The 57,671-nt window shown below is 70.8% G+C and carries 48 protein-coding genes (1 of these 48 running past the window's edge); 13 read left to right on the plus strand and 35 right to left on the minus strand.

What is annotated here, in order from left to right; translation table 11 throughout:
- The first annotated feature begins 433 nt into the window (after positions 1–433).
- From D0D37_RS15355 to D0D37_RS15375, 5 genes are all read left to right on the plus strand, one after another.
- The gene (locus D0D37_RS15355) at positions 434–1,876 is read left to right on the plus strand and encodes an ankyrin repeat domain-containing protein (protein WP_116201214.1); all 1,443 of its coding nucleotides are present in this window, start codon (positions 434–436) and stop codon (positions 1,874–1,876) included.
- Positions 1,877–1,890: 14 nt separating this feature from the next.
- On the plus strand, positions 1,891–2,199 hold the full coding sequence (locus D0D37_RS15360) for a muconolactone Delta-isomerase family protein (protein ID WP_116201215.1): 309 nt from the start codon (positions 1,891–1,893) through the stop codon (positions 2,197–2,199).
- Between the two features lie 31 nt (positions 2,200–2,230).
- Positions 2,231–2,920 (plus strand): EthD domain-containing protein, encoded by a 690-nt coding sequence (locus D0D37_RS15365; protein WP_116201216.1) that lies wholly within the window; start codon positions 2,231–2,233, stop codon positions 2,918–2,920.
- Position 2,921: 1 nt separating this feature from the next.
- Entirely contained in the window at positions 2,922–3,347 is a 426-nt protein-coding gene (locus D0D37_RS15370; protein ID WP_116201217.1) for a nuclear transport factor 2 family protein, read from the plus strand.
- Between the two features lie 69 nt (positions 3,348–3,416).
- Positions 3,417–3,833: a GlcG/HbpS family heme-binding protein gene (locus tag D0D37_RS15375; protein WP_116201218.1), complete on the plus strand. Its 417-nt coding sequence runs from the start codon at positions 3,417–3,419 to the stop codon at positions 3,831–3,833.
- Between the two features lie 194 nt (positions 3,834–4,027).
- Here D0D37_RS15375 and D0D37_RS15380 read toward each other — a convergent pair whose 3' ends face one another.
- Positions 4,028–4,810 (minus strand): oxidoreductase, encoded by a 783-nt coding sequence (locus D0D37_RS15380; protein WP_116201219.1) that lies wholly within the window; start codon positions 4,808–4,810, stop codon positions 4,028–4,030.
- A 35-nt stretch (positions 4,811–4,845) separates the two neighbouring features.
- Complete coding sequence (locus D0D37_RS15385; protein WP_208719964.1) at positions 4,846–6,033, minus strand: MFS transporter; 1,188 nt, start codon at positions 6,031–6,033, stop codon at positions 4,846–4,848.
- A 250-nt stretch (positions 6,034–6,283) separates the two neighbouring features.
- Here D0D37_RS15385 and D0D37_RS47410 point away from each other — a divergent pair, with 250 nt between their 5' ends.
- A complete protein-coding gene (locus D0D37_RS47410) occupies positions 6,284–7,450 on the plus strand; it encodes an acyltransferase family protein (protein ID WP_116201221.1) in 1,167 nt (388 codons plus the stop codon).
- A 37-nt stretch (positions 7,451–7,487) separates the two neighbouring features.
- Here the strand turns inward: D0D37_RS47410 and D0D37_RS15395 are convergent, their stop codons facing one another.
- Complete coding sequence (locus tag D0D37_RS15395) at positions 7,488–8,888, minus strand: MFS transporter (RefSeq protein ID WP_244223520.1); 1,401 nt, start codon at positions 8,886–8,888, stop codon at positions 7,488–7,490.
- A gap of 193 nt (positions 8,889–9,081) precedes the next feature.
- Between D0D37_RS15395 and D0D37_RS15400 the strand changes: the two genes are divergently transcribed.
- Positions 9,082–10,788 carry an FAD-binding oxidoreductase gene (locus D0D37_RS15400; protein WP_208719966.1) on the plus strand — a complete coding sequence of 569 codons (1,707 nt, stop codon included), beginning with the start codon at positions 9,082–9,084 and terminating at the stop codon, positions 10,786–10,788.
- A 70-nt stretch (positions 10,789–10,858) separates the two neighbouring features.
- On the opposite strand, the gene D0D37_RS15405 is transcribed toward D0D37_RS15400, so the two are convergent.
- Positions 10,859–12,088 (minus strand): MFS transporter, encoded by a 1,230-nt coding sequence (locus tag D0D37_RS15405; RefSeq protein WP_116201222.1) that lies wholly within the window; start codon positions 12,086–12,088, stop codon positions 10,859–10,861.
- Positions 12,089–12,157: 69 nt separating this feature from the next.
- Complete coding sequence (gene mdlC / locus D0D37_RS15410; RefSeq protein ID WP_116201223.1) at positions 12,158–13,798, minus strand: benzoylformate decarboxylase; 1,641 nt, start codon at positions 13,796–13,798, stop codon at positions 12,158–12,160.
- Positions 13,799–14,055: 257 nt separating this feature from the next.
- Between mdlC and D0D37_RS15415 the strand changes: the two genes are divergently transcribed.
- On the plus strand, positions 14,056–14,778 hold the full coding sequence (locus tag D0D37_RS15415) for a cupin domain-containing protein (RefSeq protein ID WP_116201224.1): 723 nt from the start codon (positions 14,056–14,058) through the stop codon (positions 14,776–14,778).
- Here D0D37_RS15415 and D0D37_RS15420 read toward each other — a convergent pair.
- The 4 genes from D0D37_RS15420 to D0D37_RS15435 all read right to left on the minus strand — a co-directional run bounded on the left by D0D37_RS15420 (position 14,739) and on the right by D0D37_RS15435 (position 19,857).
- Positions 14,739–15,734 carry a hypothetical protein gene (locus D0D37_RS15420; RefSeq protein WP_116201225.1) on the minus strand — a complete coding sequence of 332 codons (996 nt, stop codon included), beginning with the start codon at positions 15,732–15,734 and terminating at the stop codon, positions 14,739–14,741. The two genes, D0D37_RS15415 and D0D37_RS15420, sit on opposite strands and share 40 nt — an antisense overlap.
- A 332-nt stretch (positions 15,735–16,066) precedes the next feature.
- A complete protein-coding gene (locus D0D37_RS15425; RefSeq protein ID WP_244223521.1) occupies positions 16,067–17,158 on the minus strand; it encodes a type III PLP-dependent enzyme domain-containing protein in 1,092 nt (363 codons plus the stop codon).
- 58 nt (positions 17,159–17,216) lie between these two features.
- Entirely contained in the window at positions 17,217–18,668 is a 1,452-nt protein-coding gene (locus D0D37_RS15430) for an ATP-binding protein (RefSeq protein ID WP_116201227.1), read from the minus strand.
- A complete protein-coding gene (locus D0D37_RS15435) occupies positions 18,661–19,857 on the minus strand; it encodes an IS701 family transposase (protein ID WP_162834250.1) in 1,197 nt (398 codons plus the stop codon). The genes D0D37_RS15430 and D0D37_RS15435 overlap by 8 nt, the downstream gene beginning before the upstream one ends.
- A 435-nt stretch (positions 19,858–20,292) precedes the next feature.
- On the opposite strand from D0D37_RS15435, the gene D0D37_RS15440 reads away from it, so the two are divergent.
- Positions 20,293–21,765: an ATP-binding protein gene (locus D0D37_RS15440; RefSeq protein ID WP_116201229.1), complete on the plus strand. Its 1,473-nt coding sequence runs from the start codon at positions 20,293–20,295 to the stop codon at positions 21,763–21,765.
- 440 nt (positions 21,766–22,205) lie between these two features.
- On the opposite strand, the gene D0D37_RS15445 is transcribed toward D0D37_RS15440, so the two are convergent.
- The 11 genes from D0D37_RS15445 to D0D37_RS15495 all read right to left on the minus strand — a co-directional run bounded on the left by D0D37_RS15445 (position 22,206) and on the right by D0D37_RS15495 (position 35,554).
- Positions 22,206–25,247 (minus strand): type I polyketide synthase, encoded by a 3,042-nt coding sequence (locus D0D37_RS15445; protein ID WP_116201230.1) that lies wholly within the window; start codon positions 25,245–25,247, stop codon positions 22,206–22,208.
- 68 nt (positions 25,248–25,315) lie between these two features.
- Positions 25,316–26,119 carry a helix-turn-helix transcriptional regulator gene (locus D0D37_RS15450; RefSeq protein ID WP_116201231.1) on the minus strand — a complete coding sequence of 268 codons (804 nt, stop codon included), beginning with the start codon at positions 26,117–26,119 and terminating at the stop codon, positions 25,316–25,318.
- 82 nt (positions 26,120–26,201) lie between these two features.
- On the minus strand, positions 26,202–27,437 hold the full coding sequence (locus D0D37_RS15455) for a PP2C family protein-serine/threonine phosphatase (RefSeq protein WP_116201232.1): 1,236 nt from the start codon (positions 27,435–27,437) through the stop codon (positions 26,202–26,204).
- Entirely contained in the window at positions 27,406–27,852 is a 447-nt protein-coding gene (locus D0D37_RS15460) for an ATP-binding protein (protein WP_116201233.1), read from the minus strand. The genes D0D37_RS15455 and D0D37_RS15460 overlap by 32 nt, the downstream gene beginning before the upstream one ends.
- Complete coding sequence (locus tag D0D37_RS15465) at positions 27,849–28,172, minus strand: STAS domain-containing protein (RefSeq protein WP_116201234.1); 324 nt, start codon at positions 28,170–28,172, stop codon at positions 27,849–27,851. Before D0D37_RS15465 ends, D0D37_RS15460 begins: the two co-directional genes overlap by 4 nt.
- A 3-nt stretch (positions 28,173–28,175) precedes the next feature.
- Positions 28,176–30,287 carry a glycogen debranching protein GlgX gene (gene glgX / locus D0D37_RS15470; RefSeq protein WP_116201235.1) on the minus strand — a complete coding sequence of 704 codons (2,112 nt, stop codon included), beginning with the start codon at positions 30,285–30,287 and terminating at the stop codon, positions 28,176–28,178.
- Positions 30,284–30,619: an STAS domain-containing protein gene (locus D0D37_RS15475; protein WP_116201236.1), complete on the minus strand. Its 336-nt coding sequence runs from the start codon at positions 30,617–30,619 to the stop codon at positions 30,284–30,286. Before D0D37_RS15475 ends, glgX begins: the two co-directional genes overlap by 4 nt.
- 15 nt (positions 30,620–30,634) lie before the next feature.
- Positions 30,635–32,494 (minus strand): AGE family epimerase/isomerase, encoded by a 1,860-nt coding sequence (locus tag D0D37_RS15480; protein WP_116201237.1) that lies wholly within the window; start codon positions 32,492–32,494, stop codon positions 30,635–30,637.
- Positions 32,491–33,123 (minus strand): DJ-1/PfpI family protein, encoded by a 633-nt coding sequence (locus tag D0D37_RS15485; protein WP_244223522.1) that lies wholly within the window; start codon positions 33,121–33,123, stop codon positions 32,491–32,493. The genes D0D37_RS15480 and D0D37_RS15485 overlap by 4 nt, the downstream gene beginning before the upstream one ends.
- Positions 33,124–33,133: 10 nt before the next feature.
- Positions 33,134–34,726 (minus strand): thiamine pyrophosphate-binding protein, encoded by a 1,593-nt coding sequence (locus D0D37_RS15490; protein WP_116201238.1) that lies wholly within the window; start codon positions 34,724–34,726, stop codon positions 33,134–33,136.
- Between the two features lie 6 nt (positions 34,727–34,732).
- Entirely contained in the window at positions 34,733–35,554 is an 822-nt protein-coding gene (locus tag D0D37_RS15495) for a type 1 glutamine amidotransferase domain-containing protein (RefSeq protein ID WP_116201239.1), read from the minus strand.
- Between the two features lie 132 nt (positions 35,555–35,686).
- Here D0D37_RS15495 and D0D37_RS15500 point away from each other — a divergent pair, with 132 nt between their 5' ends.
- Positions 35,687–37,330: an NAD(P)/FAD-dependent oxidoreductase gene (locus tag D0D37_RS15500; protein ID WP_116201240.1), complete on the plus strand. Its 1,644-nt coding sequence runs from the start codon at positions 35,687–35,689 to the stop codon at positions 37,328–37,330.
- Between the two features lie 44 nt (positions 37,331–37,374).
- Here D0D37_RS15500 and D0D37_RS15505 read toward each other — a convergent pair whose 3' ends face one another.
- The 7 genes from D0D37_RS15505 to D0D37_RS15540 form a co-directional block, all read right to left on the minus strand.
- On the minus strand, positions 37,375–38,079 hold the full coding sequence (locus D0D37_RS15505) for an alpha/beta fold hydrolase (protein WP_162834252.1): 705 nt from the start codon (positions 38,077–38,079) through the stop codon (positions 37,375–37,377).
- 87 nt (positions 38,080–38,166) lie between these two features.
- A complete protein-coding gene (locus D0D37_RS15510) occupies positions 38,167–38,673 on the minus strand; it encodes a MarR family winged helix-turn-helix transcriptional regulator (protein WP_116201242.1) in 507 nt (168 codons plus the stop codon).
- A gap of 67 nt (positions 38,674–38,740) precedes the next feature.
- A complete protein-coding gene (locus tag D0D37_RS15515; protein ID WP_244223523.1) occupies positions 38,741–40,027 on the minus strand; it encodes an MFS transporter in 1,287 nt (428 codons plus the stop codon).
- 546 nt (positions 40,028–40,573) lie between these two features.
- Entirely contained in the window at positions 40,574–41,359 is a 786-nt protein-coding gene (locus D0D37_RS15525; protein ID WP_116201243.1) for a MerR family transcriptional regulator, read from the minus strand.
- Between the two features lie 53 nt (positions 41,360–41,412).
- Positions 41,413–42,552, minus strand: coding sequence for a serine hydrolase domain-containing protein (locus D0D37_RS15530; protein WP_116201244.1), 1,140 nt, complete (start codon positions 42,550–42,552; stop codon positions 41,413–41,415).
- A 139-nt stretch (positions 42,553–42,691) separates the two neighbouring features.
- Entirely contained in the window at positions 42,692–43,153 is a 462-nt protein-coding gene (locus D0D37_RS15535; RefSeq protein WP_116201245.1) for a DUF6098 family protein, read from the minus strand.
- 40 nt (positions 43,154–43,193) lie between these two features.
- Complete coding sequence (locus D0D37_RS15540) at positions 43,194–44,636, minus strand: aminotransferase class I/II-fold pyridoxal phosphate-dependent enzyme (protein ID WP_116201246.1); 1,443 nt, start codon at positions 44,634–44,636, stop codon at positions 43,194–43,196.
- A gap of 125 nt (positions 44,637–44,761) precedes the next feature.
- On the opposite strand from D0D37_RS15540, the gene D0D37_RS46615 reads away from it, so the two are divergent.
- Both D0D37_RS46615 and D0D37_RS15545 read left to right on the plus strand, forming a co-directional pair.
- Entirely contained in the window at positions 44,762–44,935 is a 174-nt protein-coding gene (locus tag D0D37_RS46615; protein ID WP_162834253.1) for a hypothetical protein, read from the plus strand.
- Between the two features lie 324 nt (positions 44,936–45,259).
- On the plus strand, positions 45,260–46,129 hold the full coding sequence (locus D0D37_RS15545; RefSeq protein WP_116201247.1) for a serine hydrolase: 870 nt from the start codon (positions 45,260–45,262) through the stop codon (positions 46,127–46,129).
- A gap of 46 nt (positions 46,130–46,175) precedes the next feature.
- Here D0D37_RS15545 and D0D37_RS15550 read toward each other — a convergent pair whose 3' ends face one another.
- Positions 46,176–46,655 carry a hemerythrin domain-containing protein gene (locus tag D0D37_RS15550; protein ID WP_116201248.1) on the minus strand — a complete coding sequence of 160 codons (480 nt, stop codon included), beginning with the start codon at positions 46,653–46,655 and terminating at the stop codon, positions 46,176–46,178.
- Between the two features lie 157 nt (positions 46,656–46,812).
- Here D0D37_RS15550 and D0D37_RS15555 point away from each other — a divergent pair, with 157 nt between their 5' ends.
- Complete coding sequence (locus D0D37_RS15555; RefSeq protein ID WP_116201249.1) at positions 46,813–47,907, plus strand: carboxylate-amine ligase; 1,095 nt, start codon at positions 46,813–46,815, stop codon at positions 47,905–47,907.
- Between the two features lie 101 nt (positions 47,908–48,008).
- On the opposite strand, the gene D0D37_RS15560 is transcribed toward D0D37_RS15555, so the two are convergent.
- From D0D37_RS15560 to D0D37_RS15590, 7 genes are all read right to left on the minus strand, one after another.
- Complete coding sequence (locus D0D37_RS15560) at positions 48,009–48,824, minus strand: DUF1206 domain-containing protein (protein ID WP_116201250.1); 816 nt, start codon at positions 48,822–48,824, stop codon at positions 48,009–48,011.
- A 96-nt stretch (positions 48,825–48,920) separates the two neighbouring features.
- Complete coding sequence (locus tag D0D37_RS15565; RefSeq protein WP_116201251.1) at positions 48,921–49,379, minus strand: STAS domain-containing protein; 459 nt, start codon at positions 49,377–49,379, stop codon at positions 48,921–48,923.
- A 193-nt stretch (positions 49,380–49,572) separates the two neighbouring features.
- Entirely contained in the window at positions 49,573–50,796 is a 1,224-nt protein-coding gene (locus tag D0D37_RS15570; RefSeq protein ID WP_116201252.1) for an MFS transporter, read from the minus strand.
- Positions 50,793–54,644: an IucA/IucC family protein gene (locus D0D37_RS15575; RefSeq protein ID WP_162834254.1), complete on the minus strand. Its 3,852-nt coding sequence runs from the start codon at positions 54,642–54,644 to the stop codon at positions 50,793–50,795. The genes D0D37_RS15570 and D0D37_RS15575 overlap by 4 nt, the downstream gene beginning before the upstream one ends.
- 224 nt (positions 54,645–54,868) lie before the next feature.
- Complete coding sequence (locus D0D37_RS15580; RefSeq protein ID WP_116201254.1) at positions 54,869–55,924, minus strand: serine hydrolase domain-containing protein; 1,056 nt, start codon at positions 55,922–55,924, stop codon at positions 54,869–54,871.
- A gap of 14 nt (positions 55,925–55,938) precedes the next feature.
- Positions 55,939–57,141 (minus strand): vWA domain-containing protein, encoded by a 1,203-nt coding sequence (locus D0D37_RS15585; protein ID WP_116201255.1) that lies wholly within the window; start codon positions 57,139–57,141, stop codon positions 55,939–55,941.
- Positions 57,141–57,671: the final stretch of an AAA family ATPase gene (locus D0D37_RS15590; RefSeq protein ID WP_244223524.1), read on the minus strand. It continues 564 nt past the right edge of the window; the window shows 531 of its 1,095 coding nt (coding positions 565–1,095); its start codon lies beyond the right edge, outside the window; it ends in the stop codon at positions 57,141–57,143. The genes D0D37_RS15585 and D0D37_RS15590 overlap by 1 nt, the downstream gene beginning before the upstream one ends.

Consider the following 57,671-nt stretch of genomic DNA (forward strand, 5'->3'; position numbering starts at 1 on the left):
GCCGACACCCACCCCGACTCCGACTCCGGTCCCACCGCCCCCAGTCGCGAAACCCGCGCCGGTCGGACCGATCCTGTTGCGCGGCGGTGGCACTCTGCCGCCGCCTAACGACGTGCCATTGACTGTCCACTAAGGACTGATTGGCCGAAGTGCCGAGCGGCGGTCCATGATCCGCCGCTCGGTGATCGCACGCCTTGGCACCGTCCCTCGTTGACCCCGCACGTCCGTCGCCGACCGCCTCCGCGCCTGCTCCCGGCGCGGCTCCTCCGCGCGCTCGGCGGACCCGGACCTTCCGAAGTCCGCACGCCACTTGACGTTGTCCTCCCGCGCCGCCCCGGATCCTTTGCCCGGCGGCGGTCCGGGCTGGCGCAATGGCCAGGGTACGGACCGAGGACCGGAACCGCCGAACAGCAAGCCGCAGGAGGAATTCCTGATGCGTACCGAACAAACCCGGCAGGTGGCGGAGAAGTACTTCTCCAGCCTCGAGAACGGAGACCTCGACGCGGCGCTGGCGCTGCTCGCCCCCGACGTCGAGTTCGACCTGCCCCAGGACGACTGGAACCGGGTCATCCCCTATCTCGGGCAGCACCGCGGGGTCGAGGAGGTGAAGAGCGCGTTCGCCGTGCGCGCGGAGACCACCGAAGTGCTGGACTACGCGATGCGCGGGCTGCGCGCCGACGGCGACACCGCGTTCGCCACCATCTACACCAAGGCCGCGCACACCAGGACCGGCAAGGAGTTCGAGATCCTCGACTCGCACGAGCTGGTCGTCGACGAGCACGGCCGGATCGCGAGGTGGAAGGTCTACTTCGACCCCAACGGCGAGATCGCCGCCTTCACTTCGGACGCGAACGAGCGGCTGATCGCGGCGTGCTGGAACGGCGACCGCACGACGGCTTCCGAGGTGCTCGACTTCGGCGCGGACGTCAACCGCCGGGACCCGGCGAGCGGGCTGACCGCGTTGATGATCGCCGCCGGCCGCGCCGATGCGCCGCTGACCGATCTGCTCCTCGCACGAGGCGCGGACGTGTTCGCCACGGACAGCGCGGCGGGCGCGACCGCACTGCACAAGGCCTGCCAGGGCGGGAGTCTCGACGTGGTGCGGTCGCTGGTCAGGGCAGGCGCGTTCGTCGACGCGGTCGTGCCCACTACCGGGCACACCCCGTTGATGGACGCTCTCTGGTTCAAGTTCCCGGAGGTCGCGAAGTACCTGCTCGACGCCGGTGCGGGGCTGAACCTCAACACGCACTACGGATTCTCGCTCAAGGAGCACTTCGCCTACGAGCTGAACGTGAACACCATCGGCAAGGACCGGTTGCTGCTCGCCGAAAAGTACCTCAACGAACGCATCGCCTCCGATGAAAAGAAGACGGCCGAGCAACGGCTGATGGCGGCGGTCGACGCGGGCGACGCCGACGCGGTGCGCACGCTGCTCGCGGACGGCGCCGAGGTCGACGAAGTGTTCCCGCGCCTCGGCGGGTTCAACGACGGGCACACCCCGCTGCTGGTCGCGGCCCGCGACGGGCACACCGAGATCGCCCGGCTGCTGCTTGCCGCCGGCGCGGACGTGAACGCCACCGAGCCGACGTTCGGCGCCGTGCCCCTGCACAAGTCCGTCTACAACGGACACGTCGAGCTGACGAAAATGATCGCCGGCCAGCCCGGGGTGAACCTCGATTTCCAAGGCGCCACCAACGGATACACCCCGCTGCACGACGCGCTCTGGCACGGCTACGAGGAATGCGCCCGGGCCGTCGTCGACGCGGGCGCCCGGCTCGATCTGGCCGGGCACGACGGAAAAACCCCGTTCGACCTCGCGGCCGAGGTGTTCGGGGACGAGCACCCGCTGACCGCTGCCATCCGCGCGAAGTCCTGACCGAGGAGACCCCGATGCTTTTCTACGTACAGATGAAATGGCGCCACGAGGGCCGGATCACGCTCGACGAACTGTGGGAACTCGAGCAGGAGGAGGCCGAGCACGCGCAGGAGACCGTGGACTCCGGTTTCTGCGTCGGCATCTGGAAGGTAGCCGCGCAGAAGCGGGTCATCGCGATCATCGACTCGCCCGACGCGGAGGAACTCGACCGCACCGCGCTGGGCAGGCTGCCGATGCGCGAGTACCTGGAGTTCGAGCAAGTGTGGCCGCTGCGCGACTACCTCGGGTTCGCCGAGGACGTCCGGAAGCGTTACCAGGTCTGAGGATCCGCCCGACAGGAGGACAGGGAGCGTCATGATTCACCAGCTCATCTTCGCCGCGCCGAAGCCAGGGATGACCGAACAGGAGTTCCAGGACTACTGGCTCGACGTGCACGCGGTCGAGTTCGCGAGCAAGATCCCGCAGATTCGCAAGTACCTGATCGACAAGCGGATCCCCTTCCCCGGCGAGGATCCCGACGCCGCGCCGCTGTGGAGCGGCGTCGCGGAGATCTGGCTGGAGAACGAACAGGAGCAGCTGGCCTCGCTGCAGACCGACGAGTTCCTGCAGGGCGCGCGGCTGGACGAGCCGAACTGGGCGGCGTTCTGGCGCACCGTCGTGCTGGACACCGACGCGCACGTGGTGCGCGAAGGCTCCCAGCCGGCCGGAGTCAAGATGATCATGCTGGCGAAACGCAAGGAAGGGTTGCCGCTCAAGGAATTCCGCGAGCGCAGCCTCGGCGGGCACGCCAAGCTGATGGCGGAGGTGCCGGGGCTTCGGCGGTACCTGCAGGGGTTCACCAAAGACGGCTACTACCGCATCGGCGAGGCCTTGCTCGACGCCGCGTACCAGCTGTACTTCGAAGACACGGCCGCCGTGGCCGCCGCGCTCGAGTCGCCGGAGTTCGCGCGCGCGACGGAGGACCTGGAAGCGATCGTCGAGCCCAGGTACGTCCACCGGCTGCTGTTCACCGAGCACTGGGTCATCGGACCGCAGGCCCGCTGACATGGGGAGCCGCAACGCCGAGACAGTGAAGACGTTCCTCCGGCTGCTGGAGGAACGGAACATCGACGACTGGATGGAGCTGTGGGCCGACGAAGGCGCGCAGTACTACCCCTTCGGCACCGAGATGTTCCCCCGGCACCTCGTCGGCAAGGCCGCCATCTACGACAGATGGAAGGGCATGCCGTCCATGTTCGACAGCCTGAGTTTCCCGATCAGGGAGACCTGGGAGGCCGGCGACACGGTGCTCGCCAGGTTCGACTCGGCGTGCGTGCTCGCCGGCGGGAGGCGTTACCGCAACACCTACCTCGGCATCTTCAAGTTCGACGACGCGGGCCTGCTCCGGGAGTACTGGGAGTACTTCGACCCGATCGTCGCCGGGGTGGAGTTCGGCATCGCGGCCGTGGCGTACGCCCCGCGGCAGACCTGACGCGGGAACAACCGGATCGGCCCGGGCGGCGACGGCGCCCGGGCCGATCCCCGTTTCGAGGAGCGAAAGATGACCAGCGACCCCACGATTTCCGCCGCACAGGCCCGCCGCGTCGTCGACGAAGCGGTCGCCCGCGCCGAGGAACTGGGCGCACGGGTGTGCGTGGCCGTCGTCGACAACGGCGGCAGTCTCAAGGCACTGCACCGGATGGACGGCGCCACGTTCGCCACCGTCGACCTGGCCGTCGACAAGGCCGCCACCGCGGCGGGGTACGGCATGTCCACCCAGTCGCTCGCCGAGTTCGCGTCGGCGGACCCGGCCGTCCTCGCCGGGCTGTCCAACCGGCCCGGCTTCTCCCTGCTGCCCGGAGCCCTTCCCGTCGAACAGGACGGCGCGGTCGCGGGTGCCGTCGGCGTCTCGGGCAGCAGCCGGGGAGAGGACGAACCCATCGCAGCGGCAGGCATCGCCGCGCTGAAAGCGGGATGAGCCCCAGCCCGAAGACCAGCTGCGGACCGGCCGGAGGACTCTCCTCCGGCCGGTTCACGTTGCCCGGTCGCTTCTCTCTGCTGCCCGGCCACCCGTCGCGGCGGCAGGCATCACCGCGCTGAAGCAGCAGCGAACACGGAGACGAACGACGAACCGGCCGGAGGACTCTCCTCCGGCCGGTTCGCGTTCCGCGGTCACACTTCCGTCAGCGACCCGGCGTCGACCAGATAGTTGGCGCCCGTCACCCGGGACGCCCGGTCCGAGGCCAGGAACACGACGACGTTCGCGACGTCCTCCGGGGTGCTCTCCCCCGCCAGCGGCGCGCTTTCCAGCGCCACCAGCATCTTCCGGACCTCGGCCGGGTCCTGGCCGGTGTCGCCCGCGATGGCTCCGACCACGCCGTCGATGCTCGGCGTCTTGGTGAGGCCCGGAGAGACGCTGTTGACGCGGACGCCGCGGGGCGCCACCTCGGCCGCGAGTCCCTTGGCGTAGTTGGCGAGCGCCGCCTTGGCCGCGGTGTAGTGCAGCAGCGGAGGGATCGGCCTGCGGGCGGAGTTCGAGACGATCTCGACGATCGAGCCGGAACCCCGCTCGAGCATGCCGGGGAGCACGGCGCGGTCGAGGCGCACCGCGGCGAGGTAGTGCGTCTGCATGACCGAGACCCACAGCTCGTCGGGGATCGAGGCGATGCCGTTGATGTAGGGCCGCGCCCCGCTTTCGGTCCCGCCCGCGTTGTTCACCAGGATGTCGATCCCGCCGAGCACCGAGAGCGCCTCGCCCGCGGCGTACTGCACGCCGTCGAGGGTGCTGAGATCGGCACGCACCAGGGTCGCCTCGGGCGGCAGGTGGGGCGCCGGGTTTCGCGCCAGGGTCACGACGGAGGCGCCTTCCTCGAGGAACCGTTCGACGATGCCGAGGCCGATCCCCCGCGTCCCGCCGGTGATCAAGGCACGCTTTCCCTTGAGCTCGCCAGACATGGTGCACCTTTCCTTGTTGGTTCGGCGGCGCGGTCTCAGTCGGCCGCCGGGGTGACGGCCCGGTCGGATCTGGCCGCGGTGCCGGACGCCGCCGAGGGCGGCTTCAGGAATCCGGTGGCCCATCCGACCGGCACGGTGACGGCGCAGATGATCAGGCCGGTGACGCTGATGGCGGTCAGCCCGCTGCCGGTCAGCGTGATGCCGCCGACGAGCGCGCCGACGGCGATGCCCGCGTTGAGCGCCGACGCGGGCAGCGAGGCGGCGAGGTCGCTGCCGGGGCCGGCCAGCGCCGTCACCCGGTACTGGACCGACGGCACGGCCGCGAATCCGGCGAGGCCCCATACGCCCAGCACCACCGCGGTCAGCACCGGAACGGAGCCGACGAAGGTGAGCACGCCGAGGGCGGCCACCAGGGCGAGACCGCAGACCGCCATGGTCAGCGTCGCGTTCCAGTCGGCGAGCTTGCCGCCGACGAAGGTGCCGAGCGCGTTGGCGACGCCGAACACCAGGAGGAAGACGCTGACCATGCCGCCGGAGATGCCGGTGACCTCGCCGAGGTAGGGCTCCAGATAGGTCAGCACCGCGAACTGGCCCGCGAACAGCAGGACCGCGAAGCCGAGCACCGCGACCACCCGGGGGTGCAGCGCGTGGCGGACCTGCGAGCGGAACCCGGTCGCCGCGGACGCCCGGACCTTCGGCACGAACACCAGCATCGCGACCAGGACGAGGATCCCGACTCCGACGATGCCGAAGAACCCGCCCCGCCAGCCGACCAGCTGCCCGACGAGCGTGCCGAGCGGGACGCCGAACGCGGTGGAGACCGCGAACCCGCCGATCACCACCGACATGGCCCGGCCCATCCGCTCGGGGGGCACGACGCCGATGCCGATCGTGATGGCGACGGCGACCACCAGTCCCTGCAGCGCGCCGGTCAGCACGCGGGCGGCCAGGAGCAGGGTGAAGTCGGAGCTGAGCGCGATCACGGCGGTCACCGCGACGTAGGCAGCCATCGCCGACAGCAGGACGAGCCGTCTGCTGGCCCGGACGGTGACCGCGGTGAGGAGGGGGCCGCCGATCGCCTGGCCCAGGGCGTAGGCGGTGACCAGGCCGCCGGTGGTGCTGATCGTCACCCCGGAGTCCTCGGCGATGAGATTCAGCACGCCGACGACGAGGAGTTCGGCGCTGCCCATCGTGAAGGTCCCGAGGAACAGGATCAGGAGCACCAAGCTCCCCCGGGATCGAGTCAGGTCCGGCCTCATCGGGGAACTCATTTCCTTTCCGCCTTCTTTCTTGGTTTCGCGCGGACGGCGAGGACGCCTTCCTGCGTCGAGGAGATCAAGCCCGGCCCCGGCGCGACAAGCCGATCCGGGAATCGCGGCCGTACTCTGGCAACTCTTTTCCCCGGCCCCGACCTCACTGAGTGCGGCCGGCGTTCTGGCCGCGCCGCGCCCGGCGTACCTACGGTGAACCGTTATGATTCAAAAGACCTCGCGGCTGCCGTCCTTGACGGGAATGCGGTTCATTGCGGCGGTGCTGGTTTTCGTCACGCACGTCGCGGCCGGGAAACTGTTCTCGGATGCCAGCCTCAGCGACTTCCTCAACGCCTATCTGAGCAGGACCGGCTATCTCGGGGTGAGCTTTTTCTTCGTGCTCAGCGGGTTCATCCTGACCTGGACGGCCAGGCCGGACGACACCGCGGCCCGGTTCTGGCGCAGGCGGTTCGTGAAGATCTATCCCAACCACTTCGTCACCTGGCTCGCCGGGCTGCTGCTGATGGTCTGGGCCGGAGCCGCCGTCACCACGGGCGACACGGTGCCGAGCCTGTTCCTCGTGCAGAGCTGGTCCCCGGACTTCGGCGTGCTCATGGGCACGAACGGCCCGAGCTGGTCACTGGCCTGCGAACTGCTGTTCTATCTGTCCTTCCCCCTGCTCCTGCCGTTGCTGCGCAAGATCCCCGCCGCGCGGCTGTGGATCGCCGCGGCGGTCGTCGCGGCCGCGGTCTGGCTGGTGCCGCTGATCTCCCAGCTCGGCCCGGACGCTCCGCTGTCGCCGTTCCAGCCGGTTTCGTGGTGGAAGTACTGGTTCACCTACTTCATGCCCGCGTCGCGGCTCTTCGAATTCGTCATGGGCATCGTGATGGCCCTCATCGTCCAAAAAGGACGGTGGATCGGCATGAAGAGGACGACCGCGTTCCTTCTCCTCGGGGTCGCTTACGCGCTGCAGGTCGCGCTCCCGGATTCGTGGGGGCTGGTTGCCCCGGTGGTCCTGCCGCTCGGACTCGCCGTCGCCGCGGGCGCCGTCGCGGACACGACCGGGCAGCGTTCGGTCTTCGCGAGCAAAACGATGGTGTGGCTCGGCGAGGTGTCCTTCGCGTTCTACCTCGTCCACATCCTGGTTTTCGACTACGGGCCGATCGGGCTGGCGACCCATCCCGACGCCGAGCATGCGCGCGCCACACCGGTGTCGATCGGGCTGATCGTCCTCACCTTCGGCCTGTCTCTCCTGTTCGGCTGGCTTCTGTACACCTTCGTCGAACGCCCGATGATGCGGTTCAGCCGCCCGAAGAAGAAACCGCCCGCGCCGGTGGCCGTGACGGTCGTCGCGACACCAGATCCCTTGGCGGGCGGCAAGCAGCAGTGAAACCCCGCCCCGTGCGCCCGGCCGGGCGCACGGGGCGTCAGCGGGAGGAGATGCGCCGGATGCCGAACCAGGTGATCACGCCGCCGGTCAGGAACAGGCAGGCGCAGATCAGCATCGAAACGGCGAATCCGCGGTCGAGCGCGGCCGGGTCCCGGGTGAGGACCTGCGGAAGGCCGGAGAGCGCGGGCAGCGCGGCCACCACGACGAGACCCGCGATGCGAGCGACGCCGTTGTTCACCGCGCTCGCGATGCCGACTCGCTGTTCGGGCACCGCGCCGAGCACGGCCGTGCTGATGGCCGGCGTGATCATCGCGATGCCGACGCCGATGAGCGCGACCGTCGGGAGAACATCGAGGAGGTACCCCGCGCCGGGCGCGATGCGAAGGGCGAGCAGCAGCGCGGCCACGCAGCACAGCGAACCGGCCGACACCAGCGTCCGCGAACCGATCTTGGCCGTGAGCGCCCCGGCGCGGGCGGACAACAGGAGCACCAGGACCGTGGCCGGCAGCAGCGCGAGCCCAGTGCCGAGCGGGGTGTACCCGACGGCGACCTGCAGCTGGATCGGCAGCAGGAAGAACAGTCCGGCCACCGCGCCGTACACGCAGAAAGACGCGAGGTTCGCCGCGGAGAACTCACGGGACGAGAATAGTTCGAGCGGCAGCATCGGAGCGCGTCGGCGGCGCTCGACCTGAATGAAGGCGCCGAACGCGGCCACGCCGGCCACCGCGCTCACGACTACCGGCCAGCTGGCGCTGGACGCCTCGGTGAGCGCGTAAGTCGCACCGCCGAGCCCGGCCGCGGCAAGCAGTCCCCCGGCGAGATCGAACCCGCGGGTCTGCTCCGCGGCACGGCTTTCCGGCACGTACCGGATCAGCAGCACGGCCACGACCAGCGCGATGGGGACGTTGACGTAGAACGCGGCGCGCCAGCTCGCGACGTCCACCAGCCAGCCGCCGACCAGCGGCCCGGCCGCCCCGGCGACGCCGCTCAGCCCGGACCACGCACCGACGGCCCTGGCCCGGTCGCCGGACCGGAAGGCCTCTTGGACCAGCGCGAGCGAACCCGGGACGAGCAGCGCGCCGCCGATGCCTTGCAACGCCCGCGCGCCGATGAGCCACGCGACGTTCGGCGCGGCCCCGCACAGCAACGACGCGACGGCGAACCACGCCAGCCCGACCAGGTAGATCCGCCGCCGCCCGAAGCGGTCGCCCAGCGCGCCGCCGAGCAGGATGAACCCGGACAGCGTGAGCGTGAACGCGTTGACCGCCCACTGCAGCCCGCTCAGCGAGGCGTCCAGATCCTCCCCCACCGCGGGCAGCGCCACGTTGACCACCGTGGTCTCCAGCAGGACCAGACCGGCGCCTAGGGCCGTCGCGATCATCACCCACCGCCCGGCGGGCGAGGAAAGCCGGAGCGCGCCGGACGTTGCGACACTCACTGCAACACACCTCCCCGAGGTCGAAAACATCGACGCTACCCGGCATCCGCGAAAGCGGGAAAAGAACGGCCGTACTCCGTCAAGTCCAGTTTCGGCGGCCCGTCAAATCACGGAGTGCTGCCCGCTGTATTGCCGCCGCGAGCCGGTTCCGAGGACCATTTATCCGAGAGGACCATGTATTTTGGAGGGCCATATGTCACTCGCCACGTCCTTGTCCGCGACGACAGCAGAAATGGTGCGCGAGTTGCGGGCGAAAATGCGCGGCACCGTTCTGGTGGAATCGGACCCGGAATATGCCGGAGCCCGGAAGATCTGGAACGGCGCGGTGGACCGCAAACCCGCGGCGATCGCGCGCTGCCTCGACGACCGCGACGTCGTGGCGGCGGTGTGCGCCGCCCGGCGGCACGGCTCGGCGCTCTCGGTGCTGGGCGGCGGGCACGACTGGGCAGGCCGCGCGCTGCGGGACGGCGGCCTGCTGATCGACCTGACCGCGATGCGCGAGGTCCGGGTGGACGAGCTGTCGTGGACGGCGTTCGTGCAGGGCGCGGCCCGGGCGGGCGACGTGCTGGCCGCGGCCCGCCCGTACGGCCTCGCGCCGGTGACCGGCGTGATCAACAAGGTGGGCCTGACCGGCCTCACGCTCGGCGGCGGCTACGGCGTGCTGGGCGGCCGCTACGGCCTGGCCAGCGACAACCTGATCAGCGCGGACGTGGTGCTGGCCGACGGAAGGAAAGTCACCGCGAGCGCGACCGAGCACCCGGACCTGTACTGGGCGCTGCGGGGCGGCGGCGGCAACTTCGGCGTGGTGACCGAAGCGCACTTCCAGCTGCACCCGGTGTCCGCGGTGCAGGCCGGCCTGCTCGTCTTCCCGCTGGACCAGGCGAAGCGGGTGCTGCGCGGCTACCAGGACCTGATCGGCGAGGCCCCGGACGACCTGACGGTGATGGCGGGCTTCTTCAGCGGGCCGGACGGCGAGCCCGTGCTGTTCCTGCTCCCGGTGTGGTGCGGGGACGAGCAGCGGGCCGAACCGTGGCTGGCGAGGCTGCGGGGCCTCGGCGAACCGGTGGCCGGCGAGCTGACGTCGATGGCCTACCCGGACGTGCTGAGCCTCTTCGACGAGAGCATCGTGGACGGCAGGCACAACGAGATGCGCACCCGCTGGGTCGCCGGCCTGACGGACGAGATCATCGACGTCATCGTGGCTGCGATGTCGAAAGTGGCCTCTCCGCTGACGGGCCTGTTCCTGCACAACTTCCACGGCGCGGCGGCCGAGGTCGCTCCGGAGGACACCGCCTTCGCGCTGCGCAGGGACCACCTGCTGGTGGAGATCTGCGCCTCGTGGGAATCCGCCGCGGACGACGACGGCGCCGCTCACCGCCACTGGGCAAGGGACTTGTCCGCCGACCTGGCACGCCACGCGCTCCCCGGCGGCTACCCCAACTTGCTGGGCACGGACGAACCCGAACGCGTGACAGTGGCGTTCGGCCCCAACGCGCCGCGGCTGCTGGAGGTCGCCGCCCGCTACGACCCGGACGGCGTGTTCAACGCGGTCGCCTCCCTCCGCCCGGAACCTCCGGCGGCCGCCCCTTCCACCACGGTGGAAACCATCCGGTTCAAGCTCCGCGACGGCGTGTGCGACGCCGACTTCCGCACGCTGAACCGGCAGGTGCAGGACGAGTACCTGGCGCGCCGGCCGGGGTTCCTGTCCCGGCAGACGTCCCGGAACGCGGACGGCGAGTACCTGGTCGTCGTGCACTGGGCGAGCAAAGAGGACGCCCGCGCGACGATGGGGACGTTCTTCGCCGCGCCGGAGTCGCAAGGCTTTCTCGGGGCGGTGGACAAGAGCACCGTCGCGTCGGGCAGCTACGCGCTGGTCCAGGGTCCCCGCCCGGCTGGATAGCGCCCGCGGAAACCGGCCCTTCTTCTTGGCAAGCCAGGAAGAAGGGCCGGTTTCGTGGAGCAGGTCCGCCTCACTGGGCGGACGCGGGCAAGTACCGCAACCCGGCGACGGAAACCAGCACGAGCGACGCGACCCCGGCGATCAAGACCCCGGTGGCCCCGAGCAACCCGATCTGCGTGGTGGCGAACCCGGCGGCCACCGTGGGCGCCACCGTCCCGAGGTAGGCGACGATATTGGTGGCGGCGACCAGTTCCCCGAGCCGTTCCGGCGGGGCGAGCGCGCTGGCCAGCCGGAACGCCGCCATGTTCGAGCAGCCCCACCCGAAGCCCAGCACCACCGTGCCCAGCAGGAACGCCGACTGCGACCCGGCGAGCAGCGAAGCCTGCACGCCGACGAGTCCCGCCAGTTGCGCGACGGCCCCGGCCGCCAGCTGCGGCCGGGGCGCCATCCGATGACAACCCACCTGCGCCAAGGCCGCGCTGCCCGCCAGCACGGCGATCACCGTCCCGCCGAGCGCCCGGCTGGGACTGCCCAGCACAGCGGCGGCCACCGACGGGCCCAGCGCCATGTACAGCCCGCCGACCGCCCACACGGCGACGATCGTCGACGACAGCACCGTGAACGCGCGGCGGGCCGACGAAGGCACGTGAATCCGCCGAGGCGCCAGCCGGAACTGGCGGCACAGCGAGCCCGCCCCGCACGGCGCGGTCTCCGGAACGAGCACGACGAAGAGACCGGAGACGACCAGCAGCCCGAGCAGGATCGCGTACGGCAGCCGGGTCGGCCAGGGGCCGTACTCCACCAGCAGCCCGGACCCGAGCGCACCGGCGCCGATGCCGATGATCGGCGTCACGCTGCCGCTCAGCACTCCCCGCCAGCGCGCCCCGGCGGGAGCCAGTTCGAGCAGCGCGGCCGCCAGCGCCGAGGCCCCGATGCCGCCGCCGAAGCCTTGCACCGCGCGTGCGGCGATCAGCCCCGGAAGTCCCTGCGCGAACAGGAACACCACTGTCGCGACGGACACCGCGCCGACCGCCAGCAGGATCACCGGGCGGCGGCCGACGAGGTCGGACAGCGAGCCGAACAGCAGCATGCTCACCAGCACCGACACGCAGTACACCCCGAAAACCACGGTGACCGTCGAGTCGTCGAATCGCCATTCTTTCTGGTACACCACATAGATCGGGGACGGCACCGTCGACGCCGCGGACAGCAGCACCGCCACGAACCCGACGAGAACGGACGACGCGCGGCGGGACAGCACAGGGGCGTCCGGAGCCGGGCGCCTGCTGACAATCGTCATGGGAGTCCTTTGCCTGGGAAAGGAAAGAGGCGGCCGCGGTGGGCTCGCGGCCGCCTCGTCGCCGAGGTGTCAGAGACGGAACAGCCCCGGGTCCTCGACCACGACGTCGAGCAGCACCGGGCCGTCGGCGGCGAGCGCCTTCTTCAGCGAGTCGCGCAGCCCGTCCGGCGAGGTGATCCGTTCCGCCGCGCAGCCGAAGCCCTTCGCCAGCTGCGCCATGTCCACATTGGACAGATCCCAGCCGGTGTGCCACGACTCCTGGTCGGCCAGGTAGTACTTCAGCGACAGGTAGCCGGAGTTGTTCGGGATCACGAACGTCACCGGCAGGCGGTGCCGCGCCGCGGTCCACATCGCGTGCAGCGTGTACTGCGCGGACCCCTCCCCCACGACCACCACGGCACGGCGGTCCGGGCGGGCGAGCGCGTAGCCCACCGCGCCGGCGAACGGGAACCCGAGCGCGCCGCTCGCGGTCGCGAAGTACCCGTTGGACGGGCCGAGCGGGATCTGCTCGTGGAAATCGGCCCGGGCGATCGGGAGTTCCTCGAAGAGGACGGCGTCCTCCGGCAGTTCCTCCGACAGCAGGTGGAAGAGATACGCCTGGGTGAGCGGCTCCGACCGCTGCGGGACCGGGTAGGTCTGCTTCGGCACCGTCGCCGCCGCCCCGTCGCGCTGGCGCACCAGCGTGACCAGCTGCTTGACCACCTGCCCGGGCGGGCACACGTAGACCGCGTCCGCCATCGACCAGGACGCCGCCTCCGGGTCGTCGGTGACGTGCAGGAACCGGGTCCCCTCCGGCAGCGCGGGCGGCGCGCTGGAGTCCGGCTCGGCGTCCGCGGTGGAGAAGAGGTCGGCCGTCGTGAAGAGCGTGAACGCCGGGCTCCCGAGAATGGCGACGACGTCGTGCTGCCCGAGCTTTTCCGAGATCAGCTCCGGAATGGGCGGCAGCACGCCGGCGAACTGCGGGTGGTTCTCCGGGAAGCTGGCGCGCGGCCACACCGGGCTCCCCCACACGGTGGCGCCCAGCTTCTCGGCCAGCCGCACGAGGTCGTAGCGGGCGCCCTGCGCGTCGATCGCCGGGCCCGCGACCAGCGCCGGCCGCTCGGCCGCGTTCAGCTCGCCGGCCACCTTCGCCAGCACCGCCGGGTTCGGCACCACTGCCTGCTCCACCGTCGGAACCTTCACCGGCGGCCCGGCGGGCCGCACCCAGTCGTCCTCGGGCACCGCGACGAACGTCGGGCCCTGCGGATGCTGCTTGGCGATGTTGTACGCCTTGGCCAGCAGCGCGGGGACGTCCTGCGGGCGGGCGGGCTCCGCGGCCCACTTGATGTAGGGCTGCGGGAGCTGGGTGGCGTCCTTCGCGTGCAGGAACGGCTCGCCCTGCAGCAGCTTCCTCGCCTGCTGCCCGCCGAGGATCACCATCGGCGTGTGCGCGCTGGCCGCCGTGTAGACCGAGCCCATCGCGTTGCCGAGCCCCGGCCCGCCGTTGATCATCACCAGCGACGGAGCGCCGGTGGCCTGCGCGTAACCGTCCGCCATGCCGACGACCGAGGCCTCCTGCAGCCCGGTCACGAACCGGAAGTCGGACGGCCACGACTCGAACAGCTTCATCTCGGTATGGCTCGGGTTGCTGAAGATCGTGGTCATCCCGAGTTCTCGGAGAAGGTCCAGCGTCGCGTCCCGAACGGACCTGCTGTTTTTTTCCGTTGCCACGGTTAAAACCCTCCTTCGGGGCGCGAACTAGCGGTTTCTGTCCGAACGCTATCCACGCGGAGATCGGATCGACAGTGCGCGGCCGATGATCCGTCCGACGTCGTTAAGTCCACTGCTTAAAAGCGCGCGATCCGGATATCGGAAGGAATATCAGGCGACTTCTACAAGTGACGGGGAAATGGCAGCGTATCCTTGCCCGGAGCAGGGAGTCCTGTTTGGCTCGACGCTTATCCGGCAAATCCGAGAGGAGTTCGTCGATGAGTACGATCGAGACCATCCGGTTCAAGCTGCGCCCCGGGGTCAGCGAGTCCGCGTTCCGCGCGCTCAACCACGAGGTCGAGACCCGGTACATGGCGCAGCGACCGGGTTTCCGGGCGAGGGAGACCGCGCTGTCCGACGACGGGGAATGGTTCGTCTCCGTGCACTGGGCGACCGCCGAGGACGCCAAGCGCACCGTGGACGCGTTTTTCACCGCGCCCGAAACCCAGAAGTTCTTGGCCGCGGTGGACGTCTCGACCGTGGCCTCGGGCAGCTATCAACTGCTCCCCGGCGAGAACCGGGGAAGGCAGCTGCACATCGTCAACAAATCCGACCTGCCGACGGTGCGCCTCGGCGGAGAGATCATGGCGCGCATTTTCGACGGCAGCGCGCACGGCGACGACATCAATGTCTCCGCTTTCATCGTCGATCTTCCGCCGGGCGCGGGCCCGAAACGGCACACGCACCCGTACGAAGAAGTTTTCATCACCCTCGACGGAAAGGTCGAGCTGGAGGCGGGCGGGCGGGTGCGGACCACCGGGCCGGACGAGATCTGCGTCGTGCCCGCCGACGTTCCGCACACGTTCACCAACGTCGGGACCGAACGCGCGGTGATGGTGAACATCCACGCCAGCCGCAGCGTGGACACCGCCTTTGTGGAGGGCGGGCCGGAGCGGGCGGGCTACGAGTTCAACCACGCGGAAGGATCGTCGGCGGTGTAGCAGAGCCGCTGGCTCATGGCGACGGCGTAGGGGGCGTAGCGGGTGCGCCAGTGCTGGAACACCGGCCACGCCTCCTGTTCGCCGAGTTCCTGCGGCAGGCCGGCGTCGACGGCGACCTTCAGGGTCTGGTCGAAATCGCGTTCCTCCCGGCCCTCCAGACTCACCACCGGCCGCGGCAGCCGGACGCCCACCTGCCGGGCCAGCACGGGAAAACACTCCGCGCCCGCTTTGAGCACCGACCGGGTGCTCGGCGGAGCCCAGTCCGGCGCGACCGACTCGGTGAGCGCCGCGGCGTCCAGGACCAGGACCGCCGCGTGCAGCCAGCACAGGCGGGTGGCCGGGCGGTAGACGGTCAGCGCCGGGTAGCCGGTGTGGGTGGCGAGGATGTCGGCCAGCCAGCCGGTCCACTGCGCGAACAGCCGGTCGAGATGGTCGCGGGAACCGAGCCGCAGGTGCTCGGCCAGCACCTGCTCGGCCTCGGTGGCCATCGCGGCCCGCATCGACATCCGCGCCACGACCAGCTCGCGGCGGCTGTAGGCCGCCGTGACCCGCTGCAGGTGCAGGACGAACGAGGCGAGCACCAGCACCGCCGACGCCCACGCTGCGGCGGCGAGCAGATTTCCCTCGCGCAGCAACAGGAATCCGGTCAGGCCGGACCAGGTGAACGGCACTCCGGCGAGCGCGGGAGCCGTCAGCGCGAAGCCGGCGAGCGTCGAGCCGAACCAGCACGCCGCCGCCAGGTACAGCGAGAGCGGCGCGCACAGGTCCATCACCCGCTCGCCCGCGCCGCGCGGCAGCCGGTGCGCCAGGGCGGCCCCCGCCCGCCAGGTGCCGCTCACGATGGTGCGCATCAGCACCGACGAGCGCCAGCGCGGGACGAACACGGTCCGCAGCACCGACAGCCAGGTCGCCGCCGCGAGCGCGGCGCCGAAGACGAATGCGAGTATTTCGGTCACGTGGCCACCGCCCGCGTCGCAGAGAGAACCTGTCCGGTTTCAGCCTGCCGGAAGATCCGGCGGGCAAACAGAATGAGCTTGTGGTGGTACTCGCAGTTCCAGGCCGCCGCGCGCCGCCGGAGCTCGACGTCCGGGAGGGCTCGCGCCATGCGGTACCGCACCGTTTCCCGCGTTCGCCGGGGTGCGCGTCCAGGCAGGTCGCCCGCGTCGCCCGGCCCGGGCCGCACGCGGAACCGGGGAGCGCTTTCGGGGTGGAACGGCGGAGCCGGCACGGCTCGATTCTTGCCGCGCCGCCGCGGAAGCTGCGAATATCCCGGCCGGATTCCGTGCAGTCACGGATACCTGGTCACCGAAAGCCGCGAGACGTGCACGACGCCAGCGCCCGGGTGGTCGCGGTCGATCACCACCTCTACCGGCAGGTCCGGTCCCGAGAACGCGACCAGGCCCGCGGTCACGCCCCAGGCGCCGAGGCCCGGCACGGCCAGCACGTCGCCGGGCCGCAGCCGGGGCAGCCGGACGGAGCTCGCCCACACGTCGAACGGGGTCTCCTGGGGACCGACGAGGAGAGTGTCCACCGGTTCGCCGGACGGCTGACGGGAAACCAGCTTCGGCGCCAGCGTCCGGCGACGCCTGCCCGCGAACGGGCCGACGTGGTTCACGCCGGACTCCAGCACCGCCGTCTGCCGCCCGTCTGCGACCCGCACGTCGAGCACCGCGGTGACGAGGGCGGCCGCGGAGCCGACGAGTTCGCTGTCCACCTCGAACGAAACGAGCGGCCCGCCGGCGAGCCGGTCCGCAAATCCCGGCGCGAACCCGGTGAACCCGACCCGTTCGACCGTGACGCCCCGCCCGGCCAGCGCCGCCGTCAGCCGGCCGGTCAGGTCGGCCGCGCGGTCGACCTCGCCGTCCGCGCTCACGTGCAGACCGACGACCCGCACTCCGTCGGCGCCCGCGAACCGGGACGGATCGGCGAGCACGGCGTGCGGATCCGCGCCGGTGCGAGCGGATCCGCACGCGTTCACCCGCAGCAGGCAGCGCACCTGTCTTCGGCGCACCGCGGCACACCGGGCGAGCTGCTCGAGCGCGGCAGGCGAGTCGACGGCGAACGTCCGCACGCCGAGTCCCAGCGCCCAGTCGAGGTCCGCGTCCCGTCGCGCGGGGCCGGTGCAGAGGACGTCCCGGCCCCGCCAGCCCGCGACGAGCGCCGCGTCCAGCTCGCCGGACGAGCGCACCGCGGGCAACACTCCGGCGGCGCGGATCTCCCGCAGCAGCTCCGGATGCGGATTCGCCGACAGCGCGTAGTACAGGCTGGCGCGTGCGGGCAGCGCGGCACGCAGCAGCCGATGGCTGGCCCGGAGATCGGCGAGGTCGTAGACGTAGCAGGGCGTGCCCGCCTCGTCCACGACAGACAACAGGTCGGTCACGTCTCGCTCCATCGCCGGACCCGGGCAGCCGACGGCCTTCGGGGGCGGCCGTCGGGCTTCACTCCACCGGCAGGCAGACCGTGAAGCAGGTGTCGCCCGGCACGGACGTCACGCTGATCATGCCGCGGTGCCGGGTGGTCACGATGCCGTGGCTCAGGTGCAAGCCGAGCCCGGTGCCCTTGCCGATGTCCTTGGTCGTGAAGAACGGCTGGAACAGCATGCCGATCGCGTCGGCCGGGATCCCCCGCCCGTCGTCGCGGATTTCCACGACGGCGTAGCGGCCCGCGAGCCGGGTGCCGATCCGCAGCACACCGGCGCCGTCCATCGCGTCGACGGCGTTGTCGACCAGGTTGGACCACACCTGGTTCAGCTCACTCGGGTACGCGGCGACCGGCGGCAGGTCCGGCGCGTAGTCGCGGAGCACCTGGACGTTCCTGAGCCGGGCGGCGTGCATGGACAACGTCGCGTCGAGCCCCTCGGTCAGGTCGACCGCGCGTTCCGGCGCGCGGTCGAGGTTGGTGTAGGCCTTGGTGTCGCGCACCAGGATCGAGATCCGCCCGCTCGTCTCCGCGACGTCGGCGACGAGCGCCTCGGCGCGCAGCCCGTGGGCCAGCCAGGCCACCGCTGCGGGCAGCGCGGGCGTCCGCACCCGTTCCGCGAACCGGTCGAGGTCGCCGGGGCAGACGCCGCCCTCGGCGAGGGCGGCCGCTGCCTCGTCCGCGTCCGGAATCCCGCACCCGGCGAGCACGTCCGCGAGCGCGTCGGTCATCCGGTCCGCGTCCAACGGGCCTAGGGGCCTCTTGGTCTCCCGGGCCCGCGCCGCCAGCTCGCCGAGCCGGGAGTCCTCGTCGTCGGTGGCGAGGCGGCCCCACTGCACGGCCGACACCGCCAGCTCGCGGACCGACTCGCCCAGCTCCCGCGCCGCCTGGACGAGTGCGGCGGTCGGGTTGTTCAGCTCGTGCGCCAGCCCCGCGGCCAGCGCGCCGAGACCGTCGAGCAGCGCCCGCCGTCCGGCCTGCAGCTCGTAGGACCGGATCCGCCACGCCAGCACCGGGAGCAGCACGCGGCACACCTGCGGACAGCGGACGATCATCTCCAGGAACGTCTCCTGGTCGTAGGCGAGCAGCTCGGTGGCGCCGACCGCGGCGCCGCGCGCCACGTAGCCGCCGCCGGCGAGCATCGGCAGCTCGCCGGTGAACTGGTGCGCGGCGACCGGCTTCTCCGGCTCGGCGCCCGGCGTCGCGCCGCTCGGCACCGCCGCGACCGCGTCCGCCGAGTGCCGGGCCACCACCTCGGCCCGGCCGCCGACCATCTTGGAGATCAGCAGCTCGCCCTCGAGCAGCACGTAGAAGTGCTCGGCTCGCTGCCCGTCCTCGAACAGGACCTCGCCGTCGGCCAGTGCCACCGGCTTCCCGGCTGCGGCCAGCCAGCCGAGCTTCTCGTCGGCGAGGCCGGCGAACAGCTCGATCCGCCGCAGCGCGTCGACGGTTTCGGCGCTCGTCCTAGGCATAGGGCCGCATCGCCAGGTCTTCGCGGCTCTCCCGCAGCTCGCGCCCGAGCCGGTACGCGTAGGCGATGGAGGCCAGGGTGACGTGGTGGTGCCAGCCGCGGTAGGAACGGCCCTCGAAGTGCCGCAGGCCGACGTCGTCCTGCATGCGCCCGAGGTGATCGGCCGCCAGGTCGTCCAGCTTCACCAGGTCGATCAGCTGCGGCAGCCGCGCCACGTTCAGGTTGGTCAGCCAGGTCGCCCTCGGCCGGTTCCGCCCGACCGTCCACTGGGCGAGCAGGTGGCGGGCGGGCTGGTGGCGGCGCGCGATCCGGACGTTGCCGTGGGCCTCCGCGTCGCGCGACACCGGCGAGGCGACGAACCGCGTGGTGGCCGCCCGCGCCGCGGTGCGGATCTGCCAGTTCAGGGTCCGGGCCGCCGGACGCACGGCGAGCATCGCCAGCTCGCCCACGGTGCACGCCCGGCCGGAACTCGCGCGGGCCGACGGCGCGGGCACGTGCTGACCGACCCGGAGCAGGTAGCCGAGCCCGCGTTCTTCCAGCGCCCACAGCAACGGCTCGACGTCCTGCTGGTCGGAGACGTCCGCGAGCACCGGTGCCGGGGCGAGCCCCCAGCCCTGCCGCATCTCCTCGACCGCCTCCAGCAGCACGTGCCAGCGGGGCCGGTGCCGTTGCGCCGGCGGCACATGCGCACGGTCGCGGCGCCGCTCGTCGTCGTCCCAGGAACGCGGCAGGAGCAGCCGCCAGTTCACCGGCACGCCCACGGAGCCGCCCGCGAGCATCACGGCGAGGCCGACCTGGCAGTTGAGGGTGCGGCCCGCGGCGGGCACGTACCGGCTGTCCACGCCGACGGAATTCGCGCCGTTCTTGGGGAACACGGCGTCGCGCACGACCCAGGCCCTCGGCGCGATCACCTCGGTCACGTGCTCGGCGAGGTTGCGGCGCACCGGTTCCCACTGCCAGGTGCTCTGGTTGACGAACTGCTGCAGGCACTGGTCGACGCGAGTGCCGACCACGGTGTCGCAGATGCGCCGGATGGACTTGCGCCCGGGGACGGTCACCAGGCCGCGCACGTACACCTCGCCCCACCGTCTCTGGTCCGACCTTGCGAGCGGGGACAGCCTGTCCCGGCAGAACCCGCCCAGGTTCGTGGACTCCTTCAGCACGGAAATCGTTTCGAGACCGATCGACATCGTTACCGTTCTCCCCAGTTGGCCGGCGGTGGCCGCCGAAGGCGTGTTCCCGGCGCCCATCTCCTTCGTGGAGCCGCGCGGCGACCTCCGCCGCGTGCGGCGCGTACCTCGTGCTTTCCTTCTGGAAGACCTCGCGGTTCACTTGCCGTGCGCGTTCCGCCGGCAGACCGGCGAACGGGTCGTTCCCAGGCGCCGCGATCGGCGGGGAGCGCGCGAGCGGCCGGGGCCGGCCATGCGATTCCTCCGCCCGTGAGCTCCGGGTATTCCGTGTCGTTCCACCATGGCCCGGGCGGCGGCAAGTACCCAGAATGTGCTTATGGGGGCACTCCGGGTACCAGGGTCCGGGTGGCTGCGGACTTAGTCAGCTGGAGATTGCCCGGGCGGCGCACCGGCACGGATGGTGGAGGTCTGCTCTTTTCCCTGGGGAGGTACGGCATGCCATGGCCTTTCGTCGGCAGGACCGAACAGCTGGACCGGATTCGCGCGGTGTTCGCCGAGCCGGGGCCGGGCCCCGTGCTGCTGGTCGGCCCGCCCGGAATGGGCCGCAGCAGGCTGCTCGTCGAAGCGCTGGCCAGTGCGCCGCTGTCGCGGAACGACGCGGTGCTGCGTCTCGAACCGGCCGGGCCCGCGCCGTTCGCCTCGCTGCGCGGGCTGGCGCCGGAGGGATTCCGCTTCACGGGGTCGCCGGATCGCGCCGTCGCCACCGTCGCCGAGGAGGTGGCCGGGCGGCTGCCCGGCAAGCGGCTCGTGCTCGCATTCGACGACGCGCACCTCGCCGACCCGTACACCGTGCGGGTACTGCGGCACCTTCGGAACGAGCACGGCGCGCGCGTGCTCGTGACCGCCGAGGGCTCCGGCGCGCTGCCGCCCGGCCCGGATCCGCTGGACTGTCTGCGGTACGACCTCGGCGCCCGCACGCTCCGCATTCCGCCGCTGAGCGCGGACGAGGTGGCGAGAATCCTCGCCGAAACGCTCGGCGGCCCGGTCCGCCCCGCGACCGCCGCGGCTCTGCACGCCTCGACCGGCGGCAACCCCGGGCTCCTGCATGGCATGGTCATCCGCGACCGGCTGGCCGATGACCTGGTGCCGCTCGACGGAGCGCACCAGCTGTCCCCGGTTTTCCCCGCCGCGCAGGGCTGTCCGGCCGCCGAGCCGGTGACCGGTTACCTGACGGAGGCCATCGCCAGTGCGTGGCGAAGGCTGTCCCTGGACCAGACCGACGAACTGTGCCGGCTGGCAGCGTGGCACGGGCTAGCCGGCGTGGTCGCGCCGGTGTGGGCCACAGTTCTGTTGCTGCGCGGCCAGGTCGCCGCGGCCGGGTACGTGCTCGACGCGCACGCCGACGGGTCGTCGCGGGCGACGATAGCCAGGGCGATGGTCGTCGGGCTCGGACAACGTGATGTCAGCGCTGCCGCCACGTTGCTGACAGACGCGGCGGGCCTGGACGCCAAGCACCGGGTGCGGCTGCTGGCATGTCGCGCTTGGCTGCTGGCCGTCACCGGAACCTCGACTGTCTTCGACGAAGCGGACCCTGGCGACGACCGCGAAGCGGCGCTGTTCTCCCGGGCCGCACAGGCGATCGCCGCTCGACGGGGCGCGTCGGCTGTCTCGCATCTGCGTCGCTCGCTGGCCGCCGCGGAGGGGCTTCGGGCGGAGATGCCGTGGTTTCCGCCGTATCTCACTGCTTGCCTGATCGACGCCCTGCTGCTGGCCGGGCGCATCAGCGAGGCTACTGCCGAGGCAGCCGAGTTCCATTCCGGGCAGCGCGGATGCGGATGGAACGTGGCGGTGGCTTTCGACTCGCTGCTCACCGCGCAAGGGGCTTACGACGAAAGCCATGGCGTGGCTTGGGATGGTGCCGCTGGAAGGGATTTGACCCCAGCGGTTTCTCGGCGGCAGCCGTCGTAGAAGCGCCCTTCCCGAACGGGTGTGCTCGTCGTTTCCGGTCGCGCGGGCCGGAAACGACGAGCAGCCGCAGCAGGCAACATCGTCCGCCGCGCACGGGGCTCAGACCGGAAGCCTTGGCACAGCTTGGGATGGCCCTCCGGACGGGACTTGACCGCGGTGGTACCTCGGGCAGCAGCCCTCGTGAAAGCGCCCTTCCAAGCGGGCACGCTCGTCATCTCCGGTCGCGCGGGCCGGAAACGACGAGCAACCGCAGCGGGCGCCATCGTCCGCCGCGCACGGGGCTCACGCCCGAAGCGATTTGCCCCAAGCGATTCCTCGGCAGCAGCCCTCGCAAAAACGCCCTTCCCGAACCGGCTCACACCACCGTGCCGGTCGGGCACGCCGAGAACGAAAAGCAGCCGCAGCGGCGACATCGTCCGCTGCGGCTGCCCGGCCCTCGGTCAGGAAACCGCCTCGCGCGGCCTGGTTTCCAGTTCCCGGGCCAGATCCTCGATCGACGCCGTGCCCAGCAGGTCCCGGCCGCTGACGCGGAGGCCCAGCTCGGTCCGCATCTGGTAGGCCAGTTGCACCGCGAACACCGAGTTCAGGCCGAGCACCGGCAGCGGGACGGCCGGGTCGACGTCGGGCAAGCCCAGCAGCATGCCCACCGCCGTCCGCAGGTAACGGATGCGGCCGGGCACCGTCGCGGCGGATTCGGCGTGGTGCAGTGCGTCGATCGGCGTCGCCTTCGGCGCGGCCCCGGTGCTGCCCGGCCACTCGATCTCGCCCGCGTCGATCCAGAATCGCCGGTGCTGCCAGGAGTAGCCCGGCACGTCGACGAACCGGCCTTCGCCGAGGCGGTCGAACGCGACCTCGCCGCCCGCCGCGTACACGGCGGCCAGGCCGGCCAGCATCGACTTGTGCTCCGGCTCGTCCCTGCGCAGCGACGCGACCTGCCACGCCCGCGCCGCCGCGTCCTGGATGCCGTCCTCGATCGCGAGGCTCAGGATCGGGTGCGGGCTGATCTCGACGAACACCGTCGGCCGCCGGTCCGCCAGCGCCGCGCGGACCGCCGCTTCGAACCGCACCGGCCGGATCAGGTTGTCCGCCCAGTACCCGGCGTCGAAGCCGGCTCCGTCGACGACGCTGTCCAGCACGGTGGAGTGGACCGGGACGCGGCCCGGCCGCGGGCGCAGGTCCGCCAGCACGTCGTGCAGCAGCGGGCGCAGCGGCTCGACCTGCGGGGCGTGCGAGGCGTAATCGACCCGCACCTGACGGCAGAACACGCCGTCCGCGCGCAGCCCGGCGACAATTTCGGCCAGCGCGTCCGGGTCGCCGGACAGCACGGTCGCGGTGCGGCTGTTGACCACTCCGACGCTCACCCGGTCCGCGTGCTCGCCGATCGCCCGCTGTGCCGCCTGCTCGCTGAGCTGGACCGCCCACATCGCGCCGGGAGTGCGCCGCTCGGCCAGCAGCGCGGCGCGCCTGCAGATCACGGCCGCGCCGTCGGCGACGCTGAGCGCCCCGGCGGTGACCGCGGCCGCCACTTCGCCCATGCTGTGCCCGATGACGAGGTCCGGCTCGACCCCCAGGTCACGCCACAACGCCGCCAGCGCCACCTGGACCGCCCACAGCACCGGCTGCACGAAGTCCATAGTGGACAGTTCGGCGCCGCTCTCGAGGAGTTCGGCGGGCGACCAGCCCGTCTCGTCCCGCACGGCCCGGTCGCATTCGGCGAACCGGCCGGCGAAGACCTCGCTGGTCGCCAGCAGCTCCCGCGCCATCCCCGGCCACTGCGAGCCCTGTCCCGGATAGACGAACACGATCTTCGGCGGTTCGCCGACCGCGTCCCCGTCCCCGAACGCCTGCGCGGACCCTCGCCGGGACCCGATCGCGGCGAGGGCCTCGACGAGTTCCTCGCGGTCGGCCCCCACCACGGCCGTCCGCCGTTCGAAGTGCGTGCGGCGCACTCCGGCCGTGTGGCAGACGTCAGCGAGCGCCGGGGAGCCGGGCGCGCGGAGCAGTTCGGCGTACCGCTCCGCGGCCTGTCGCAACGCTTCCGGATGCCGGGCGGACAGCGGGAGCAGGTAAGCGGACCGCTCCTGCGGCTCGACCGGCCCGCTCTCCGGGAGTTCCGCGAGCACGGCGTGCACGATCGCGCCCGCCAGGCCCAGCGACGTGACGCCCGCGATCGCGGTCCGCCCGTCGCGCGGCAGGACCTGGGACCGGCGCGGCAGCCGCAGCGGGGAGCCGGGCTGCCGAAGCTGCGCGACCGGTTCCGTGACGTGCAGGGTCGCCGGGACGGTGCGGTGCCGCAGCACCAGCGCGGCTTTGATCAGTCCGGCGAGCCCCGCCACGCCCTCGGGGTGGCCGATGTTGGATTTCACCGAGCCGACGAGGCACGGCCGGTCCGTCGGCCGTCCTTCGCCCAGCACGTCGGCGAGCGCCTGCAGTTCGACCGGGTCGCCCGCCGGGGTGCCCGGTCCGTGCGCCTCCACGTAGTCGACGAGCGCGGGCGAGATGCCCGCGTCCAGGTACGCGGCCCGCAGAGTGCTCTCCTGCCCGATCTGCGCCGGCGCCGTGAGCGAAGGACCGGTCCGGCCGTTGTTGCCGGTGGCGGTGCCCACGATCGCCGCGTAGCCGCGGTCGCGGTCGCGCGTCGCGTCCGGCAGCCGCTTGAGGACCACCGCCCCGACGCCCTCGCTGCGCACGTAGCCGTCCGCGCTGACGTCGCCGAACCGAGAGCGCCCGGTCGGCGAGAGCATGTCCGCCTCGGACACGGCGAAGTGCAGGTCGGGCGACAGCATCAGCTGCGCGCCGCCGACGATGGCCAGGTCGATCTCGCCGTGCCGGAGCGCGCGGACGGCCAGGTGCACGGCCAGCAGGGACGTCGCGCAGTTGGCCGCCACGCCCATCGTCGGACCGCGCAGGTCGAGGTGGTGCGCGATGCGCCCGGCGACCATCCCGGGCACCACGGTGCCCATGGCCGCGTGCAGGCCGCGCCTGCCCGCGGCGCGGACGAAATCCCAGTACTCGGTGCCGAACGTGCTCAGGTACACGCCGGTGTTGCTGCCCGCCAGGCCGCCGGCGGTCAGCCCCGCGTCCTCGACGGCCTGCCATACGATTTCCATGAGAATCCGCTGCTGCGGATCCATTTGCGCGGCCTCGCCCGGCGTGATCCCGAAGAAATCCGCATCGAAATTGTCGACGTCGTCCAGATAGCCCCCCTCGAGGCTTCGAATCGTATTCGGCTGCCCGGACTCCGGCGAATACCATTTCTCGGCATCGAACCGCTGGCGCGGTATTTCCCCGACCGCATCGCCTCCGGACAGCAGCAAATCCCATAGTTCGACCGCATTCCGCGCTCCAGGAAACCGACAAGCAACACCGACCACGGCGACGGTTCGGTCGGCGCTGAACATTCCCCCAACGCCTGTCATGACTGTGGACCCAGCACAGCGACTCCTTATTTTCGCGGGATTCTTCCCGACCGATCGCATCATGTCCGCCAGCTTCCCCCAGGTCAACTTCGAACTAACGAAATATCGGCACGAAGAAAAACTTGCCGAAGCTATCGCGAACCCGTCGGAAGGTGCAGCACGACCCCGACCGGAACGATCTCCGGCGAATAGATGACCATGATCCGCAGCGCCTGCGCCCCCAACCGGTCGTGGCGCAGCCGCCGAACGCGCGACCGGTGCTCCACCACGCGGTGCTGTCCCCACCAGGCCCGGAACTCCGGGCTGAGCCGGGCGAACTCGGCGATCTGGGCCTGCTGCCGCGGATCGTTCGGATGCTTGGACATCTCGCTCCGCCACCGGGCCACCGCGTCCCTGGTGTCGGCCTCCCAGTCGGGCAGCCGGGTCCGGGCGGCCGGCGAGACCAGCATCCACCTCAGGATGTTCCGCTCCTCCCGCGGGAGCGCGCCCCAGTCCTCGTACCATTCGCACGCCGCGGGGTTCCACGCCAGGATGTCGCCGTAGTTGTCGCCCGCGTAGACCGGGTACGGGCTTTCCTCGAACATCCCGACGACCTGCTCGGTCAGCGCTTCGAGGGGGACCTCGGCGTCCAGCGGCGTCGCTTGGACGACCCCGCCGAGCGCGAGGCGGTGGATGTAGCGGCGCTCGTCCTCCGACAGCCTCAGCACCCGCGCCAGGCTGTCGAGCACCTCCCGGGACGGCTGGATGCCGCGGGCCTGCTCGAGATAGGTGTACCAGGTCGGGCTGACCCCGGCCAGCACCGCGACCTCCTCCCGCCGCAGCCCCGGGATCCTCCTGCGCGTCCCCGGCGGCAGCCCGACCTCGGACGGAGCGATGCGCTCTCGTCTGCTGCGCAGGAACCTGGCAAGCTCCTGTCTGCTGGCGTCCGTCGACAACTGAGCCCCAGGATTCCGAAAACCGGTTTACGCGGAAAGGTACCCGCAATAGTACGGGCGGCTCCGGTTTCCGGCACCCAGGTCAGTGCGCGCCGCGGTGCAGGGCCAGCATCGTGATGTCGTCGGACTGCTCCGCGACTCCGACATGAGCGCGCAACGCCTTGTCGACCTCCGAAAGAGTCTCCTCCGCGGACGTCGCGGGTTCGCTTATCGCAGTGAGCAGCCGGTCCATGCCGAACAGGGATCCGCCCGTCGCGCGCGCCTCCACTACGCCGTCCGTGTACAGCAGCAGCGTGTCGCCCCGCTCCAGGCGGGCGCAGCCGAGGCCGTAGGAGCTGTGCAGCATCATGCCGACGGCCGGGCCGGTCGGCTTGAGCAGCGTGTGGCTGCCGTCGGCGCGCAGCAGGACCGCCGGGTTGTGCCCGCCGTTGATGTACAGCAGGCCGCCCGACGCGGGGTCGAGCACGCCGAAGATGAGCGTGGCGAAATAGCCCTGTCGCAGGTGGTTGCGGGTCAGGTACCGGTTGGTCGCCACGACCGCCTGCACCAGCGGGCCCGCGCCCACCGACAGCATCGGCGGCAGCGGCTCGCCCGCGGGCGCCGGCCCGGCGGCGTGCTCGCCCGCCTCGCCCGCGCCGCCCGCCGTGCCGGTGTGCTCCGCGGTGTGCCGCAGCAACGTGCGGATCAGCGCCATGAACAGCGCGGCACCGACGCCCTTGTCGCACACGTCGGCCACCACGAAACCGACCCGGCGGCCGCCGACCAGCTCGAACCCGTCGTAGAAGTCGCCCGCCACCTGCCGCGCGGGCCGGAACCGGGACGCGACGTCCCAGCCCTGCGGCGCGGGCAGCTTCTCCGGCAGGAAACCGGACTGGATCTCGTGCGCGATGGCCAGGTCCCGCTCGTAGGCGCGCAGGCTGGCCTCGGCGGCCATGTCCTCGACCGCGCTGGCCAGCTGGCCGCGCTCCCAGCAGGAGCTCATCCGGCTGCGCAGCAGGCTCGGCAGGAACGGCGGCAGGACGTAGTCGAAACCGCCCCGCACGCACGCCTCCAGCGCGTCGAAGTCGTCCTGCGGGAACACGATGGTCGTCGGCGGATTCGGCAGGTGCGCGAACCGCCTGGCCAGCAGCGCGACCCGCTGCAGGCCCAGCGAGGCCGACACCAGCAGCCCGTCTGGCAGCGCGACCCGCTCGTCGCCGGCGAGCACCTCCTCCTCGGTCGCCGTGCGCACCTCGAACCCGCCGTCGGACAAGGCGGGCTCGAGCCGCGGCATCCGGGCGGCCGGGTCAGCCACGACCAGAACGCACGACTTCCTCATCGTTTCCTCCCAGGCGCCGGATCTTGAGCAGGTTGCGGTTGCGGCCCCCGGCCCGGACGTGCTCCAGCCGGTCCACACTGGACAGTGCGAGGAACAGCCCGAAACCGCCGAGCGGGGCCCACCCCGGATCCATGGCCAGCCGGGACGCCACGTCGTAGGCGGCCGGGTCGAACTCGGCCGCGTCGTCCTCGATCCGCACCCACACCCAGTCGTCGTCGAAGCCCGCGTCGATGTCGATCGTCCCGTCGCGGCCTCCGTAGCCGTGCGTCACGATGTTGGTGGTGATCTCCTCCGCCGCGAGCCGCATGCGGTAGGCCTGGCTGTGCGACATCCCGGTGGCGCAGGCGAGGCGGTCGACGATAGCCGGGATCAGGACGCCGAGTTCCTCGATGCCCCGCGCCTGGACGGCGATCACGGCTCCTCCCCCGTCTCCTGCATGACGATGCTGCGGTCGAACCCGGTCAGCCGGATCGTCTCGGCCACCTCCGGTCGCACGCCCACGAGCACGATTTCGACGCCCCGCCCCATTTTCTGGTGCGCGAACACCAGCGAGCGCAGGCCCGCGGAGGACAGGTAGGTCAGCTCCTCGGCGAGCAGCACCAGCCGCTGCGGCGTCCGCTTGACCGCGGCGACGATCAACTCGTTGAGCCGGTGCGCCGACCGCGAGTCCACCTCGCCGACGAGCCGGATGGTCGCGACGCCGTTTTCCGCGTGCATTTTCCCGTGAAACCCCATGGTTCATCTCCCTCGACGTTCCCGCGCCACCAGCACGAGCACCGATCTCGGTCCGACGCGGACCCGTTCCTGGCCGGCGAGTTCCGGCTCGGCGCCCGGCTCCGCCGCGTCGTGCGGCGGCTCGGCGTGGGTGTTCGCGAAGCAGTGCCAGGCCAGGTGGTCCGGCAGCTCCGGCAGTTCCAGTTCGTGCCCTTCCCAGTGCGCGTTGGCCGCCAGGTAGACGCAGTCCGTGCCGCCGTCTTCCTCGCCGTGGAACATGACCGCCAGCAGCCTGCTGTGCGGCGACCAGTCCGGCGTCCACGCGCGCACGCCGTGCCAGCTCACGTCCGGGAACAGCGCGCCGTTCGCGTGGCCGGTGACGTGCCAGCGTCTGCGCAGCACCGGGTGCGCGTGCCGGAAAGCGATGGCGCGCTTGGCGAAACGCAGCAAGTCGGCGTGCGTCTCGAGACCGCGCCAGTCGAACCACGAAAGCTCGCTGTCGTGGCAATAGGCGTTGTTGTTGCCCTGCTGCGTGCGACCGATCTCGTCGCCCGCCAGGAGCATCGGCACGCCGTGGCTCGTCAGCAGCAGCAAGAGCGCGTTGCGCACCTGCCTGCGCCGCAGCGCCAGCACTTCCGGGTCGCCGGCGCTGCCTTCGTGCCCGCAGTTCCACGAATGGTTGGCGTCGTCCCCGTCCCCTCCGTGCTCGCCGTTGGCGTCGTTGTGCTTGTCGTTGTAGGCGAAGAGGTCGTGCAGGGTGAACCCGTCGTGCGCGGTGACGAAGTTGACCGACGCCACCGGACCGCGCCGCAGGTACAGGTCCGGCGAGCCGACGAGCCGGTCGGCCATCTCGCTGACCAGGCCCGGTTCGCCCTTGAGGAAGCGGCGGGCCGCGTCCCGGTAGCGGCCGTTCCACTCCGACCACCGGCAGTAGTCCGGGAAACTGCCCACCTGGTAGAGCCCGCCCGCGTCCCACGCCTCGGCGATCAGCTTGGTGTGCCCGAGGACCGGGTCGCTCGCGAGCGTCTCCAGCAGCGGCGGGCTGGCCAGCGGCGACCCGTCGGAGGCGCGGCCGAGCACCGCGGCGAGGTCGAACCGGAAACCGTCCACGTGGTACTCCGACACCCAGTACCGCAGGCAGTCCAGCACGAAGCCGAGCACCACCGGGTGGTTGCAGTTCACGGTGTTGCCGGTGCCGCTGAAGTTGTAGTAGCGCCCGTCCGGGGTCAGCATGTAGTAGACCCGGTTGTCCAAGCCGCGGAAAGAAAACGTCGGGCCGCGCTCGTCGCCCTCCGCGGTGTGGTTGAACACCACGTCCAGGACGACCTCGATGCCCGCCGCGTGCAGTTGCTTCACGAGGCTCTTCAGCTCGTCGCTCTGCCGGCCGAACCCGCCCGCGGCCGCGTAGGACGCCTTGGGCGCGAAGAACCCGACGGTGTTGTAGCCCCAGTAGTTGTGCAGCCCGTCCGGATGGTTTTCGTTCTCGTCGAACTCCAGCACCGGCATCAGCTCGACGCAGTTGACGCCCAGTTCGGCCAGGTACGGGATCCGTTCGGCGAACCCGGCGAACGTGCCCGGCCAGCGCACGCCGGAGGACGGGTGCCGGGTGAAGCCGCGCAGGTGCGCCTCGTAGACCACCAGGTCCTGCATGGGCAGCCCGAGCGGCCGGTCGCCGGCCCAGTCGAAGTCGTCCGGGGCGAGCCGGGACCGGTAGCGGTACTGCCCGCGGCCCGGCTCCCCCCAGGTCTCGCCGCCTCCGACCGCCGTCGCGTAGGGGTCGGACAGGATGTGCGCGGCGTCGTACCGGTCGCCCCGTTCCGGCTGCCACGGGCCGTCGATCCGGTAGCCGTACTCGATCTCGTCGGCGGACAGGCCGAACACCGTCATGGCGTAGACCGAGCCGGTGCGGTAGCAGGCGGGGAATTCGAGTTCCGCGAACGGTTCCTCGTCGCCGCGCCGGAACAGCACGAGTGCCACCGAGGTCGCCCCGGTGGAGTACACGGAGAAGTTGACCCCGCCGGGGACGCGCGAGGCGCCGAACGGGAGCGGCCTGCCCTCCCGCACGTCGAGCCCGGCGATCCGGCCCGTCGGGCACGGATCGCCGCCGGGCGCGATCTCCCTCAGCCGGAGGCTCATCTGGTCAGCGCCTCCACCCCGTCGTCGACCGTGTCCACGACGGTGAAGAAGTCGATGAACCCGGTGCCGGTCATCACCTCGGCCACGTCCGGCGTGAGCCGGGCGAGCGCCAGGGGCACGCCGGACTCCTGCACCTGCCGGTAGATCAGCAACAGCACCCGCAGGCCGGCGCTCGACGTGTACGTCATGCCGCCGAGGTCGAGCAGCGCCGCGCCGTCGGAGGGCACCAGCTCGCTGATCCGCGTCCGCGCCTCGGCCGCCGTGGCGCTGTCCAGTTCCCCCTCGATCGCGAGCACGGTCACCCGGCCGCGCATGTACTTCTCCAGCTCCATCGTCCCACTCCCCAGTCAGTCCACAGCGGACAAATGCGCCCGCACGGTCAGGTCGTGCCTGGTGTCCGGAAGCGCCACGGTCATCTCGTCCGCGTCGAACGCGGAGTACGGGCGGCCGTCGACCTCGACCCACGACAGCCGGACCCGGCCCTTCGGCAGGGCGTCCGGCGCGGTGCGCAGCAGCCGGTCCGCGTCGGGCCGCGGGCGGAACCACAGCGTCAGCGGCTCGCCGGAGAGCAGGAGACGCTGGTACACCGTGGCCAGGAAACACAGCTCGCTGCTGTGGTACATACTCATCGAGTGGCTGCCCTTGAGCCGCTCGGTGCCGAGCAGGTACGGGGTCCCTGCGGCGAGCACGTTGAAGTACACGCCGCCCTCGTCGTGGTCGAGGAAGAAACTGTTGTAGAACGACGCGGCCTCGCGCGCCTGGTCGCGGAACCCGGCGTCGCCGGTGCTGCCCGCCAGGATCAGGTAGGCGAGGATCGCCTGCTCCTGCTGCCACCAGGCTTTGCGGTCGTGCCAGACCAGCCGGTGGGCGTCCTCGCCCTCGGCGAGCCGCCGCTCCACCATGTCGTACCAGCCGCCGCGCTGCCGGTCGCTCCCGACGCCCGGCATGGCCCGGCCCAGCCGCTGCGCGAGTTCGACGTACCTCGAGTCCGGCCGGATCGCGTTCATCCGCAGGAGATTCCAGGCGATCTTGAGGTTGTGCCCGACCACCGCCCGGTCCTGCTGCCAGCCCCAGGACCGGTCCGGCGTCCAGTCGCCGTGGAACCGTTCCTGCACGAACGGGCTGTCCTCGCGCGGGAAGTGCTCGGCGATCAGGTCGAACGTCTCCGCCAGCATGTCGGCGTGCCGCTTCTCGCCGGTGGCGAGGTAGAGGTTGAGCAGGTAGGCGGGCGCGTGGTCGCCGACCGAATTCCAGTTCTTGCGCGACTTGTTGTGCCGCAACGACTCCTCGTGCGGCGACAGCAGCACCGGGTCGATGTGCGAGTAGTACCCGCCGCGCTCGGGGTCGCGGAAGAATCGGTGGAACAGCCGCAGTGTCGCGTCGATGTCGTCCCTGATCCGCCGGTCGCCGGTGACCCGGAACGTCTGGGTCTGGCCGACCAGCGCGTAGATCTGCTCGTAGGCCGGGATCGCCTCGTAGTCGTCGCCGAACTCGGACGTGAACAGCTTGCGCTCGCTGCCGCCGCGCACGTCGATGCCGTGGTACCAATACACGACGTCCTCGTCGCGGTCGACGAACCGCATGTGCTCGCGCAGGTACTCGGTGCCGCGCTCGGCCACGCCGAGGAAGTCTTCGTCGCCGGTGAGCAGGTACGCGGACGCCATCCCGTACACCATGCGGGAGATCGTGTCCGTCTCCTGGACGTGGTGGTCGCTCTTGTCCCCGCCGAGCCGCAGCACGGTGCGGTAGTCGGCGAAGTCGACCGGACGAGTGTCGCCGAACTGCGCCCGCCGGTAGAACCGCGCGATCTCGCCCAGCTGCCGCGACCACCAGTGCGGGTCCTCGAAGCTGTAGTCCCCGATCCGGCGGCCGGGGAAGATCAGCCGCTTCGCCTCGAACCTGCCCGCCGGGTAGCGGATCCCGTACGCGTACAGGTACCTGCCCGGTTCCAGCAGCTCCGGCACCTGCGAGGACGCGTCGGCGTAAGGCTCCCCCAGGTTGCGCAGGAACTCCGCGGACATGTTGTGCCCCAGGGAGATCCGCTGCCGCCGCCCGTCGGAGGTCTTCAGTTCGAACGACGCGCCGTCGGCCTCGGTGACGTAACCTGCGACCAGGTCGGAGAACGAGTAGTCCACGCCTCCCGCCGGCGCCGGGCGGCGGCTGTCCCGCGCGATCAGGTGCGCGGTGAGATCCGAGTGCACGGTCATGCCCCTCTCGCCATCCTCTCCAAGACCGACCTCCTGGTGCTGTCCGCCCGCGCGGCGACGAGGTCGATGAGCGTGCGCGCGAACAAGTGGCAGTGGTCGGCGCTGCGGGCGGTGACCAGGTCGCCGTCGACCACCACGTCCTGATCGGCGAAGACCGCGCCCATGTTGCGCACGTCGCCGATCAGGTTGTTGTGGCAGGTGACGCGCCGGCCGCGGACCACCTCCGCGATCGGCGACACCAGCCACATGCCGTGGCAGATGATCCCTTTGAGGACACCGGGATCCGCGAACGCGGCGCGCACGAGCCGCACGGCCGGGGCGAGTTCGTGGACGCGTTCGGAGTAGCGCAGCCGGTCGGACACCATGCCGGACGGGATGATCAGCGCGTCCAGCGCGGACACGTCGAGCGTCTCGAGATCGCCGTCGACCGTGATCGGCAGCTGGTGCTCGTGCCCGGTGAAGGTGATCGCCCGCCGGCCCCACAGCCGGGTGACCAGCCGCAGCTCCACCCCTTCCTCGGCGAACCGGCGGAGGTAGTACCACAGCTCCGGCTCGACGTAGTCCGTCTCCATCAGCACGGCGACGTTGCGCCCGGCCAGCCGGCCGCCTTGGCGGAGGATGGTGTTCACGACTGTCCTTTCAGGACGTGCTCAGGTGGACGAGGAACGGGCCTTCGTGGGCGAGCATCTCGGCCACCGCCCGTTCGACGCCGGCTGCCTTCTCGACCTTGACGCCCGGAACCCCCATGCTCGCCGAGAGTTCCGCGAAGCCGAGCGGCGGCGCGGCGAGGTCGAACGAGCCCGGGTAGGCGTGCGACTGGATGCCCCGCTCCCGCCAGTACTGCTCGATGTTGTTGTCCAGCAAGCCGTATCTGCCGTTGTCGCAGACGACGAACTTCGCCGCGACGTCGTAGCGCGCGGCCGTCCACAGCGCCTGGATCGTGTACATGCTGCCGCCGTCGCCGGTGAAGCCGACCACCGGCACGTTCGGCCGCGCGAGCTTGATCCCGATGGCGCCGGGGATCCCGACGCCGAGGGAGCCGCCCCGGGTGGCGAAATAGCTGCCCGGCGCCCGGGGCGGCAGGTGGCGCCGAAGGCCGGGAGATGCCGTCAGCGCCTCGTCGAACACCACGAGGTCCTCGCCCGCCTGGCCGGCGAGCGCCGCGGAGAACCGCTCGATCAGCGGGGCGTCCTCGCCGACGTCCGGGCGCTGCCACGCCGCCCGGTCGTCGCGCCGGCCGGGCAGCCTGGCAGCGAGTCCCGCGAGGGTCGCCTTCGGGTCGGCGACCAGGCCGAGATCGACCGGATGGTTCTTGGCGATCTCGAAGTCGTCCAGATCGACGTGCACGACCTTCGCGTCGCCGAAAGGGTTGTCCAGCACGGGGAACACGTCCGGGAACACGTACGTGCCGACGATCAGCACGGCGTCCGCGTCCTTCACCGAGGCGGCGCTCGCCTCGCCGAACATGTGCCCGGTTTCCCCGCGATACCACGGATTCGTGGTGTCCATGTTCACCTCGGACGTGTCCACGCCCCACACCGGCGCGCGCAGCCGCTCCGCCACCTCGACCAGTTCGGCCTGCGCTTCGGACACGGCGACCCCGTCGCCGACGAGGATCACCGGCCGTTCCGCATCGAGCAGCAGCTCCGCCGCCCGGTCCAGTTCGCCGGGCAACGGGACCGTCGCGCGGCTCGGCAGGCTCGCCGGCATCGCGGGCTCGGCGGTCGGCGCGTCGAGAACGTCCATGGGCAGTTCGACGAAAACCGGTCCGCGCGGCGGAGTCATGGCGATCTTCACCGCGCGGCGCAGCACCCGCAGCACCGACGAGGGATCGGTGACCCGCGTCGCGTACTTGGTCACCGGCCGCGCCATGGCCACGAGGTCGGCGGCCATCTGCGAGTCCATGGCGTCGTAGCGCACGCCGGAGCTGCCCGCGATCACCACGAGCGGCGAATGGCCGCGTTTCGCCTGGTACAGCATGCCGATCCCGTTGCCGAGGCCGACCCCGGCGTGCAGTTGCACCAGCGCCGGGGCGGCCGCGGCCCGGCAGTACCCGTCGGCGATGCCCACCGCGACGGTCTCCTGCAGCGCCAGCACGTAGGAGAACGCGGGCAGCTGGTCCACGATGTCCAGCAACCCCTGTTCGACCGTGCCGGGGTTGCCGAACATCGTGGTCATGCCGTCGGCCGCGAACTGTTCGAAGATCGCGATCTTGCCGGGGCGCGCGTGCACGGCCGCCTACCAGCCGTACCGGCGCAGGCCGGACTCGAGCACCTCGACCAGCTTGCCGCCGCCGAGGAAAGAGTCCGGAGTGGACCGTGCCGTGACGTACGGGTAGTCGACGACGACCGAGGTCTCCTTGCCGACGTTGCCGTGGTAGCGCCCGTCCGGGCCGGTCGCGTCGCGCAGGATGTACTCCAGCGGGTACGGCGGCGGCCCCATGTTGAAGTCGACCCCGAGAAAACCGGTGCCGTCCTTGTAGTCGTACTCCTTGCAGTGCCCGGTGACGTGCTTGCCCCAGAGGATGCTCGCGCGGTCCTCCCAGTCGCGGGCGAAGGCGAGAGCGGCGACGCCGTAGCACAAGGCGAGGATCGGTTTGTCCGCCCGCACGAACGCGAGGATCAGCTCGTGCAGGCGGCCGTTGTTGGCGAGGTCGACGATCGGCCCGCTGCCGCCGACGATCACGAGCGCGTCGTACTGCCCGATGTCGGTGTCGAGCGCCGCGAGTGCGCGGTAGTACTCCTCGGTCCTGCGCAGCGGCTCGGATTCGCTTTGGTACGGCCGGTCCGGGATCCACTGCTGGAGGCTGAGCGGAGTGTCCAAACGGGACGATTCGTCGAGTTCCCTGGCCGCGACGGCGACTTCCGGCGTGGTGACGGAGCGGCCGAGCGGCGGGTCGATGTAGCCGGGATCGAGGCTCGGCGGCAGCGCGCGGGCCCGTTTGCCGGTCGGCGTGGCGAACACGGTCTGGTAGCCGTGTTCGTCGAAGGCCACGAGCGGTCCGAGGAGTTCCTCGCCCCAGTACCCGTATTCCGAAAGGATCGTCAGTATCTTTGTCACGCCGTCGAGTGAACCCGCATGTCGTGCGGGGCAACAAGAACCGCTCGCCCTACTCCACGAAGTCCGCCCCGGGTCCCGGCCACTTCGTTAGGTGGCCCCGGAATCCCGGTCCGCCGCCCGACACTGGCCGTCATGACCGTGTCCACGCCCCGCCACCGACCGGCCCTGCTCGCCGTCGACGACGACACGCACGTGCTGCGCGCCGTCCGCCGGGATCTGCTCAGCGGCTACGCGGACCGCTACCGGGTCCTGTGCACGACCTCGCCCGCCGACGGCCTGCGCATCCTCGACCGGCTGGAGGAACACCGGGAAGAGCCCGCTCTCCTGCTGGTCGACCAGCGGATGCCGGAGATGACCGGCATCGAGTTCCTGGCCGAGTCGCTGACCCGCTTCCCGTCCGCGCGGCGGGTGCTGCTCACCGGGTACGCGGACACCGCCGTCGCGATCGACGCGATCAACGAGGTCAAACTGCACCACTACCTGGTCAAGCCGTGGGAGCCGCCCGCGGAGCGGCTGTACCCGGTGCTGGACGACCAGCTGGCCGAATGGCAGTCGGCCTACGAGCCGCCGTACGAGGGCATCCGCGTCGTCGGCCACCGGTTCTCCCCCGCCACCCACCAGCTGCGCGACTTCCTCACCCGCCTGCTGCAGCCGTTCCGGTTCGTCGACGTCGCGGCCGAGGCCGGGCACGAGGACGAGGTGCCCGCGGTCGAACTGCCCGACGGCAGGCGGCTGGTTCGGCCGACGCGCGGCGAACTGATGGCCGCGCTCGGCCTGAGCGGCGAGCTGTCCCGGCCGCACTACGACCTGGTGATCGCGGGCGGCGGACCGACCGGTCTCGCCGCGGCGGTGTACGGCGCGTCGGAGGGCCTCTCGACCCTGCTGCTGGACGCGCATGTGCCCGGCGGGCAGGCGGGCACATCCAGCCGGATCGAGAATTACCTCGGTTTTCCGTCCGGGGTGAGCGGTGCCGAGCTGACCCGGCGCGCGGTGGCGCAGGCCCGGCGGTTCGGCGCGGAACTGCTCGCCCCGGTCGGCGCGGTCTCGCTGCGCCGCGCGGGCCGCGCGCACCTGATCGGGCTGTCCGACGGCCGGGAAATCGGCGCGGGAAGCGTCCTGCTGGCGACCGGCCTTTCCTACCACCGGCTCGCGGCGGACGGCTGCGACCGGTTCGAGGGTGCCGGGATCTACTACGGCTCAACGAATTCCGAGGCCGCGCTGTGCGCGGGCCAGCACGTGGTGATCGTCGGCGGCGCGAACTCGGCCGGCCAGGCCGCACTGCACTTCGCCCAGCACGCCGAACAGGTCACGATGCTCGTGCGGGCGCCGTCGCTGGCGACGCGCATGTCGCGCTATCTGGTGGACGAGATCGAGGGGACGCCGAACATCGAGGTCCGCGCGACCACCGAGGTGGAATCAGTGGCCGGATCGTCGCACCTGGAGCGGATCACGTTGTGCGACAACCGCACTGGCTCAACGGACGAGATCTCCGCGGCCTCCATGTTCAGTTTCATCGGCGCCCGCCCGCGCACCGACTGGCTCGCGGACGCGGTGCATCGGGACGCCGCGGGATACCTGCTCACCGGACCCGCGCTGGCGGGCCTGCTCGACGACGGCTGGGACCTGCCCCGCGAGCCGATGCTGCTGGAAACGAGCGCACCCGGCGTGTTCGCGGCCGGCGACGTACGCGCCGACTCGGTGAAACGCATCGCCTCCGCGGTCGGCGAAGGAGCGCTTGCGGTGACACAAATTCATCAGCACGCGGCTGGGGTTTAGCGTCGTGTCGGCCGACAGTCTGTGCGCAGGATCGGCCGGAGCGGTCAGGCGAGTTCGACCAGCAGAGCAGCGAGCCGTTCCGGCACCGACCAGAACGGCGAGTGCCCGCCCTCGATCTCCCGGATCTCGGCACCGAACAACTCCCGGGCCAGGGCGCCGTTCCACGTGCCGACCACCGCGCGGTCTTCGCGGCAGGATACGTACGTCGTCGGTACGCGGCGCTGCGGCAAGTCGGGGCAGGTTTGTGCGCCGACGGTGTTCGCGCTGCGGCGCAATCGGCTAACCGCGTCGGCGGCGTCGGCCGGGGTGCAGTCGTGGTACAGCACGTCGGTCGCGTCGGCTGGGTCCAGGACTACGCAGCCGGACTCGTTGACGACGGCCCCGGCGAGAGCCTTCTGCAGCGGCTCGCCGAGCGGTGCGAACCCGTCGTCCAGCAGCGCGGTGCCGGGCCTGCGCACCAGAGCGGCGAGCAGAACGAGGGAGCCGACCGCCGGGTTGCCGGTCGCCAGCGGTGCCACCATGCCGCTCATCGAGTGCGCGACGAGGACGACGTCGGACCGGTCCCGGAGCGCGTCGTCGAGCACCGCGAGGTATTCGTCCTGGCCCGCCTCGGCCGTGTCGCACGGCAGCGACGGGCAGATCACCTCGTGGCCGCGCGCGGTCAGGTGCTCGCTCACGCGCTCCCAGCACCACGGGCCGTGCCAGGCTCCGTGCACCAGAACGAACGTCCGCGGCTTCTCGGCTTTCATGACGATCACGCTAGCCACCCTCGCGGGGGCCTGGAGTTCGCCGAGCGTCCGCGGGTTCTTTCTTTGCCCGAACGACCCGCCGGACGACTACTGCGCCGGAACAGCTTCCCGGACCGTGTGTTCCAGCAGCGCGAGCGCCCGTTCGACGTCCTTTCGGTCGGTCTCGCTCAGCCCGGCGAGGAGCGATTCCTCCCGGTCGAGGTGTCCTTCGAGAGCACGGTCGATGAGCTTGCGGCCGGCGGGGGTCAGTTCGGCGTAGCTGACCCTGCGGTCGGCCGGGTGGTCGCGGCGGCGGATCAGCCCGTCGCGCTCGAGCGTGTCCAGCCGCGCGGTGAGAGCGCCGGAGGTGACCAGCGCGGAGGCCGCCAGCTCCGAGGGCGTTTTCCGGTAGGGCCGGCCGCCTCGGCGCAGGTTGCACAGGATGTCGAACGAGCCCGGGGTGAGGCCGTACGAGGCCAGGTAACCGCGGAGGCCACCGGCGGCCAGGTCGGCGATCCGCCGGATCCGGCCGAAGATCGCGATCGGCGAGGCGTCCAGGTCCGGCCGCTGCCGCGCCCAGTCCGCCACCACCTGATCGACCGTGTCCATCGTCATCGACTCCTCGTTCGGCGGGGTTCGAACGGAGCCTATCCGGTGTTCGCGCAACGGTGCCGCGTCCGTCCTAACGGGACTGTTCCGGGACGGCGGGCTGCTCGGCCGCGGCGGGTTCTTTCCCGGCCGGGCCCCGCCCGCGGAGTAGCACTACGGCACCGAGCAAGGTGAGGAGCTGCGTCGCGGCTAGCAGCACGTACCCGGCCGCGAACCCGTGGTCACCGCCCGCGGCGATCGCGATGCCCATCAAGGTGGGAAGCAGCGCGGACACGAGATTGCCGACTCCGTTGATCAGCCCGTAGGCGCTGCCGACGGTGCCCGCTGGCGCGTATTGCTGCACCAGCGTCGGAATCGCCGGTCCCTGCAGGCCCCAGAACGCGTTGGCGAGGATCAAAGTCGCCGCGGCCAGCCAGCGCGAGTCGGCGAGGGTCACGGTCGTCGCGCACAGCGCGGTGCCGATGCTGCCGACCACCAGGACCAGCGGCACCCGGCGGGCGGGCATCCGGTCGATGAGGTACCCGCCGAGGAAACCGGATCCGAGGCTGACCACGAACGGCAGCGCCGACAGCGCGCTCATCTGCGCCAGCGAGAAGTGCCGTGCCTGCAGCAAATACGACGGGAGCCAGGACGTGCTGCCCCACAGATAGCCGAGCGTGGCGACTTCGATCAGCAGGATCCAGCCGAGCTTGGGCGTGCGCAGCGCTCCCGCGAACCGCCGCAACGCCGGTTGCCGCGCGGCGGTCCGGTTCCGCGAGCTTCGGACGAACACGGCGACCAATGGCAGCCCGACCACGAGGTTGAGGGCCGCGAGCAGGAGGAACGAGCCGTGCCAGCCGAAGTGCACGAGGGCGAAGGTGATCACCGGGATGCCCAGCGCCGTGCCCAGGGAAACGCCCATCGAACTGACCGCGTTGGGCTTCCCCCAGGCGCCTTCGGCGAAATTGTCCTTGACGTACATGGTTTTCAGCGAGAACAGCGGCCCCTCGCTGGCTCCGAGCAGGAACCGCACCGTCAGCAACACCACCGCGCCCCCGGCGTACGGGGACACGAGAGTGAACAGCGCCCAGCACAGCAGGCTGACGAGCAATCCGCGCCGCACCCCGAACACCGCTTCGTACCACGGAGTGATCAGCATGGCCGCGATCCCGTAGCCCGCCAGGAAAAGCGTCATCAGCGCGCCTTGCGCCGCCCGGTTTCCCGCGATTCCGAAGTGCTGGGTGAAAGCCGGATCGGTGATCAGCACGGACACGTTGACCCGGTCGATATAGGACACCGCCACGACGACCAGCAGCGCCAGCACTCCCAGCCACGCGGTCAGCGGAGCGCCGGGTCGCCGGTCTTCCCTCAGCTCGGGCACAGCAGGTCCTTTCCGGGCCGGACCATCGCGAGGCGGCCCGGACCGCGCGGACCCGCCGCGCCGCCAGACCAGCCGCCTCGGCCGGCGGGGTCGCCGGGAAGTATCTTTGTCCTAAGATGCTTGTGTCAAGCTATCCCGGCGAGGTCTTTTCGGACGGCGGGTTCTCTTGGCGGGCCGGGACAACGGGGCGGATCCCGCGGTTCCAGGAAAGAAGGGCTGAGCCCGGAGGCCCAGCCCTTCACTTACGTCGACCGACAGACCGGCACCGGCCCCAGCGCAGCCCGGCTCGGCGGCTCCACAATCGACATGCCGTTCGTGGTGCGCACCCGTCCGGCCAGGTTCCTTCCCGCACTGGCACCGAGGCGCGGCATCCCCTCGGACACCCGGCCCCAGCAACTCGCGACGCTGCGACTCGGCCAGCAGGCGAAACTTGGTGCCGCCACCGGTGAACACCGCCCGAACCGAACCCGAGCGGAGAATCGCCGCGACCTGGCGCCGCCGACCTCGCCGTCCGTCCGCGCCGAGCATCCGAAGGAGGCCGGGCGGTCAGCGGGAACCGGGCCTGGGGATCCGGACCCCGGCGGAGCGGAGCTTGGCCTCGACGAGCGCGAGGGCCTTGGCCGCGGCCGAACCCTGCGCTTCGCCGTGGTGGGCGATCAGCTCGTACCGGGTCGCGGCTTCGGTACGGGCTTGCAGGCCGGTCACGATCCGCAGATGCGCGGGGTTCGCGAGGTAGTGCTCGGCCATCGCGGTGGCGAGTTCCTCGATGCGGGGGTCGTCCGGTTCCCAGCCCGCGGCTTCGGCGCCGCGCTTGATCAGGGCGACGTATTGCGGGTCGCCGAGAGCGTGCTCGAGGTCGGCGAGGTAGTCGTCGAAGCCTTCGGGGGCAAGGGCTTTCGCCAGTACCCAGCCCTCCCGGGCCGCCGCTACCTCGTGCGCGGGGAAGCCGAGGCCGGGCATCCGTTCCAGCAGCGCCGCGGCGCGGTCCGACAGCAGCGTCCGGTCGCCGTCGGCGAGGCGGCCCAGCAGGTCGCGCCGCTCGGTCAGCTCCTCGATCCGCTCGGTGAGCTGCCGTTCGACGTCCGCGAGCGCGTCGGCGAGCGTGGCGCGGTCGGCGTCGAGCAGGGACCCGATCTCGGCCAGCGGCACCCCGGCCGAGGCCAGCGTCCGGGCCTGGACCAGCCGCAACAGCTCGGCCGATCCGTACCGCCGGTATCCGGAGCCGTCGCGTTCGGGCTCCGCGACCAGACCGAGCTTGTGGTAGTGCCGCACCGTCTTCACCGTGACGCCGACGAATGCCGCCGCCTGCCCGATGGTGACCCCGTTCCGCATCCGCTCAGCCTGCCTTGCGCTCGCGCTCGCCGAAGCTCGACCCGACCCTCGCGTCAGAACACTTCATTGAGGAGCTTCTGCTGGAGGCCCTGGAATGCTGCCGCGACGGACATCCCGGCGTCGTCCACGCAGTTCAGGGCGGCGGTCAGGGTCTTGCTTCCGTCGGGAGTGCTGTACATCAGCGCCGCGTGGCCGCCTTGGGCACCGTTGTGGGAGATGACAGTTTTGCCGCTGTCGGTGGTCAGCACGAACACTCCCAGGCCGTAGTCCATGTTCGGAATGCCCGTCGGGTGCGGGGCGCACATCTCGGCCAGCAGCTCGGCCGGCAGGAGCTTGCCGCCCAGCAGCGCGGAGACGAACACGGCCAGGTCCTCGGTCGTCGAGATCATGTCGCCGCCGGCGGACACCCACGACGGGTCTTGCCGGGTGATGTCGACCGTCTTCTGCTCTCCGGCGACCTCGTGCCGGTAGTAGGCGTGCGCGTGCGGCTCGGGGATCTCCGGGCCGTCGGGAAGGAGAGTGCCTGACAACCCGAGCGGCTCCGCGATCCGCCGCCTCGTCTCCTCGGCGGCCGAGCGGCCGGTGACCTTCTCGACCAGCAGCCTGGCCAGCACGTAGTTGGTGTTGGAGTAACTCCAGCCCGCCCCCGGCTCGAACCGCGCCGGCTCGGCCAGCGCCAGCTCCACCAGCTCCTGCGGCCGGTACGCGGTGAACCGCTTGTCCAGCCATTCCTCGCCCTCGGGGCCGTACGGCATGGGAATCCCCAGCGCGAGGGTCCCGTCCGCGTTGACCTCGCCGGTGAAGTTGAACAGCCCGCTGGTGTGCTGCAGCAGCATCCGCACCGTGATCCGCCCGTCCAAACCGAACTCGGGCAGGTAGCCGAGCACCGGAGCGTCCAGCTCGACCTTGCCCTCGGCCACCAGCTGCAGCACCAGGGTCGCGGTGAACGGCTTGGTGTTGCTGCCGATCCGGACATGCGCGTCGGTCGACGGCTTCGCGGTCCCGCCCAGCTCTGCCGCCCCGGCGCTGCCCGCCCACTCGCCTCGCTCGTCCCGCACGCGCAGCGTCACCCCGACGAAGCCGGAGTCGACGATCTCCTCGAGCGCCTGCCGCAACTCCGGACGGTCCGGCCCGGTCTTGCTGTCGGCAGTCCGCGCGGCGCGCTCTTCGTGGCGGGAAAGGTTGATCGACATGGTGGTTCGCTCCTACGGATCTGTGCTGCCAGGTCGGCTTCGTGCCGCTGCGACGAGCTTCCGGCCTGACCCAAGGTCAACCTCAACGGTGACCTGGCTCACATCTCCGCAGACGTGGCTCCAGCCGCGTCGACGCGGGTCACGAGTGCCGGTCCATGGAGCCCCAGTCCGCTGGGGCTTCCTGCTCGACCAGGCGCCGCGCTTCGAGCATTACGGCGTCCTCGATCCATGCCAGCGGTTCGGCGTCCACGATCAGCGGCTCGTTGTCCGGGCCTCGCGCGATTTCGCGGCCCCGCAACAACCACGGGCGTACGCCGGGGCCGCCGCGTTCGCGCAGGTGCTGGTAGTCGTGCAGCCGCCTCGCCAGCCACAGCCGCAGCGACCGTCCGCGCCACCACGGTTGCCGGGCCAGCGAGTTCGCCGACAAGCCGGGCAGCAGCATTCCGGTGAGCCCGTCGCGACTTTCCTGGCCGGAGCACAGATCCGCGTCCGGGCCGCGCGACCACCGCACGTACAGGTCGTTCTCGCCCGCCTCCCGGAACGCTGAGACCAGCTCGTCGAGGTCGCGCACGACGGGCAGTTCGCTGTCCCATTCCGTCATGGGCCCGGGATTACCCGCCTCCGCCGCCCGCAATCCCGGTTCAGCGGGCCGCTACCCGCACGGTGCGCAGCAGCGGATCCACCGGATCGGGCAGGAACATGCCCGCGGCCACGCCGCTGCGCAGGTAGTCGAGCACGGGGCCGGTCAGCACCTCGCCGGGAAGCACCGCGGGGACGCCTGGCGGGTAGGGGCTGATCGTTTCGGCGGCGATCCGTCCTGCCGCCTTCTCGGCCGGGATCTGTTCGGCCGGGCCGAAAAACGCATCGCGGGGCAGCTGCGCCTGGTCTGGTTCCAGGTCCTCGGGCGTGGGCAGTTCCACCGGCTTCGCGCGGGGCAGTTCACCGGCGTGGTCGGACAGCGCTTGGAGTGCCTCGACCAGCCGGGCGGCGGTGTCCTCGGCATCGCCGACGGTCAGCTGGGCGGCGATCCGGCGATGGTCCGAAAGCCCCACATCGACCCGTTGCCGGTCCCGCAGCCAATGGTTCGCGTCGTAGCCGGTGCAACCGAGTTCGGACACGTCGAGCAGCAGTTTCAGCGGGTCCCGGTCGTCCGCCCGGCCGGGACCGACGAGTTCGGCGTCTCCCAGCACGGTGATTCCGGCGATTCCGGCGACGCGCTTCCGGGTGTCCGCGGCCAGCACGAGCACGTCGTCGAGCAGGCCTTTTCCGTGCTCGACCATGTGCCGGCGCCAGCCGTCCAAGCCGGCGTAAACAAGCGACGACGGGCTGGTCGTGTCGAGCAGGTCGGCGCGCATGGCGAGCACGTCGGCGTCCACGAGGTCGCCGCGCAGGTGGTAGACCGAGCCTTGTTCGAGGCCCGCGCCCATCTTGTGCACGCTCGTCACGCACAGGTCGGCGCCCGCGTCCATCGCCCACGCCGGAAGGTCCGGGTGGAACGGGAAATGCGCGCCCCAGGCCTCGTCGACGATCAGCGGCGCCCCGCGTTCGTGGCAGACTCGCGCGACGCCGCGGATGTCCGCGCAGGAGCCGTAGTCGGTCGGCGTGATGAGCAGCATTCCCTTTGCTGACGGGTGTTCCGCGAAGGCCGCCTCGGTTTCTTCCGGGCCTGGCGGGTGGGCGAAATGCAGGGTCCGGTCCCAGCGCGGAGGCACCCACACCGGCCGGATGCCGCTGAGGATGAGCCCGGCGACCACGGATTTGTGCGCGTTACGGGAGATAAGCAGTTCCTCGCTCGGTCCCGCGACCGACAGCATGGCCGACTTGGCCGACAACGAGCTGCCGCAGGTGGAGCAGAACGCGCGGTCCGCGTGCACCGCGTCCGCCATCAGGCCTTCGGCTTCGGCGAGCGCGCCATGGTTGAGCGCCCGGTCGTCCAGGCCGTTCATCAGGATGATGTCCGAGGCGAACACGTCGCGGCCGACGATCTCCGCCAGCCGCGGGTCGACGCCGCGGCCCTGTTTGTGTCCGGGCGGCAGGAACGAGACGTGCCCGGACGTGCGAAACCGCCGGATCGCTTCGAGCACTGGTGCGCGGGAATGATCGGCCGCCCGCCCCGCGTACCCAGTCCGGCCGATCTCAAACGCGGTCCCGTTTCGACGGGCTCGATAGGGGTAATCCGAGGTGGTCTTCGCCCGGAGACGGAGGAATCATGACTCAGATGACAGAAGAACCGCAGCCGGTCGGCGGCTCCCTCGCGGCGCCGCGGCGCACGTGGATCGGCGACCACGACCCGACGGACCAGAACTGGCAGGAGGTCGGCGACGAAATCCAGGCGGCCGCGCAACGGGCCGGAAGGACGTGGCAGCAGCCGGAAACCGATTGAACGAACCCCGGAAACCGACGACGGCGAAAGGACGGCCGGAAAGGTCTGATCGGGCAAACGGAATTGCCTGAACGTCCTCCGGCTTTCGCCGTCGTTGCCTTGCGCGCGCTTCCGGCCGCCGTCGCCGCTTCGAGGGCGGCCGCCGGGTCGTCGCAGGTCAGCGCACGGCGGGTCGGCCAGATGGCCGATGCCCGGACGAGGTTGCCCGCCGACTGGCCGGAATGGACGGACTTTTCGGACGATCCTGCCCTCCCCCGGTCTCACTACCTTCGGATCGCTCCCGCTTCCCGCAGAAGCGGACCGTCGCCGAAGGAGTTCGCATCGATGAAGATGCTCGTGGGGGTTCTCGCGCTCGCCGCCGCCGCAGGGCTGGTCGCCGCGATCGCCGTGGCCTGCGGTTCCGGCGGCACTGACTGGCAGGCCGCGTGCGAAGCGGCTCCGGCCGCGGCGGCGGGCAAGCATCCGAACGCCGTCGCCGAAGCCCGGAAAGCCTTGCTGAGCAACGGAAACGATCCGCGGCTCGAGATCGAGGTCGTCGATCTCGACTCGTGCACGGTCGAGGTCGGCTGGAAATCCGATCAGCCGCAGCCGACCGCGTCCGTGGTGAAGCTGCTCATCGCGCTCGACCTCCTCGACCGGTCCGGAGTTCCCTCCGACAGCGACGCCGCCACCGTCCGCGCCATGCTCTCGGCCAGCGACGACCACGCGGCCAGCCGACTCTGGCAGCAACTCGGCGGACCGGCGATCGTCCGGCGGCAGGCCGGGAAACTGGGGCTCGCGCACACTTCGCCGCCCGCCGACCCCGGCCAATGGGGCTCCACCCAGATGTCGGCCGAAGACGTCGTCGCGGTCTACCGGCACATCACCGCGGGACGGTCCACAGAGGAACGGGAATTCCTTACCGAGGCATTGGAGAGCGCCCCGCGCAACGCCGCTGACGGGTTCGATCAACACTTCGGGATCCCGCGAGCGTTTCCGGGCGCGAAATGGGCGATCAAGCAGGGGTGGGGCACCTCCGAAGGGCGACGGGTGCTCAACACGACCGGCCTGGTCCGGACCGAGTCCCGGACCTTCGCGGTAGCGGTCATGAGCACTTGGGACGACAGCATCGACGTCACCGTCGCGACCAAGGCGCTCACGACCGCTACCGGGGCGTTGAAGAATTCTCTTGCTGGAAGCAGCAAACTCACCTGAACCGACATCAGTCCTTTGTGGACCAGATTAGGTGTTCGAACGGCGATCAGGCTTTGGCGCTCTGCAGTTTCAGCGGATTCTTCGGCGCGTCCGGCCGCGCGTCGATCATCCGCTGTCCCAGTTCCCGCAGCTGTTTGCGGCCCATCGCCGAGCGGACCTCGGGAAACCAGTCGTCCTCTTCTTCCTCGACGTGGTGGCGGACGTTTTCCGTCAGCACCGTCACCTTCGCGTCGAAGGTTTCGTCCTCCGGGTCCAGGTCGAGCAGCTCCGAGAGCATCCACACCACGACGTGATGCTCCTCGACGCTCTCCAGGACGTGGTCCTTCGTCTCCGGCACCGCTTCCTTCGCCGCGGGGTAGAAGATCTCTTCCTCGAGGTAGGCGTGGACGGTCAGCTCTTCGATGATCGAGTCGACGATCCGGCGCTTTTTCCGGTGGGCCTTCTCCCCCGCTTTCTCGAACTCCTTGAACAGCTTCTCCACCGTCTTGTGGTCGTTCTTGAGCAGCACGATCGCGTCGGTCGACATCGGTGTCCTCACAGTGCGGTCCGGGCGCGGGCACTGCAGGGTGGGCCGCCCGCGGTTTCTTGGCCGCCGGATTACCCTTTCCCCGCCCGCGAAAACACCCGTTTGCACGCGAACCGGTCCGGGTATTCCGATGCCCCCGGACCACAGGAGAGCATCAGTGAGCGACCAGACCGGCGACGAGCTGACCTTCGGCATCGAAGAGGAGTTCCTGGTCGTCGACCGGAACGGCCGGTTGTCCCAGGCCGATCAGGTGGTCTCCGACGCCGCGGAAACGGGCGACGGCGACGGCGAGCTGCAGCACGAACTGATCCAGGCGCAGGCCGAGATCGCCACGGACGTCTGCCGGACTCGCGACGAGGCGCTGCAGCGGCTTCGCGAACTGCGCGACGACCTGGCCTCGGCCGCGCGTCGGCAGGGCCGCCGGTTGCTGCCCGCGGCCTCGCCGCCGGTGCCGGAAGAGAAGTTGCCCGTCGTCACCCGGAGTCCGCGCTACGAACGGATCGCCGAGCAATTCGGGGCCACCGCGCGGACGTCGCTGACCTGCGGCTGTCACGTGCACGTCGCGATCCCGGACAAGGAGACCGGCATCCAGGTCCTCGGGCGGATCCGGCCGTGGCTGCCCGCGCTGCTGACCGTGACCGCGAATTCGGCCATCGCCGACGGTTACGACACCGGATACCGCAGCTGGCGCTACCAGCAATGGAGCCGCTGGCCCTCGGCCGGGCCGCCGCCGCGGTTCTCGTCGCTCGACGAGTACGAAGCCGTCGTCGACGCCTGGCTGCGCTCGGGCGCGATCCTCGACCGCGGGATGGTCTACTGGGACGTCCGGCTGTCGGAGAAACAGCCGACCATCGAGTTCCGCATCGCCGACGTCGCCGCGACGCCGGAGGAAGCCGTCCTGCTCGGCGTGCTGGCTCGGGGCCTGGTCGCCACCGCGCTGGCGGACGGCAATCCCCCGCCGTACCTGGCGAACGAGGTGCTGCGCGCCCAGCTCTGGCGCGCGTCGCGGGACGGGGTCGCTGGCCGGTGCCCGCACCCGCGCAACGGCGACTTGGCGCCGACGAAGGCCGTGCTCGCGGACCTCATCGAGCTGACCGGGTCCGCGCTGGACTCCGCCGGGGACCTGGAATTCGCCCAGGAGGCAACGGCACGATTGTGCGCCGAGGGCGGCGGCGCGGACCGGCAGCGACGGCGCTTCGCCGAACGGGGTCGCGGCGAAGACGTGGTTGATCTGCTCGCGGGTACGCCCTGAACGCGGCCCGTTCAGCGCCGGTGCGCCCATGCGGCGGCCGGGCAGTAGGTGCCGAACGCCGCGGGGCCCAGCCGCTACCAGGGATCAGCAGCACCGTGCGTTCAGCGGCGGTGTGTCCAAGCCGCCGCCAGGCAATACGCGCCGAACGCCGCGAGACCCAGTGCGACCAGCGTCAGCAACACCGTGCCGAACGGCTGGGCAGCGAACGTCTTGAGACTGGCATCCAACCCGCCCGCCTCCTTCGCGTCCGAGCGGAAACCGGCGTAGCCCAGCAGGAACGCGGTCATCGCGAAAACGACCGCCTTGGCCAAGTACCCGGTGGTGCCCAATCGGCCGACCCAGCGGCGGGTCTTGCCGGGCAGTCCGGCGGGGTCGAGGTCTTCGAGGAAGGTCTGCTTCACGCCCTTGACCCCGGCGGCGACGGCGACCCCGAGCACGATCGCAGCGGCGGCCACGACCAGCGCCGGACCGGCGGGCAGCTGGAGGAGTTTCGCGGTGAACTCCTGCTGGGTCTGGTCGCTCGAACCTCCCCCGCCCTCGCCCGCGGCGAGTCGGACGGCGCTGACGCCCAGTGCGAGCACCACAATCCCCCGGGCAGCAGCACCCAGCCGTTTGCGCGTCCGCTTCCCGCCGCTGGTCCAGGTGTAACCGGTCGCGGCCATCAGGAACTGCCACAGCCCGAACGCGACCAGACCGGCCGCGAGCACCCACAGCAGGACCTGGCCGAACACGGTCGAACCGGCCTCCCGCAGGGCGCCCTTCTGGTCGGTCTGCTCGCCGCTGCCGAACGCGACCCGCACGGCGAGGTAGGCGAGGATGAGGTGCACGAGCGCGTAACAGGCCATCCCCGCCCGGCCGAGCAGCTGGGCGGTGTCGGTTTTTTCTCCGCGGGCGACGGTGTTGGAGATCCGGTTCATGCGGAGGGGATACCCGCTCCGGCGGCGGTGCCGTTGCGGCAGATGGCGCAATCCGCCGCCCGGGAGATCCACAGAGGACGGTCGGATCACGGGTGGTCAGCGCTCGATTTCGGACCGCGACGGGAGGGGTCGGCTCGGCTCGGTCAGCCAGCCCGTTCTCCGTCGCGTCCTCGCGTTCAGCGCGGCGTCGTCGAGGCTGCGCACGACCGGAAGCGTTCGGTCGAGACCCAGCAAGGCCAGCGGGCGCAGGACAGCGCGTTGGTGCGCGACCGCCGCGAACCGCACCCCGGCGTCGCGGGCGGCCTTGGCCTGTTCGGCGAGGAATTCCAGGACCCGGGCCGAGCAGAACGGCACCTCGGTCAGGTCCACGAGCAGGGTCACCGGCCGCAGGCCGAGTTCGCCGGACATGATCCGGCGGAGCCGGGGGACGTCGGCGACCTCCAGCTCCCCCTCCAGGGTCACCACCGTCGACCTCGCGGTGCGGGTCAGCGTGCGGGCGGGACGCCCGGCGGGGCACAGGACGGTCAGGCTCAACGGCGTGGCGTTGCGGTGCATGGTTTTCGTTCCCTCCTCGCGAAAAGCGGGGCGGGGACCGGGAACGTGCGCGGCGCGGCCGAACTGCTGGATCCCCCTCCCCGGCTGGTGCTCGAAGACAGCGGCTGCTCGGCTGAGCGACGATGCCGCCAAGATACCTGCGAGGCGCCCGTTTTGCGCAACCCTGGCTCACCCGCCTGCGGTACGCGAGCGATCAGCCCGTAGCCAGTCCGGGTTCCGGCCGCGGCGGGCTGCGGTAGATCCGGATCGTCAGCAGCGTCGTGACCACGCAGCCGAGCCCCATGAAAGCGAGCATCGTCCGGGTGCCCGCGAGTTCCGCGATCGGCCCCAGCACCGCCGTGCCGACCGGGATCATCGCCCGGTCCGTGCTCGCGATGCCCATGATCCGGCCGAGGAGGTTGCCGGGGGCGGTCGCCTGCAGGGCCGCTCGGTTGGCGGTGCGGTAGCACTGTCCGACCAGTCCGACGACCACCATCGTCGCGCCGGCGCCGATCGCGGCGGGTTTTCCGGTGAAGCCGCTTGGCACCAGCAGGACCAGCAGCGCGAAGCCGAGGAGCACCGCACCGATCGCGGCCAGCCTCGCGGGATTTGCCGGCGGGCGGCGGGACATGGTCGTCGAGGCGGCCAGTGCGCCCGCCGCGCCGCAGGTCAACAGCAGGGCCGCGGTGCTTCCGTCGCCGTCGAAAAGGTCTTTCGACAGGAGCGGCATCATTGCGGTGTAAGGGAAAGCGAACAGCATCGGTCCCATCGCGAGGGCGATCTGACGGCGCATCGCCGGGTTTTGCCGGAGCAGACGCCAGACCGACTCCGCGGGCGGCGAAGGGCCCGAGGCGGTCGGTGCTGGATCGTGCTCGGGCAGGACGGTCAGGCAGCACAGGGCGACGAGCGTGCAGAAAGCGTTGAACCAGAACGCGGTGCGGACCGAGCTGACCGCGAGGACGAGCGCGCCGACCGCGGGACCGAGGATCATCGCCCCGTTCAGGCAGGCCGAGTGCATCGCGATCACCGCGGTGAGCGGTCGCTGGCCGCGCAGCGACGGCAGGAGCGTCTGTCTCAGCACAGGTTCGGCGCTGCCCGCTGAGGCTCGTGCGAACACCATCGCGCACACGAGCCACAGCGGGCCGCCCGCCGTCACGATCCAGGCGAGGCACAGCGTCGAGACGAAGAGCGCCACGCGCAGACCCGCGAGGAGCCGGCGTTTGTCGTAGCGGTCGGCGAGCCATCCGGCCGGCGCGGTGAACAGCAGGATGGGCGCGAGCCGCACCACGTTCACCGTCGCCAGCGCGGTGGCCGAACCGGTCTGCTCGACCACGTACCAGTTGAGCGCGACGAGGTCCGCGGTGTCGCCGATCCGGGAAGACAGCGTGCCGGCCAGAAACAGGCGCAGCGGCAGTCGTCCGGCAGTGCCCGCGGTCATAGCACGGGGTCGCCCGCGCCGTGCAGAGGATTGGCCTGCGGCAGGTAGATATCGTGGTCGGCGGCCAGCAACCGCATGAGCCCGAACGCTTTCTGCGGAAGATGGGACGTCCGCAGGAAGGCGATGTCCGCGGCCGCCCTGGCGAGCAGGTTCTCGGGCAGGTCGGCCAGCAGGTCGGTCATCTTCGTGCGGACCGTCGCCCAGAGCTGCTCGCCGGGCAGGTCCCAGGTCGCCGCGAACATGGTCACTATCTGGGCGATGTTGGCCTGCAGCAGCGCATACGACACTTTTCGGCGCACGTGGTCGATGTCGTCGGTGAAGGTGATCGAATCGGGATGTGGAGCGAAATCGAGGCCCGCTTCACGCATCCGGCTGGGATGGACGCGGATCCCGCCGAAGTCGCGGAGCAGGACGCGCACCGGCAGGCCGTCGCGAACCACCACGAGCGTGTTCTGCAGATGGGCTTCCAGGCCGATGCCGTACCGCCACAGCAATGGCAGTCCTGCGGCCAGCATCAGTTCCACGTAGCGCTCGAAGAACTCGTGCGGGCGTTCCTGGGCCAATTCCGCCAGTACGGTTCCCTCCGGCCGCGACGCTCCTCGCAGAGCGCAGGCGGACAGGACGATCTCGCCCGGCATGGCGTAGTCGGCGGGATCGGCTCGGAGCAGCGCGGAAAGGCCGCGTTCTCGCGAGGGTGCGGCGTCGCCTGCCGGTGGGGAGAAGGCGATGCCAGCCAGCTCCGGTACGCAGACGACTCTGCCGCGCGTGCTGGGGTCGTCCGCCAGGAGTCGTTGCAGGAGAACGCTCATCCGCGGGCCGTTGTCGGTGGTGGCAGGCGAGATCGTGCGTCGCCGCGAGGTGAGCTGGACGTCGAGCGCGGTTTTCACGGTCAGCCGACGGCCGTGTCTGCCAGCGGCGGCGGTCACCAGGCTGCGCACCGAGACGGTCGGCCGGCACGCCAGTTGCGCTTCGGGGAGCGGCACGATGCTGCCTGCCGCCAGCTCCTCGTGGTACTCGGCGGCCAGTCGGCTCCGCATCTGCCACGGGTGCACGGGGACCAGCTCGTACTCGGCGGGCGCGTGCCCGCGGACGGCGAGTCCGTCGATGGCGCGCGCGGCGATCGCGGGAAAGTGGTCGGCCACGATCGTTCCCACCGACGCGCCCGACGGATCGGATGTCGAGAGCACGGAATCCTTGCGCACCGCAACGAAAGAGAGGCCTACGGTGTCGGCGCTCTCCGGGCAGTACGCGAGAGAATCGGCGGGAGTGAAGCCGCGGCGGACCCGCGGGCAGAGGTGGATCGTGTGGCCTTCCGCAGAGGCGGCGTCCAGGTCGAGAGTGAGGTCGGACGCGGAGCGCTGTTCGGCCGCCGTCGCGATCCGGTGTGCGGGCAGGCGGTGCCGGACGCAGGCGCGGGACAACGCGAGGTTGCGCGCGGAGTCGACGAGATCGTCGCGGAGCGCTCCCCAATCCAAGTCTCCGCCGGATGCGGCGACGACGTCGACTAATTGCTCGGGACGATCGAGTGCGCGGACTTCGACGCCGTCGCTCACCACGACGGGGCTCACCACTTCGTTGGCCCCGAACCCGTTCTCCAGCTGGCACACCGCGGCCAGCCGCCGTCCGGACCGAAGGGTCACGCTGATCAGCCGTCCCGGGTGCGGCCCCAGCAGGGCGAGGACACTCGCGGACACCGGCGGCGTTCCGGTGAGGGGAAGGACGACCTCGGTGATCCGCTTGGCGGACAACGATCTCCGTTCGCGCAGCAGTGCGCTGCAAGCTCCGTTGAGGGTGCTCAGCCTGGCCCCGGCGAGTTCGTCCAGCCACGGCCGCACGAGTTCCGGCCGCCGCGCCCGCAGGCAGCCGAGCATTTCCCGTTCCGCCTCGTTGAGGTCCGGCGGTTCCGGCTCCTCGGCGGCGACGGCGAGCGGATTCGGGCTCTCGACGTACTGCTGGTCGGTGACGAGGTTCTTCAAGCGCATCGTCAGCAACGCTTTGTGCTGCCACGGCCCGCTCAGCAACGCCTTGGCGTCCGCCCGGGCGTCCTCGGCCTCTTCGGGGCAGCAGGCGGACATCGCGAGCCGATGGAACGTCTGGCGCACGCACTCCCCTACTACCGGCCACAGGCTCTCCTCCGCGCATCCGGACGCGTTCGCCAGCTCGGCGACGAGTTCTCCGAGATGGTGGCCGAAAAGCGGGTAGTACAGCTTCGCGCGGAGCGCCGCGGCGTCCTGGGCGAGCAAGGCCGAGCCGGGCAGGAACTCGCCGGTCATGGCTCGCCGGGCCAGCCGGGATCGCAGCAAGCGCGCGGCACCGAGGTCTCTGAGCAATATGCGGTGCGGCCACCGGTCTTTCAAGACCAGGACGGTGTTCTGCGGATGGGGTTCGAGCGCGATGCCGTAGCGGACAAGGAGGGTCAGCACCGGCGGGACGCAGCGCTCGACGTGCCGGGTCAGCCACTGCCGCGCCACCTCGCTCAGCGGAGTGCCGGTGACCGAGGCGGTCTCGGAGATCAGGTCGTGGAGCAGGCTGGCACCGGTCAACGGCGATTTCGCGAACAGCGAGGCGATCGGCATCGAGAGTTCGTCCGGGCCGAGGAGATCTTCGCTGTCTTCCCGGAGGACAGCGGCCAGCGAACGACGTCGGGCCTGTGCGGTGGCAGGATCCGCGGGTTCGTCCGGCGGCACATACGCGACGCTGGCCAGCTCTCGCAGCACCGCGAACCGGGGCCGCCCGTCCGGCGTGCCGAGCGACAGGTCCAGGTCTCCGGCGACGATGTGTTCGAGCAGCGCGGACAGGCGCGGGCCGTTGTGCACCGCGGCGGGCGAGACCCCGCGGACGGCGCTGGTGAGCTGCACTTCCAGCGCGGTTTTGACGTGCAGCCCCGCGCTCGCGGCGGTCTCGCGCGCCGACAGGGTCCGGACCGAGATCAGCGGCCGCGCCGGAATCCGGGTCCGCAGCGGTGCCACCGTGCCGTCGGCGATCGCGTCGGCGTGCAGCGCCGGCAGGGCGTGGAAACGCTGATGCGGATGTACGGGAATCAGCACGCGCCGCTCGGGAATCAGCCCGGCGGCGCGCATCTCGACCGTTGCCGCGGCGACAGTTCGCGGAAAGTATTCGCTCAGCAGCGATTGCGAAGCATCGAGGTCGTTCGCTCCGGTGGCGGCGTCCCGGGAAACCGAAATCAACGGCAGGCCGAACTCCGGGCCGAATTCCGGGGAATAGCGGACGGCGTCCTCAACCGACATCCCGACCTTCATTTTGGCGACCGGATGCAAGGGATGGCCCTCGACGACCATTCGCTCGAATGGCACCAGGAGCGACCCGACCTCTCCTGAATCGCGCAGCGCGTCGACCAACGCCGTGAACGGCCGAGTGCCGCGCTCGCTGCCGGAATCGTCTCGATCACGCAGGTCTGCCGCGAAGAGATCCGCGGCCGCCAGGGACAACGCGTGCCCGGTGACACTGTCGGCGAGTTCGGCGCGCAGCCGGTCCCAAGCATCACCGTCACCGGAACAGAGCTGTTCCCTGACCAGGAAATCCCAGAGCCGCAACGGGTCGGCGATCTCCTGACCGCCGAGGCGCACCGGACCGGCGAGAACCAGACGGCCGGTCTTCGTCGCCTGGCGCAGCACAAGGTCCAGACCACGCTCGCGGGCCAGGTCCGTTTTCAGCAAACCCTCGCGCGCCAAAGCGGAGAGCAGGCGGGACATAGTCGTCGCCCGCGCCTCCGGAAGGCATTCCGCGAACGTTTCGGAAATGCCCGGCGGCGCGAGTTTTCCAGATTCTTCGAGACGGGCGAAGACGGCGAGTTCATCGGGAGAAAGGGGGCCTCCCAGCGGTGTCATGAAAGCATTTTCACTAGCCTGAACGGGAGTGGGCATGGTCCACTATGGTGACCCCGCCCAGGTTAACCAGACAGGAACGTAGAGGTTAACAACAGATGAACACACCTATCACAACCCGATAAACTCGGACATTCGCGCACTCGTCCGCGGCCATTTGCGTCGCAGGTTGAGAACTCAACTGGAGCACTGTCTCATACTTTGCCCTGACAATTAACCGGCCGCCGTTAAATGCGGCGGGCCAGCCGGTCGATTTCGCGGACCACGGCCAGGGTGCCGCGTGCGGCGTTGGACAGCACCGCCACGTCGAGGTTCTCCGCGGGGTAGTGGCGCGCGATGCCGCCGACCCCGGCGTTGCCGCCGTCCTTGTAGTAGTTCCGCACAGAACCGTTCTGTCCCAAGATGAACTCCAGCCCGAAGCCGAACCACACGTCGCCGTCTTCGGCTCGATGGTGCAGTACCTGCGGGGTGAGGAACTGCTCGGTCCGCTCGGCCGACAGCAGTTCGCCGCCGCGCACCGCGCGCAGGAACCGCACCAGGTCGGCCGCGGTGACGTGCGCCCCGCCGTCGGGCGAGCCGATCGACGGACAACTGAAGATGTTCTGCTTCCACCCGATGATCCGGCCTTCGGAATCGGTGACCGGATCCCAGCCCTCGGCGACGTCCGGCGCCGCTTCCCGGCGGTCGAAAAAGTCCGACGCGGCCATGCCCGCCCGCGCGAACACAGCGCTCCGGATGTGGTCGCGGTAGGCGACTCCGGTGATCTCCTCGATCGCCAGGCCGACGAGAATGTACCCGGTATTGCAGTACCGGCACCCCTCCCCCGGAGCGAAATTCGGTGGCTTGTCCACGAAATTCGGCAGGTGATCCCGCGTTCGCGGCACCGAGTAGACCGGTTTGCCGACCCACAACGCCTCGTAGCTCTCACCGGCTTCCTCGTCCGCGTCGTCGGCGATCCCGGAGGTGTGGGTGAGCAGGTGCCGCACGCTCACCCGCGGCGAGATCGCCGTGCCGGCCAGGTCGACGATCTCGGTGATCGGCGCGTCCAGGTCCAGCCGGCCTTCGTCCACCAGCTGCAACGCGGCCACCGCCGTGAAGAGCTTCGTGACGGACGCCGTGTCGAACCGGAGGTCGAGCCTGTTCGGCACCGCCCATCGGCGGCTGGCCTGTCCGTACGCGCCCGAGAACACCACCTCCTCGCCACGGCGGATCAACACCACGCCGGAAAACTCGTCGGCGGCGGCTCGGGCGCTCAGCCAGGAATCCAGACCGGTGAAAGGCATCCTCCGACGGTAGCTCAGCCGACCGTGACCACCCGGGCCCAATCAGGGGGTGCGTCCGGCCGATAGGAGGGAAGCTTCTCCGCCAGCGGTCCCGCCCTCCGGAACAGGCCCACCACCGTCCGGCAGGGCGGTCTTGAGCTGGGCCAAGGGGTTTGGCCGTCGGTCAACGCCACGATCACGTCCGGGCGGGGGCCGGCCCGCAGCGCGGCAGCGAAGCCGCTGCGCAGATCCGTTCCTCCGCCGCCCAGCAACGGGATTCCTTCGGCCCGGCACAGCTGTTGTGTGGTGTACGCGGCGGCGTCGCACGACAGCACCGAGACGAGATCGCGCCGACCTCCTACCGCACGGACGATCGCGGCGACGTCGAGGATCGCGCCGCCCAGCTCGGCGTCGCTCACCGAGCCCGAGGTGTCGACGATGACGCAGACCTGCGGCGGACGGCGGCGCAGGCTCGGCAGGACGACGCCGGGCAAGCTGGCCGATCGGCGCGAAGGGCGGCCGTAGGTGTAGTCCTCGCCCGCCCCGGACATCGCGGACCGGAGCGCCGAGCCGAGCAGTTCCCGCCACGGTTGCGGCGGATGGAACGCCTCCTCGGCCCAGCGTTTCCAGCCCGCCGGAACGTCGCCCGGGTTGCCGTTGATGCCTTGGGCGACCCGGAATCGGACCGCGTCCCGCTCCTGCTCGCTGAGCCCGTTCACCCCGTCGAGGCCCAGCTCCCAGCCGCGTTCCAGGCCGTCGGCGCCGCTGCCGCAGTCGAGCCAGGCGAATTCGCCGGTGCAGGGCCCGAGCCGGAACTGGGTCAGGTACTCCTCCATCAGCTGCCCGTCGTCCAGCCTCAGCGCCGCCGGATCGACGGCACCCTCGGGCCGGGCCAGGCCGTCGCCGAAGACGTCGTCGTTGATCTCGCAGTCCGCCGCGATGTTCATCCGCAATCGCTCCGCCGGCCCGGTCAGCTCGTGTTTCGCGGCGAACCGGTCGCTGCGGCCGTGATGATCGCGCAGCAGGTGGGAGACTTCGTGCACCCAGACTCCGGCCAGCTCCGCCAACGGAGTGCGGTCCACGAATCCCGGCGAAACGTAACAACGCCAGTGTCGGTCGACCGCCATGGTCGGCACTCGCCGTGACTCGACGACGTGCAAGGCGAACAACGCCGTCGCCAGATACGGCCGTTGCCGGACTGCGTGCAGCCGCGCCGCGTAGAGCTTCTCCTCGTCCATCAGCGCTCACCTGCACGGTCCGCTCGCCGGGGCAACGCGACCGCTCCGGAAAGCCGCTCGATGGCCGCCGGTACCTGCCAATCGTCGCGGCGCAGCGAGGCGAGGGTCGCCGCGGGCACGACGACCAGATCTGGTGCGCCGGTTTCCAAAGCCAGCACCAGCAATGCCCACGCCGCGTCCCAGCGGGACTGCTCCGGCCGTTTGCGCACCGCCTCCACTACGCCGTCGAGCACGGTCTGGCGCAAGTCGCCGCGTTCGGGCAGGACCGCCGATTCAGGGTCCGCGAGCAAGGTTTCAGGGTCCGGCAAATCCATCCGGTCCAGGCTGGCCAGCAACTCCAGGCCCGGGCCGTCGCCGACGGTGCCCCGCACCAGCATGGACAGCACTTCCCGGGAAGCACCCGCCGCGGTAGCGAAAGCGACCAGCCGCAGGGTCATCTCCCAGCTGCGCGGCGAAGGCCACGCACCGCCGCGACGGCCTTCGCTCTTCGGCAGCTGATGGACGAGTCCGGGCCGGGCGGTCAGGAGGCC

It is taken from the genome of Amycolatopsis circi, from assembly GCF_003385235.1.
Lineage (GTDB): Bacteria > Actinomycetota > Actinomycetes > Mycobacteriales > Pseudonocardiaceae > Amycolatopsis > Amycolatopsis circi.

Bases quoted from the DNA above. Each gene is read 5' to 3' on its own strand.
- D0D37_RS15355 (WP_116201214.1), top strand. From the start codon at position 434: ATGCGTACCGAACAAACCCGGCAGGTGGCGGAGAAGTACTTCTCCAGC.
- D0D37_RS15360 (WP_116201215.1), top strand. From the start codon at position 1,891: ATGCTTTTCTACGTACAGATGAAATGGCGCCACGAGGGCCGGATCACG.
- D0D37_RS15365 (WP_116201216.1), top strand. From the start codon at position 2,231: ATGATTCACCAGCTCATCTTCGCCGCGCCGAAGCCAGGGATGACCGAA.
- D0D37_RS15370 (WP_116201217.1), top strand. From the start codon at position 2,922: ATGGGGAGCCGCAACGCCGAGACAGTGAAGACGTTCCTCCGGCTGCTG.
- D0D37_RS15375 (WP_116201218.1), top strand. From the start codon at position 3,417: ATGACCAGCGACCCCACGATTTCCGCCGCACAGGCCCGCCGCGTCGTC.
- D0D37_RS15380 (WP_116201219.1), bottom strand. From the start codon at position 4,810: ATGTCTGGCGAGCTCAAGGGAAAGCGTGCCTTGATCACCGGCGGGACG.
- D0D37_RS47410 (WP_116201221.1), top strand. From the start codon at position 6,284: ATGATTCAAAAGACCTCGCGGCTGCCGTCCTTGACGGGAATGCGGTTC.
- D0D37_RS15400 (WP_208719966.1), top strand. From the start codon at position 9,082: ATGTCACTCGCCACGTCCTTGTCCGCGACGACAGCAGAAATGGTGCGC.
- D0D37_RS15405 (WP_116201222.1), bottom strand. From the start codon at position 12,088: ATGACGATTGTCAGCAGGCGCCCGGCTCCGGACGCCCCTGTGCTGTCC.
- D0D37_RS15415 (WP_116201224.1), top strand. From the start codon at position 14,056: ATGAGTACGATCGAGACCATCCGGTTCAAGCTGCGCCCCGGGGTCAGC.
- D0D37_RS15430 (WP_116201227.1), bottom strand. From the start codon at position 18,668: ATGCCTAGGACGAGCGCCGAAACCGTCGACGCGCTGCGGCGGATCGAG.
- D0D37_RS15435 (WP_162834250.1), bottom strand. From the start codon at position 19,857: ATGTCGATCGGTCTCGAAACGATTTCCGTGCTGAAGGAGTCCACGAAC.
- D0D37_RS15440 (WP_116201229.1), top strand. From the start codon at position 20,293: ATGCCATGGCCTTTCGTCGGCAGGACCGAACAGCTGGACCGGATTCGC.
- D0D37_RS15445 (WP_116201230.1), bottom strand. From the start codon at position 25,247: ATGATGCGATCGGTCGGGAAGAATCCCGCGAAAATAAGGAGTCGCTGT.
- D0D37_RS15455 (WP_116201232.1), bottom strand. From the start codon at position 27,437: ATGAGGAAGTCGTGCGTTCTGGTCGTGGCTGACCCGGCCGCCCGGATG.
- D0D37_RS15465 (WP_116201234.1), bottom strand. From the start codon at position 28,172: ATGGGGTTTCACGGGAAAATGCACGCGGAAAACGGCGTCGCGACCATC.
- glgX (WP_116201235.1), bottom strand. From the start codon at position 30,287: ATGAGCCTCCGGCTGAGGGAGATCGCGCCCGGCGGCGATCCGTGCCCG.
- D0D37_RS15475 (WP_116201236.1), bottom strand. From the start codon at position 30,619: ATGGAGCTGGAGAAGTACATGCGCGGCCGGGTGACCGTGCTCGCGATC.
- D0D37_RS15480 (WP_116201237.1), bottom strand. From the start codon at position 32,494: ATGACCGTGCACTCGGATCTCACCGCGCACCTGATCGCGCGGGACAGC.
- D0D37_RS15500 (WP_116201240.1), top strand. From the start codon at position 35,687: ATGACCGTGTCCACGCCCCGCCACCGACCGGCCCTGCTCGCCGTCGAC.
- D0D37_RS15505 (WP_162834252.1), bottom strand. From the start codon at position 38,079: ATGAAAGCCGAGAAGCCGCGGACGTTCGTTCTGGTGCACGGAGCCTGG.
- D0D37_RS15510 (WP_116201242.1), bottom strand. From the start codon at position 38,673: ATGACGATGGACACGGTCGATCAGGTGGTGGCGGACTGGGCGCGGCAG.
- D0D37_RS15525 (WP_116201243.1), bottom strand. From the start codon at position 41,359: ATGCGGAACGGGGTCACCATCGGGCAGGCGGCGGCATTCGTCGGCGTC.
- D0D37_RS15530 (WP_116201244.1), bottom strand. From the start codon at position 42,552: ATGTCGATCAACCTTTCCCGCCACGAAGAGCGCGCCGCGCGGACTGCC.
- D0D37_RS15535 (WP_116201245.1), bottom strand. From the start codon at position 43,153: ATGACGGAATGGGACAGCGAACTGCCCGTCGTGCGCGACCTCGACGAG.
- D0D37_RS46615 (WP_162834253.1), top strand. From the start codon at position 44,762: ATGACTCAGATGACAGAAGAACCGCAGCCGGTCGGCGGCTCCCTCGCG.
- D0D37_RS15545 (WP_116201247.1), top strand. From the start codon at position 45,260: ATGAAGATGCTCGTGGGGGTTCTCGCGCTCGCCGCCGCCGCAGGGCTG.
- D0D37_RS15550 (WP_116201248.1), bottom strand. From the start codon at position 46,655: ATGTCGACCGACGCGATCGTGCTGCTCAAGAACGACCACAAGACGGTG.
- D0D37_RS15560 (WP_116201250.1), bottom strand. From the start codon at position 48,824: ATGAACCGGATCTCCAACACCGTCGCCCGCGGAGAAAAAACCGACACC.
- D0D37_RS15565 (WP_116201251.1), bottom strand. From the start codon at position 49,379: ATGCACCGCAACGCCACGCCGTTGAGCCTGACCGTCCTGTGCCCCGCC.
- D0D37_RS15570 (WP_116201252.1), bottom strand. From the start codon at position 50,796: ATGACCGCGGGCACTGCCGGACGACTGCCGCTGCGCCTGTTTCTGGCC.
- D0D37_RS15575 (WP_162834254.1), bottom strand. From the start codon at position 54,644: ATGACACCGCTGGGAGGCCCCCTTTCTCCCGATGAACTCGCCGTCTTC.
- D0D37_RS15580 (WP_116201254.1), bottom strand. From the start codon at position 55,924: ATGCCTTTCACCGGTCTGGATTCCTGGCTGAGCGCCCGAGCCGCCGCC.
- D0D37_RS15585 (WP_116201255.1), bottom strand. From the start codon at position 57,141: ATGGACGAGGAGAAGCTCTACGCGGCGCGGCTGCACGCAGTCCGGCAA.